This is a genomic window from Rhizobium sp. BK650 (assembly GCF_014195325.1).
In the GTDB taxonomy this organism is placed as follows: Bacteria; Pseudomonadota; Alphaproteobacteria; order Rhizobiales; family Rhizobiaceae; genus Rhizobium.
In genome coordinates, this window is sequence record NZ_JACIBK010000002.1 from 620,129 (window position 1) to 677,541 (window position 57,413).

The 57,413-nt window shown below is 59.7% G+C and carries 50 protein-coding genes and 2 tRNA genes (2 of these 52 running past the window's edge); 32 read left to right on the forward strand and 20 right to left on the reverse strand.

The genetic code is table 11. The annotated features are described in order from the left end of the window. From edd to FHX15_RS07400, 5 genes are all read right to left on the reverse strand, one after another. Positions 1–1,554 carry the 5' portion of a phosphogluconate dehydratase gene (gene edd, locus FHX15_RS07380; RefSeq protein ID WP_184395053.1) on the reverse strand. The gene continues 273 nt to the left of window position 1, outside the view, so the window shows 1,554 of its 1,827 coding nt (coding positions 1–1,554); it begins with the start codon at positions 1,552–1,554; its stop codon lies beyond the left edge, outside the window. A 68-nt stretch (positions 1,555–1,622) separates the two neighbouring features. Next, positions 1,623–2,321: a 6-phosphogluconolactonase gene (gene pgl, locus FHX15_RS07385; RefSeq protein WP_184395054.1), complete on the reverse strand. Its 699-nt coding sequence runs from the start codon at positions 2,319–2,321 to the stop codon at positions 1,623–1,625. Positions 2,322–2,339: 18 nt separating this feature from the next. Further along, the gene (gene zwf / locus FHX15_RS07390; RefSeq protein WP_184395055.1) at positions 2,340–3,815 is read right to left on the reverse strand and encodes a glucose-6-phosphate dehydrogenase; all 1,476 of its coding nucleotides are present in this window, start codon (positions 3,813–3,815) and stop codon (positions 2,340–2,342) included. A gap of 135 nt (positions 3,816–3,950) precedes the next feature. Next, the gene (locus FHX15_RS07395; protein ID WP_184395056.1) at positions 3,951–5,246 is read right to left on the reverse strand and encodes an NAD(P)/FAD-dependent oxidoreductase; all 1,296 of its coding nucleotides are present in this window, start codon (positions 5,244–5,246) and stop codon (positions 3,951–3,953) included. 9 nt (positions 5,247–5,255) lie between these two features. Beyond that, positions 5,256–6,692, reverse strand: a complete 1,437-nt coding sequence (locus FHX15_RS07400; RefSeq protein WP_184395057.1) for a glutamine synthetase family protein — start codon at positions 6,690–6,692, stop codon at positions 5,256–5,258. An 89-nt stretch (positions 6,693–6,781) separates the two neighbouring features. On the opposite strand from FHX15_RS07400, the gene FHX15_RS07405 reads away from it, so the two are divergent. From FHX15_RS07405 to FHX15_RS07425, 5 genes are all read left to right on the forward strand, one after another. Then, positions 6,782–8,002, forward strand: coding sequence for an NAD(P)/FAD-dependent oxidoreductase (locus FHX15_RS07405; RefSeq protein WP_184395058.1), 1,221 nt, complete (start codon positions 6,782–6,784; stop codon positions 8,000–8,002). Positions 8,003–8,156: 154 nt separating this feature from the next. Then, on the forward strand, positions 8,157–8,300 hold the full coding sequence (locus FHX15_RS07410) for a hypothetical protein (protein ID WP_184395059.1): 144 nt from the start codon (positions 8,157–8,159) through the stop codon (positions 8,298–8,300). Positions 8,301–8,608: 308 nt separating this feature from the next. Then, the gene (locus FHX15_RS07415; protein WP_184395060.1) at positions 8,609–11,137 is read left to right on the forward strand and encodes a methyl-accepting chemotaxis protein; all 2,529 of its coding nucleotides are present in this window, start codon (positions 8,609–8,611) and stop codon (positions 11,135–11,137) included. Between the two features lie 259 nt (positions 11,138–11,396). Further along, positions 11,397–13,241 (forward strand): methyl-accepting chemotaxis protein, encoded by a 1,845-nt coding sequence (locus tag FHX15_RS07420; RefSeq protein WP_184395062.1) that lies wholly within the window; start codon positions 11,397–11,399, stop codon positions 13,239–13,241. Positions 13,242–13,545: 304 nt separating this feature from the next. Beyond that, positions 13,546–14,415, forward strand: a complete 870-nt coding sequence (locus FHX15_RS07425; protein ID WP_184395064.1) for a LysR family transcriptional regulator — start codon at positions 13,546–13,548, stop codon at positions 14,413–14,415. Positions 14,416–14,431: 16 nt separating this feature from the next. Here FHX15_RS07425 and FHX15_RS07430 read toward each other — a convergent pair whose 3' ends face one another. The 3 genes from FHX15_RS07430 to aceA form a co-directional block, all read right to left on the reverse strand. Then, entirely contained in the window at positions 14,432–15,532 is a 1,101-nt protein-coding gene (locus FHX15_RS07430; RefSeq protein ID WP_184395066.1) for a helix-turn-helix transcriptional regulator, read from the reverse strand. Between the two features lie 105 nt (positions 15,533–15,637). Beyond that, positions 15,638–15,874, reverse strand: a complete 237-nt coding sequence (locus FHX15_RS07435; RefSeq protein ID WP_184395068.1) for a hypothetical protein — start codon at positions 15,872–15,874, stop codon at positions 15,638–15,640. 13 nt (positions 15,875–15,887) lie between these two features. Continuing rightward, positions 15,888–17,177: an isocitrate lyase gene (aceA, locus tag FHX15_RS07440; protein WP_184395070.1), complete on the reverse strand. Its 1,290-nt coding sequence runs from the start codon at positions 17,175–17,177 to the stop codon at positions 15,888–15,890. A gap of 180 nt (positions 17,178–17,357) precedes the next feature. Between aceA and FHX15_RS07445 the strand changes: the two genes are divergently transcribed. The 5 genes from FHX15_RS07445 (at position 17,358) to FHX15_RS07465 (ending at position 22,949) form a co-directional block, all read left to right on the forward strand. Further along, positions 17,358–18,752, forward strand: coding sequence for a short-chain fatty acyl-CoA regulator family protein (locus FHX15_RS07445; RefSeq protein WP_184395072.1), 1,395 nt, complete (start codon positions 17,358–17,360; stop codon positions 18,750–18,752). Positions 18,753–18,879: 127 nt separating this feature from the next. Then, complete coding sequence (locus FHX15_RS07450; RefSeq protein WP_184395074.1) at positions 18,880–19,977, forward strand: polyamine ABC transporter substrate-binding protein; 1,098 nt, start codon at positions 18,880–18,882, stop codon at positions 19,975–19,977. Positions 19,978–20,068: 91 nt separating this feature from the next. Continuing rightward, the gene (locus tag FHX15_RS07455) at positions 20,069–21,211 is read left to right on the forward strand and encodes an ABC transporter ATP-binding protein (RefSeq protein WP_184395076.1); all 1,143 of its coding nucleotides are present in this window, start codon (positions 20,069–20,071) and stop codon (positions 21,209–21,211) included. Positions 21,212–21,215: 4 nt separating this feature from the next. Beyond that, on the forward strand, positions 21,216–22,127 hold the full coding sequence (locus FHX15_RS07460; RefSeq protein ID WP_184395078.1) for an ABC transporter permease subunit: 912 nt from the start codon (positions 21,216–21,218) through the stop codon (positions 22,125–22,127). A gap of 3 nt (positions 22,128–22,130) precedes the next feature. After that, positions 22,131–22,949: an ABC transporter permease gene (locus tag FHX15_RS07465; RefSeq protein WP_184395080.1), complete on the forward strand. Its 819-nt coding sequence runs from the start codon at positions 22,131–22,133 to the stop codon at positions 22,947–22,949. A gap of 19 nt (positions 22,950–22,968) precedes the next feature. Here the strand turns inward: FHX15_RS07465 and FHX15_RS07470 are convergent, their stop codons facing one another. Beyond that, positions 22,969–24,867: an AsmA-like C-terminal region-containing protein gene (locus tag FHX15_RS07470; RefSeq protein WP_184395082.1), complete on the reverse strand. Its 1,899-nt coding sequence runs from the start codon at positions 24,865–24,867 to the stop codon at positions 22,969–22,971. Positions 24,868–25,029: 162 nt separating this feature from the next. On the opposite strand from FHX15_RS07470, the gene FHX15_RS07475 reads away from it, so the two are divergent. Beyond that, complete coding sequence (locus tag FHX15_RS07475; RefSeq protein WP_184395084.1) at positions 25,030–26,982, forward strand: acetoacetate--CoA ligase; 1,953 nt, start codon at positions 25,030–25,032, stop codon at positions 26,980–26,982. Between the two features lie 280 nt (positions 26,983–27,262). On the opposite strand, the gene FHX15_RS07480 is transcribed toward FHX15_RS07475, so the two are convergent. Next, the gene (locus FHX15_RS07480) at positions 27,263–30,886 is read right to left on the reverse strand and encodes a PAS domain-containing sensor histidine kinase (RefSeq protein ID WP_184395087.1); all 3,624 of its coding nucleotides are present in this window, start codon (positions 30,884–30,886) and stop codon (positions 27,263–27,265) included. Positions 30,887–31,099: 213 nt separating this feature from the next. Between FHX15_RS07480 and FHX15_RS07485 the strand changes: the two genes are divergently transcribed. The 5 genes from FHX15_RS07485 (at position 31,100) to FHX15_RS07505 (ending at position 33,000) form a co-directional block, all read left to right on the forward strand. Beyond that, positions 31,100–31,549 carry a phasin gene (locus FHX15_RS07485; protein WP_184395088.1) on the forward strand — a complete coding sequence of 150 codons (450 nt, stop codon included), beginning with the start codon at positions 31,100–31,102 and terminating at the stop codon, positions 31,547–31,549. Positions 31,550–31,681: 132 nt separating this feature from the next. Continuing rightward, positions 31,682–31,758: transfer RNA gene (locus FHX15_RS07490), tRNA-His, on the forward strand. A 223-nt stretch (positions 31,759–31,981) separates the two neighbouring features. Continuing rightward, positions 31,982–32,221, forward strand: a complete 240-nt coding sequence (locus tag FHX15_RS07495; protein ID WP_184395090.1) for a helix-turn-helix domain-containing protein — start codon at positions 31,982–31,984, stop codon at positions 32,219–32,221. A 110-nt stretch (positions 32,222–32,331) separates the two neighbouring features. Further along, complete coding sequence (locus FHX15_RS07500) at positions 32,332–32,769, forward strand: DUF4174 domain-containing protein (RefSeq protein ID WP_184395092.1); 438 nt, start codon at positions 32,332–32,334, stop codon at positions 32,767–32,769. Positions 32,770–32,799: 30 nt separating this feature from the next. Beyond that, positions 32,800–33,000, forward strand: a complete 201-nt coding sequence (locus FHX15_RS07505; RefSeq protein ID WP_184395094.1) for a hypothetical protein — start codon at positions 32,800–32,802, stop codon at positions 32,998–33,000. 109 nt (positions 33,001–33,109) lie between these two features. Here FHX15_RS07505 and FHX15_RS07510 read toward each other — a convergent pair whose 3' ends face one another. Both FHX15_RS07510 and FHX15_RS07515 read right to left on the reverse strand, forming a co-directional pair. Beyond that, positions 33,110–33,991, reverse strand: coding sequence for a LysR family transcriptional regulator (locus FHX15_RS07510; protein ID WP_184395096.1), 882 nt, complete (start codon positions 33,989–33,991; stop codon positions 33,110–33,112). Beyond that, a complete protein-coding gene (locus FHX15_RS07515; RefSeq protein WP_184395098.1) occupies positions 33,988–34,302 on the reverse strand; it encodes a putative quinol monooxygenase in 315 nt (104 codons plus the stop codon). The genes FHX15_RS07510 and FHX15_RS07515 overlap by 4 nt, the downstream gene beginning before the upstream one ends. 170 nt (positions 34,303–34,472) lie before the next feature. On the opposite strand from FHX15_RS07515, the gene FHX15_RS07520 reads away from it, so the two are divergent. The 8 genes from FHX15_RS07520 (at position 34,473) to FHX15_RS07555 (ending at position 42,921) form a co-directional block, all read left to right on the forward strand. After that, complete coding sequence (locus FHX15_RS07520) at positions 34,473–35,969, forward strand: CoA-acylating methylmalonate-semialdehyde dehydrogenase (protein WP_184395099.1); 1,497 nt, start codon at positions 34,473–34,475, stop codon at positions 35,967–35,969. Between the two features lie 263 nt (positions 35,970–36,232). After that, complete coding sequence (gene rirA, locus FHX15_RS07525) at positions 36,233–36,712, forward strand: iron-responsive transcriptional regulator RirA (protein ID WP_184395101.1); 480 nt, start codon at positions 36,233–36,235, stop codon at positions 36,710–36,712. 348 nt (positions 36,713–37,060) lie between these two features. After that, a complete protein-coding gene (locus FHX15_RS07530) occupies positions 37,061–38,656 on the forward strand; it encodes an ABC transporter substrate-binding protein (protein WP_184395102.1) in 1,596 nt (531 codons plus the stop codon). 87 nt (positions 38,657–38,743) lie between these two features. Next, positions 38,744–39,748 (forward strand): ABC transporter permease subunit, encoded by a 1,005-nt coding sequence (locus tag FHX15_RS07535; protein ID WP_184395103.1) that lies wholly within the window; start codon positions 38,744–38,746, stop codon positions 39,746–39,748. 9 nt (positions 39,749–39,757) lie between these two features. Further along, the gene (locus FHX15_RS07540; RefSeq protein ID WP_184395104.1) at positions 39,758–40,648 is read left to right on the forward strand and encodes an ABC transporter permease subunit; all 891 of its coding nucleotides are present in this window, start codon (positions 39,758–39,760) and stop codon (positions 40,646–40,648) included. A gap of 1 nt (position 40,649) precedes the next feature. Further along, on the forward strand, positions 40,650–41,501 hold the full coding sequence (locus tag FHX15_RS07545; protein WP_184395105.1) for an ABC transporter ATP-binding protein: 852 nt from the start codon (positions 40,650–40,652) through the stop codon (positions 41,499–41,501). Continuing rightward, positions 41,501–42,343, forward strand: coding sequence for a dipeptide ABC transporter ATP-binding protein (locus FHX15_RS07550; protein WP_184395106.1), 843 nt, complete (start codon positions 41,501–41,503; stop codon positions 42,341–42,343). Before FHX15_RS07545 ends, FHX15_RS07550 begins: the two co-directional genes overlap by 1 nt. A gap of 41 nt (positions 42,344–42,384) precedes the next feature. Next, positions 42,385–42,921 (forward strand): gluconokinase, encoded by a 537-nt coding sequence (locus FHX15_RS07555; RefSeq protein ID WP_184395109.1) that lies wholly within the window; start codon positions 42,385–42,387, stop codon positions 42,919–42,921. Here FHX15_RS07555 and FHX15_RS07560 read toward each other — a convergent pair. From FHX15_RS07560 to FHX15_RS07570, 3 genes are all read right to left on the reverse strand, one after another. Next, positions 42,911–44,158, reverse strand: coding sequence for an NAD(P)/FAD-dependent oxidoreductase (locus FHX15_RS07560; RefSeq protein ID WP_184395111.1), 1,248 nt, complete (start codon positions 44,156–44,158; stop codon positions 42,911–42,913). The two genes, FHX15_RS07555 and FHX15_RS07560, sit on opposite strands and share 11 nt — an antisense overlap. 75 nt (positions 44,159–44,233) lie before the next feature. Then, positions 44,234–44,737, reverse strand: coding sequence for an isoprenylcysteine carboxyl methyltransferase family protein (locus tag FHX15_RS07565; protein WP_184395113.1), 504 nt, complete (start codon positions 44,735–44,737; stop codon positions 44,234–44,236). Further along, positions 44,734–45,786, reverse strand: a complete 1,053-nt coding sequence (locus tag FHX15_RS07570; protein WP_184395115.1) for a type III polyketide synthase — start codon at positions 45,784–45,786, stop codon at positions 44,734–44,736. The genes FHX15_RS07565 and FHX15_RS07570 overlap by 4 nt, the downstream gene beginning before the upstream one ends. A gap of 187 nt (positions 45,787–45,973) precedes the next feature. Between FHX15_RS07570 and FHX15_RS07575 the strand changes: the two genes are divergently transcribed. The 3 genes from FHX15_RS07575 (at position 45,974) to FHX15_RS07585 (ending at position 48,012) form a co-directional block, all read left to right on the forward strand. Continuing rightward, positions 45,974–46,510 (forward strand): tetratricopeptide repeat protein, encoded by a 537-nt coding sequence (locus FHX15_RS07575; RefSeq protein ID WP_184395367.1) that lies wholly within the window; start codon positions 45,974–45,976, stop codon positions 46,508–46,510. Between the two features lie 105 nt (positions 46,511–46,615). Then, the gene (locus FHX15_RS07580) at positions 46,616–47,221 is read left to right on the forward strand and encodes an RNA polymerase sigma factor (RefSeq protein ID WP_184395117.1); all 606 of its coding nucleotides are present in this window, start codon (positions 46,616–46,618) and stop codon (positions 47,219–47,221) included. Then, positions 47,218–48,012 (forward strand): anti-sigma factor, encoded by a 795-nt coding sequence (locus FHX15_RS07585; protein ID WP_184395118.1) that lies wholly within the window; start codon positions 47,218–47,220, stop codon positions 48,010–48,012. Before FHX15_RS07580 ends, FHX15_RS07585 begins: the two co-directional genes overlap by 4 nt. 115 nt (positions 48,013–48,127) lie before the next feature. Here FHX15_RS07585 and FHX15_RS07590 read toward each other — a convergent pair whose 3' ends face one another. From FHX15_RS07590 to FHX15_RS07600, 3 genes are all read right to left on the reverse strand, one after another. Further along, a complete protein-coding gene (locus FHX15_RS07590) occupies positions 48,128–48,772 on the reverse strand; it encodes a hypothetical protein (protein WP_184395120.1) in 645 nt (214 codons plus the stop codon). 185 nt (positions 48,773–48,957) lie between these two features. After that, complete coding sequence (locus tag FHX15_RS07595) at positions 48,958–49,515, reverse strand: hypothetical protein (protein ID WP_184395122.1); 558 nt, start codon at positions 49,513–49,515, stop codon at positions 48,958–48,960. A 795-nt stretch (positions 49,516–50,310) separates the two neighbouring features. Next, positions 50,311–50,384: transfer RNA gene (locus FHX15_RS07600), tRNA-Gln, on the reverse strand. Positions 50,385–50,630: 246 nt separating this feature from the next. On the opposite strand from FHX15_RS07600, the gene FHX15_RS07605 reads away from it, so the two are divergent. Genes FHX15_RS07605 through FHX15_RS07615 form a run of 3 tightly spaced genes read left to right on the forward strand, consistent with a single transcriptional unit; the run spans position 50,631 to position 53,342 of the window. After that, positions 50,631–52,181, forward strand: a complete 1,551-nt coding sequence (locus FHX15_RS07605; RefSeq protein ID WP_184395124.1) for a Ppx/GppA phosphatase family protein — start codon at positions 50,631–50,633, stop codon at positions 52,179–52,181. Positions 52,182–52,183: 2 nt separating this feature from the next. Further along, positions 52,184–52,888: an RlmE family RNA methyltransferase gene (locus FHX15_RS07610; protein ID WP_184395126.1), complete on the forward strand. Its 705-nt coding sequence runs from the start codon at positions 52,184–52,186 to the stop codon at positions 52,886–52,888. A gap of 55 nt (positions 52,889–52,943) precedes the next feature. Continuing rightward, positions 52,944–53,342: a VOC family protein gene (locus FHX15_RS07615; protein ID WP_184395128.1), complete on the forward strand. Its 399-nt coding sequence runs from the start codon at positions 52,944–52,946 to the stop codon at positions 53,340–53,342. Here FHX15_RS07615 and FHX15_RS07620 read toward each other — a convergent pair. Further along, entirely contained in the window at positions 53,335–54,753 is a 1,419-nt protein-coding gene (locus tag FHX15_RS07620; RefSeq protein WP_184395130.1) for a DHA2 family efflux MFS transporter permease subunit, read from the reverse strand. The genes FHX15_RS07615 and FHX15_RS07620 overlap by 8 nt on opposite strands. A 482-nt stretch (positions 54,754–55,235) precedes the next feature. Here FHX15_RS07620 and guaB point away from each other — a divergent pair, with 482 nt between their 5' ends. Together guaB and FHX15_RS07630 are read left to right on the forward strand one after the other, a co-directional pair. Next, a complete protein-coding gene (gene guaB, locus FHX15_RS07625; protein ID WP_184395132.1) occupies positions 55,236–56,720 on the forward strand; it encodes an IMP dehydrogenase in 1,485 nt (494 codons plus the stop codon). Between the two features lie 2 nt (positions 56,721–56,722). After that, positions 56,723–57,271, forward strand: coding sequence for a hypothetical protein (locus tag FHX15_RS07630; protein ID WP_184395134.1), 549 nt, complete (start codon positions 56,723–56,725; stop codon positions 57,269–57,271). Between the two features lie 69 nt (positions 57,272–57,340). On the opposite strand, the gene FHX15_RS07635 is transcribed toward FHX15_RS07630, so the two are convergent. Further along, on the reverse strand, positions 57,341–57,413 hold the 3' end of the coding sequence (locus tag FHX15_RS07635) for a LysR family transcriptional regulator (RefSeq protein ID WP_184395135.1). Its footprint extends 842 nt past the window's final position; the window shows 73 of its 915 coding nt (coding positions 843–915); the start codon falls outside the window, past its right edge — the gene reads right to left on this strand; the stop codon is at positions 57,341–57,343.

Below are 57,413 nucleotides of genomic sequence, written 5' to 3' on the forward strand. Positions count from 1 at the left end.
TGCGCCGGACATACGCCCGTCGGTCAAGAGCGCCACGCGGAAACCACGGTCCTGCAGCACGCCAAGCGGTGGTGTCAGCTTGTGCAGTTCCGGCATGCCGTTTGCCTTCGGCCCCTGAAACCGCACGACGGCGACGAAATCGCGGTTGAGCTTGCCTTCCTTGAAGGCGTCCTGCAGTTCCTGCTGGCCGTGGAAGACGATCGCTGGCGCCTCGATGATGTGGCGCTCGGCCTTGACGGCGGAGATCTTGATGACCGCCTTGCCGAGATTGCCACGCAGCATCTTTAACCCGCCATTCGCCTGGAAAGGCGTCTCGATGCTGGCGAGCACCTTCGGATCGTGGCTCTTTTCCGGCGACGGCTTGCGGACGACCGAACCGTTTTCGCCAAGCTGCGCATCCACCGTATAGGCTTCCAGACCCTGGCCGAAGACGGTGCGGACGTCGTCATGCACGAGGCCCTGCTTCAAAAGCTCCTTGATCAGGAAGCCCATGCCGCCGGCCGCCTGAAAATGGTTCACATCGGCAAGCCCGTTCGGATAGACGCGGGCAAGCAGCGGCACGAGTTCCGAGAGTTCGGCAATATCCTGCCAGGTCAGCAGGATGCCGCCGGCGCGCGCCATGGCGACGAGGTGCATCGTATGGTTCGTCGAGCCGCCGGTCGCATGCAGGCCGACGACGCCGTTGACGACAGATCGTTCGTCAATCATCTCGCCGGCCGGCGTGAACTCGTTGCCGAGCGCAGTGATGGCGAGAGCCCGTTTGGTAGCCTCGCGCGTCAGCGCCTCGCGCAGCGGCGTGCCGGGGTTGATGAAGGACGAGCCCGGCATGTGGAAGCCCATGATCTCCATGAGCATCTGGTTGGAGTTGGCCGTGCCGTAGAAGGTGCAGGTGCCGGGGCCGTGATAGGATTTGGATTCGGCTTCCAAGAGTTCGGCGCGGCCGACCTTGCCCTCGGCAAAGAGCTGACGCACGCGCGACTTCTCGTCGTTCGGCAAGCCCGAGGTCATCGGCCCGGCAGGGATGAAGATTGCCGGCAAATGTCCGAAGGAAAGCGCAGCGATGACGAGGCCGGGTACGATCTTGTCGCAGACGCCGAGGAAGAGGGCGGCATCGAACATATTGTGCGATAGGCCGACCCCGGCTGCCATGGCGATCAGGTCGCGCGAAAAAAGCGAGAGCTCCATGCCCGGCTGGCCTTGGGTCACGCCGTCGCACATGGCCGGCACGCCGCCGGCGACCTGTGCAATACCGCCGGCCTGAGCCGCCGCCTCGCGGATGATCGCCGGATAGGTCTCGAACGGCTGATGCGCCGAAAGCATATCGTTATAGGCGGTGATGATGCCGAGATTGGGCACGCGGTCGCCCGCAAGTGCATCTTTCTCGGCGGGGGAACAGATGGCAAAGCCATGGGCCAGATTGGCGCAGCCGAGAACCGAGCGGTTGACGCCTTGAGAGGCGGCAGCGCGCAGGCGCTGCAGATAGCGCTCGCGGGTCGGCTTCGAGCGTTCGACAATGCGATTCGTGATCGCAGCAATGCGTGCGTGAGCGGACATGGAAAACCCCTGCCTTATTCTGGTTCGTCTCTATCTGTTCACTGGCTCCGGGGGCCTGTCCGGCCGTATCAGGGAGCCCAGTAGATCTCGACCGGGGAAGTGGCCCGGCGCAGAATGGCGCGGATCGGCATTTCTGCCTCTTCGCCGCTCCCTTCTGCCTTGGCGAGAACGTCTTTTTTGCCTTCGCCCTCAATGTGGAGAATGAGCATTTTGGCATCTTCAAGCGCGGAGAAGGTGAAGGTCAAGCGCGGCTCGCCTGCTCCTTCCGCGTCCATCGTAATGATGCTGCGCGGCGTCTGCGGGTCAAGCGCGACGCTCAGATTGTTGCCGCCCGGGAAGAACGAGGCCGTGTGACCATCGCCGCCCATGCCGAGGATGACGACATCGAAGGGGATGCCGATCTCCGCACTCTTTGCCGTCGCAAGCTTTGCAGCCTCCTCGACAGAGCTTGCCGGCTGGTAAAGCGGCACGAACCGTGCCGCTTTCGCCTTGTTCTGAAGAAGATTGGCATCGACCAGCAGGTGGTTCGAGCGCGGATTGTCGGCGGGAACGAAACGTTCGTCGACAAGCGTGATCGTCACCTTGGGCCAGTCGATATCGCGCGTCGAAAGCACCTGGAAAAAGGCTTTCGGCGTGGAGCCGCCAGAAACGGCGATGCTCGCCTCTCCGCGGGCTGCGATGGCTGCCGAAAGAGCACCGGAAACCTTGTCTGCAAGGTTGGCGGCGAGTTCGGCGGCGTTAGCGAAGGAATGCAGTGTCGATGCCATATCTTCGGACCCTTGGACTTAGATGTCGTCGTGCCAGGTGCGGCCGTCGCGTTCGATCAGCGCGATGGCCTGGCTCGGACCCCAGGTGCCGGCCGTGTAGCCCTGCACCTGCTGGCCGGTGGATTCCCAACCCTTGAGGATCGGATCGACCCACTGCCATGCGGCTTCGACTTCGTCGCGGCGCATGAACAGCGTCTGATTGGAGCGGATGACGTCCATCAGCAGGCGCTCGTAGGCGTCCGGATTGCGAACATTGAAGGCCTGCGCGAAGCTCATGTCGAGCGAGACGTTGCGCAGGCGCATGCCGCCAGGACCCGGATCCTTGATCATCAGCGACTGCTTGACGCCTTCGTCCGGCTGCAGGCGGATGATCAGCTGGTTCTGGCTGATGCGGCCGGCGGCCTGATCGAAGATCGCATGCGGAATCGGCTTGAAGGTGATGACGATTTCCGACATGCGGCCGGCAAGGCGCTTGCCGGTGCGGATGTAGAAGGGCACGCCCGCCCAGCGCCAGTTGTTGATCTCGGCTTTGATGGCGACGAAGGTCTCCGTATTGGAAACGCCGCCTTCGAGCTCTTCCAGATAGCCCTTGACCGGGCCGCTGCCGGAGGCGCCGGCGCGGTATTGGCCGCGAACGGTAGCCTGCTCGACGTTGGAAGCGTTGATCGGCTTTAGGGCGCGCAGAACTTTAAGCTTTTCGTCGCGGACGGCCTCCGAATCCATGGAAGAGGGAACTTCCATAGCGGTCAGGCAGAGAAGCTGCAGGATGTGGTTCTGCACCATGTCGCGCAGCGCGCCGGCTGTGTCGTAGTAACCGGCGCGGCCTTCGAGGCCGACGGCTTCGGCCACGGTGATCTGCACGTGGTCGATATAGTTGGCATTCCACAACGGCTCATAGAGCGCATTGGCAAAGCGCAGCGCCATCAGGTTCTGCACCGTTTCCTTGCCGAGATAGTGATCGATGCGGAAGATCTGCTCTTCCTTGAAGACGCGGCCGATATTGTCATTGAGCTGCAGAGCCGAAGCAAGGTCGCGGCCGATCGGCTTTTCGACGACGATGCGGGTCGACTTGGTGATCAGCTTGTGCTCATGGATCTTCTGCGAGATGTCGCCGAAGATGCCGGGAGCGACGGCGAGGTAGAAGGCGCGAACGCGGTCCTTGCCTTCATCGAGCAGCTTCTTCATCTGATCCCAGCCAGAGTCGGTGCGGGCGTCGACGGAAACATAGAACAGACGCGAGCAGAATTTCTCGACTTCGGCTTCGTCATATTCGCCCTTTTTCAGGTGCTCCTTCAGGGCATCCTTGGCGAATTTGCGATATTCCTCATGTGACAGCGGGCTGCGCGATGCGCCTATGATGCGGGTCGGTTCCGAGAACTGGCCCTCGATCTGGCGATGATACAGCGCGGGCAGAAGTTTGCGCTCGGCAAGGTCGCCGCTGCCGCCAAAGACGACGTAATCAAAAGGCTCAACGGGAATAATCTGGCTGCTCATGAGCTTGTCTCTCAATCAGGCTTGGTTGGTGGCCGTTTTAATCTAATCGATTTAAAAAAGCCAGTGTGCGGTGCAATGAATCTCTCGGACATCGGTTTTAGAGCGAATTGCCTGGAGAGGAAATCCGCAATCGAACTAAAACTTGTCGCGGAGGGCGAACCACGACAGGGCAAGGAAAAGCAGCGGCGCCCGCATGCGCGCGCCGCCTGGAAAGGCAGGGATATCGAGCGCCTTGAAGAGATCGAGATCGGCCGATTTTCCCAGCACCATTTCTGCGTAAAGCTTGCCACAATAATTTGACAGCATGACGCCGTGGCCGGAATAACCGCCGATCGACGTGACCCCGGGCATCACCTCGCGCACGAAGGGCTGGCGCGGCATGGTGATGCCGACCGATCCTCCCCAGGCATGGGTAATGTCGATATCTTTCAAGGCCGGATAGATTTCAGCGATCTGCCGACGGATATGCTGCGAGATGTCGCGCGGGTTGTCGGCGGTATAGGCCTCGCGTCCGCCGAAGAGCAGCCGTCCATCCTTCGACTTACGGAAATAGCGCACGACGAAACGCGAATCCGCCACCGCCTCGCCGCCGGGTATCACATCAGGAAACCGGTCGAGCGGTACAGTTGCGCCGATGAAGGAGCGGATCGGCATCACATGGCTTGCCGTGATCGGTTCCAGATTGCCGATATGGCCGTTGCAGGCAATCAGCGCCCGGTTGGCGGTGATCGTGCCGCGATCGGTCTCGATGATAACTCTGCCGCTGCCCTGGCCGATCGACTTTGCCCTCGTCATTTCGAAAATATCGGCGCCGGCATTGGCAGCCACTCGGCCGAGGCCGACCAGCAGCTTCAGCGGATGGATATGCCCTGTGCCGGTATCGCGAACGCCGCAATAATAGCGTTTGGAGCCGAGCCGCTCCTGCGTTTCTTCACGGTCCATGAATCGGATATGCGGGTAGTCGTAGCGCAGGGCGGCGATCTCCGCATTCTCGTAGTATTCCCGTTTGTAGCTTTCCTTGTGGGCGACATTGAGCTGGCCGGGCACATAGTCGATATCGATCTGGTGCTCGGTCGCAAAATCCATGAGATGCCGCTTGGCGTCTTCGGCGAGACTGAAAAGCGCCCTGGAGCGCTCGTAACCGATCTTCTTTTCCAGCTCTTCCGGCCACCAGCGCTGGCCGGTGCCGAGCTGCCCGCCATTGCGCCCCGAGGCGCCGTCGCCAAGTCTGCTAGCCTCGATAAGCGTCACGGAGACCCCGGCTTTGGAGAGATTATAAGCGGCCTGCAGACCCGTATAACCGCCGCCGATAATGGCGACGTCGCATTGCCTTGAGCCGTCGAGCGCCGGATAGTCGGGACGCTCGTCGACTGTTGCCTGATACCAGGATACACCCGGTGCGATGGGACTTTGCCATGTCTCTTTCGTCATGGCGATCCCTCACACGTTCAGAAGGAGGAATTCCCGCTCCCAGGGGCTAATCACCTGCATGAAGGTCTCGAACTCGCCCCGCTTCACCCCCGCATAAAGGCCAATGAACTCCTTGCCGAAGACTTCCTCGAAAGCCGGCTCGTCTTCCAGGAGTGCTACGGCTTCGAGAAGGCCGCGCGGCAGATCGATCGAGCCTTCATTGGCCGAATCCTCGGTCGGAGCGGTGGGCTCGATTTCCTTCGTAATGCCGAGCAGACCGGATGCAAGCGAGGCGGCGAGGGCCAGATAAGGGTTGGCATCTGAACTCGGCAGGCGGTTTTCCACGCGCCGGGCCTGCGGATCGGAGACGGGCACGCGGAAGGCAGTCGTTCTGTTGTCGTAACCCCAAGCATTGTTGACCGGGCAGGACATATCCGGCTGCAGACGCCGATAAGAATTTACGTAGGGCGCCAGCATAGCAAGCGCGCTCGGCACGTATTTTTGCATGCCGCCGATGAAATGGAAGAATTCCTTCGAGGCCGAGCCATCACTGTTCGAGAAGACGTTCTTGCCGGTCGCGATGTCCACCACGGACTGGTGGATATGCATCGCCGAACCCGGCTGGCCCTGCATCGGCTTTGCCATGAAGGTGGCGTAGATATCGTGCTTCAGCGCCGCCTCGCGGATCGTGCGCTTGAAGAGAAACACCTGGTCGGCAAGCTCGATCGGATTGCCGTGACGGAGGTTGATTTCGAGCTGCGCCGGTCCTTCCTCGTGGATCAGCGTATCGATCTCGAGGCCCTGCTTTTCCGAGAAATGGTAGATGTCGTCGATCAGTTCGTCGAACTCGTTAATGCCGGCGATCGAATAGCCTTGGCCGCCGAGAATCGAACGACCCGAACGTCCTTTGGGCGGATGCAGCGGATAGTCCGGGTCGTCATTTGTGGCGACCAGGTAGAATTCGATTTCCGGGGCCACGATAGGCTTCCAACCGCGTTCGGCATAGAGGCTGAGAATGCGCTTCAATACGTTGCGCGGCGTATAGGGGACTTCCTGTCCGTCCGAGTTGACGATGTCGCAAATGACCTGCGCGGTCGGATCGGTCTCCCAAGGCACCACGGATAGGGTGGAAAGGTCAGGCACGAGCTTCAGGTCGCTGTCGCGCGGCTCGTAGCGGAAGCTTTCGGTCTCTTCTGGATATTCGCCTGATATCGTGTGGCGGTAGATTGCCGAAGGCAGTGCGAGCGATGTGTTGGAAGTAAACTTGGAGGACGGCATCATCTTGCCGCGCGGCACGCCGGCAAGGTCCGGCGTGATGCATTCAATGTCTTCGATCCCACGTGCCCTCAGCCACTGCGCCGCTTCCTTCCAGTTCGCAACACCGCGCAGAGATCCGGGATCGGGAGGGGATTTTTTTGCGGGGGGCAGGTTTCTGGCAGGCTTCAGCGTCGTCTTTTTTGGGGACATGACACACCGGTTTGTGTTGATCGTGACGCCATCATAACCGGAGTTTGGCAATTGGCGAGGGGGTGTAAGGCGTTGACATAAGCCCTTTGATGGAAAAAGAAGACGCGATTTCAACAAGGAAATGGATTTTGCAGCGTAAGAGCGATGTGATCGTCATTGGTGCGGGTGCGGCAGGCATGATGTGCGCCATTCGCGCCGCTCGGCGCGGCCGCTCGGTCACCGTGCTCGACCATGCCCGCGCCGTCGGCGAGAAGATCCGCATCTCCGGCGGCGGCCGCTGCAATTTCACCAATATCAATGCCGGCCCGAAGAACTTCCTTTCCGCCAACCCGCATTTCTGCAAATCGGCGCTCGCCCGTTTCACACCGGCGGATTTCATCGCCATGGTCGACCGCCACGGGATCGCCTGGCATGAAAAGACACTCGGCCAGCTTTTCTGCGACAACAGCGCCAAGGACATCATCTTCATGCTGCTCGACGAGATGCGTGCGGCGGGCGCAGCATGGCATCTCGGCCTGGAGATATCAGGTGTAGAAAAGACTAAAGACGGCTTCCGAGTTTTAACATCGGAGGGCACCTGCGAGGCCAGCTCGCTCGTCATTGCCACCGGCGGAAAATCCATTCCGAAGATGGGCGCGACCGGCTTTGCCTATCGTATTGCCGAGCAATTCGGCCTCGCCGTTACGGAAACGCGTCCCGGCCTCGTACCGCTGACGCTCGACCCGGTCCTGCTCGAAAGCCTTGCACCGCTCTCAGGCATCTCCGTGCCTGCCGAGATCTGCCGCGGCAAAACTGCCTTTCGCGAAGCCCTGCTTTTTACCCACCGCGGACTAAGCGGCCCGGCCATCCTGCAGATTTCCTCCTTCTGGCGGGAAGGCGATACCCTCACCATCGATATCGAACCCGATGTCGATATCGCCGCGCATCTGAAGAAGGCCAAGCAGGCAAACGGGCGCCAGTCTGCGCAGACGGCACTCGGAGAAATCCTGCCGAAGCGCCTGGCGCAATATATCGTCGAACGGGAGGCGGTCAGCGGCAACATGGCAGACCTGTCGGACAAGCTGCTAAACCGGCTTGCCGGTGCGGCGCAGAACTGGTCCGTGAAGCCTTCCGGCTCCGAGGGCTATCGGACAGCAGAAGTCACGCTCGGCGGCATCGACACGACAGCTCTCGATTCGCGCAATATGCAGGTCAAGACCGTTCCTGGCCTCTACTTCATAGGCGAATGCGTCGACGTGACCGGCTGGCTCGGCGGCTATAATTTCCAGTGGGCCTGGGCATCCGGTTTTGCTGCCGGTGAGTCATTATAAAAGCCGAGCTGAAACATTTGGACGATTCAAGACTTCTTAATTTGGCTGCGCCATCCTGTCCCAATGGCACGTTGGCAAAGTGGTTCCTAAATTAACCTTTACCGGCAGGCCGTTTTGTCGGATTGTCGTGTACAGATAGAAGTGAGGTTTCGTAATGGACAGAAACACTCGACGCGCCCGCGCCATCGCAATCGCCCAGGCAAAGCCTGATACGAAGCTCATAGCTTTGCGTTATCTGATGCTCGCAGCCGGCGCAACCGCCGCAAGTATCGCTGTTCTTCTCTCCCACTTCATCTGATCTTTGCAGCAGCTTGAAATGGAAGTTTCCGGTTTCGCGACTGACATATCGCGGCTCCGCAGTGCATAAATTGCAACTGTTGTGCAATCAAGGGTAAGGCGCTCTTTCCGCTTATCCGAAAATTAATATCTAATCAGACACATTGTAGACGAATATTTGGGTGTTTCCGGTCTTGCCGGAAATGGACTGGCAATGATTGCCGCCCGCTTCAGGGGCTCCCAAACTGCTAGTAGATCAGCTGTTATGCACCCGGCTGGCGCCATAAGGCTGCCTGCGGGAGGAGTGGTGTATGAAAGGCACGGCACGCGATGTTCATTGACAAGATTCTTTCTCGTTTCAAAATTCAGACCAAGGTTCTGATTTTTGTTCTGCCATTCGTGATCACCATTTCCGCTGTCGGTCTGACCGGCCTTTATGCCTCCGGTCTGCTGCAAGGCCGGATGGAGATTTCCAACAGCGTCCTCCAGTCGCTGAGCGGGTTCAAGGATCTCTATGCCTCGATGGATGACTTCCTGCAGACCACCAACGAGCAGGCGCGCGACAAACTCCATGCTGATATCAAAGCCCAGGGTCAGACGCTGAATGCCACCATGGCGCAGATCGGCGATAACGCCGGTCATGAAAACCTCCAGGCTGCCATCGAGGGCACGAACGGCATTTCGGATACCGTCGGCAAACTCTGGACGCTGCACGAGCAGGAAATGGCCCTTCGCAAGCAGATCGACGATGCCCAGAAGGTGATGATTACCAACCGCTTCAATGTCAGCTATGACGCCAAGCAGCTGGAAGAAAACATTCGCACCGACGAAGGCAACGCAACGGCGACATTGCGCGCAGCCGACCGTCTCCTGAAGGGCGGCGATACGTTGGCTGCTGCGATGAATGACTTCAACAAGGCGCAGACTTCGGCTGACAAGCTGAAGGTCGTGACCGACGCGCTACCTGCGATCGTCAAGGCGCAGCGCATGATCGACATCTCCGTGCCGCAGAATCAGAAGAGCATGACTCAGTCGATGGCGCAGACCATCAGCGACCTGAAAGCTCAGGCGGCGTTACCCGAGGCCAGCACGGATGACGGCGTTGCCAATCTCGGCCGTCTCGTCTCCCGCTTCCGCCAGATGTCCACCTACACACAGCTCACCGCCACGCAAATGATGCGCGAGGCGACGACGACCTTCGTGGAGCTCGACAGCCGCATCGCCCAGACCAACTCCGTGTTGGAAGACACCCGGCGCCTCGAAAGCTCCATCTATTCGCTGCAGCTCGTACTTGCCGATTTCAACGCGAAGCCGAACAAGGAAAATCGTATTCGCCTGAATCAGGAAATCGCAACGCTCAACACCATGCTGAACACCCTTCAGGCCAGCGCCAAGGGTATGAACTTCGCCGGTGATATCGTCGATGCGATTACACCCGCTCTCGTTTCGATGGACAAGGGTGCACAGAGCCTCGTCGATGTGATCAACCAGCGTACGGCCGATTACGTCGCCGCGCGTCAACAACTCGACGGTGTCTGGGGTCAGTTGACCAGCTTCGCGGAAGAGCAGAAGCAAACTGCGGGCGCGGAGCGCGAACAGGCCAATAGCATCTCCGTCGGTACCACCGCGCTCGGTATCCTGGTCTCTATCGTCGGCGGTATCGCGCTAGTGCTGACGCTGCAGCGGCCGATCGCTCAGATCACCGCCGCCATGCGCCGCATTGCTGAGGGTGCGCTCGATACCAGCATCTCCGGTGAAAAGCGTTCCGACGAAATCGGCGACATGGCCCGCGCACTTGGCATCTTCAAGGAAAATGCCATCTCCAAGATCCGCATTGAGGAGCAGAGCGACGAAGAGCGCCAAGCCGCCGAGCACGAGCGCCAGCGCAACGATGCCGAAAAGCGCGAAATGGATCGTCAGATCGAGTTTGCCGTCAATCAGCTCGCTGCCGGCCTCGAGCGCATGTCGCAGGGCGATATCTCCACGACGATCGACACGCCCTTCATCGGTCGCCTCGAACAACTCCGCCAGGACTTCAACGGCTCGATGATGCGCCTGCAGGCCACGATGAGCCAGATTCGCGACAACGTGCAGATGATACAGGGCAACGGCAACCAGATGGCCCAGTCTGCCGAGGATCTCGCCAAGCGCACGGAGCAGCAGGCTGCATCGCTCGAAGAAACCGCTGCCGCCGTCGATCAGATCACCGTCACCGTCCGTTCGTCTGCCGAGCGCGCCAAGGATGCCGACCAGATCGTCCGCCAGGCCAAGCGCAGCGCCGATGACTCCGCTGTCGTCGTCAACAATGCGATCGACGCCATGACCCGCATCGAGGATGCGTCGCGCCAGATCGAGCAGATCATCGGCGTCATCGACGAAATCGCTTTCCAGACGAACCTGCTCGCTCTGAACGCGGGCATCGAAGCCGCTCGCGCCGGGGAAGCCGGCAAGGGCTTTGCCGTCGTCGCCATGGAAGTCCGCGAGCTTGCCCAACGCTCTGCCGCTGCCGCGCAAGAGATCAAGGGCCTCATCAACAAGTCGACGAACGAGGTCAATTCGGGTTCGCAGTTCGTACAGGAAACGGGCACGGTTCTTGCGAAGATCAGTGCCCAGATCGTCACCATCAGTCAGCACGTCGAAATGATCGCCCGCGCAAGCCACGACCAGTCGAGCGCGCTGCAAGGGGTCAACTCCACTGTCAACCAGATGGACCAGATGACCCAGAAAAATGCTGCGATGGTGGAAGAAACCACTGCCGCGAGCCGCGAGCTCGCAAACGAGGCAGACGCGTTGCTGCACCTTGTACAGCAGTTCAAAATCGACGGCGACAGCGACATGCATATGTATCGCGCCGCCTGATTCTGACCTTCAGCATGCAATATAAACGGCCCCGGTCCCCAGGGCCGTTTTTGTTTCTTCATAAATACTCGCACAGCTTGTGCAAAATAGGAGAAAGGTTGAATTTTCTCTGCTCGGATAGTGACTTAGGCATCCATGAAGTCCTGCTAAATTTGGAAAAACCCGAGTGGAGCGCTTCCAGTGCCCCTGCGTTAAGGGAAAATTTTCCCTAACGCATTCTTATGAAGCTGATACCGGTTGTGTTTGCCAGGGGTTCCAGATGCCGCTCTTCTTCTCAACGTCCATCGTGCGTCAGATCGTTGCGATCACGCTGCTTCTGCTTGCGGTCAGCACCGCAGCGATCGTCGGCGTGACCTATTACAATCTCGGCAGCTATGTCATGGAAAGCGCGGTCTCCGATGCGAAGGATGCGAGCCGTTCGATGGCGGTTCTCTATGGCGCAAGCGACGCTGATGTCCGCGTCGATGTGAAGAACAACGCGCTGTCCAGCGTCACCGAGGACAAGATCCCGGCCTTCGGCGACTATTCGCTTGTTGATCGTACGGCGCAGTCGATCGCCGGCGTCGCCACCATCTTCGAAAAGCAGGGAGGTGACTACGTCCGCGTCTCCACAAATGTGAAGAAGGAAAATGGCGACCGTGCCATCGGCACGAAGCTCGCAGCCGATCATCCCGCCCAGCCTGTGCTTGCTCAGGGCAACGCCTATTACGGTCCGGCGGATCTCTTCGGCCGCAAGTTCATGACAGGTTATTTCCCGGTCAAGAATCCCTCCGGTGCCACGATTGGTATCCTCTTCATCGGCATACCTATGGAAGTTTACTATGAGCGCATGAACCAACTGCAGACGCTGGTTCTCAGTGTCGGTGCAGTAGTGATGCTGCTCGTCGGCGTGCTCGCCTTCTATGCGATCCGCCGCTCCGTCAGGCCGATGCAGGCACTGACATCAAGCGTGCGCGCCATTTCGTCGGGAGATCTCGTCAGCGCCGTCCCCTGCGTCGAAAAGAAGAACGAATTCGGCGACATCGGCCGTGCGCTCGCTCTCTTTCGCGACAGCGCGATCGCCCGACAGGAACTGGAGACGCAGGCCGCCGAACAGCGCGCCCTGAACGATGCCGAGCGCAGCCGCAACGATGCGGAGAAGCGTACGCTCGACGGCCAGATCGACTTTGCCGTCAATCAGCTTGCCGCCGGTCTGGGACGCCTGTCCCAGGGCGACGTCTCGCAGACCATTGAAACCCCCTTCGTCGGCCGGCTCGAACAGCTTCGCATGGACTTCAACACGTCGCTCGAGCGCCTTCAGGATACACTGACGCGCGTTCGGGCGAGCGCCGCTTCCATCCAGCGCAACAGCGGTTCGGTTTCCGCCTCTGCAGACGAGCTCTCCAGGCGCACGGAATCGCAGGCCGCAAGCCTCGAAGAAACGGCTGCAGCCGTCGAAGAGATCACCGTCACGGTCCGCTCGTCGGCCGAGCGCGCCCATGAGGCAAACAACGTCGTTGCCGCGACCAAACGGACGGCCGACAGTTCCGGCGCTGTCGTCAGCGACGCGGTCGCTGCCATGGGCCGCATTGAAGACGCCTCGCAGCGTATCGAACAAATCATCGTCGTCATCGACGACATCGCCTTCCAAACCAACCTTCTGGCGCTGAATGCCGGTGTCGAGGCAGCGCGCGCCGGTGAAGCCGGCAAGGGCTTTGCTGTCGTCGCGCAGGAAGTGCGTGAGCTTGCCCAGCGCTCGGCCAATGCCGCCAAGGAGATCAAAGCGCTGATCGACCAGTCGACGCGCGAGGTGAATGCCGGTTCGGAACTGGTACAGAAGACCGGCAGCGTGCTCGCCTCGATCAGCCACGAGATCATCGCGATCAGTGGCCATGTCGAAACCATCGCCACGGCAAGCCGTGACCAGTCGGCGGCCCTTCAGGACGTCAACAGTTCCGTCAATGCAATGGACCAGATGACGCAGAAGAATGCCTCGATGGTTGCCGAAGCCACGCAGGCAAGCCGCCAGCTCGCGGAAGAGGCCAACGTGCTGATGGCGCTCATCGAGCAGTTCCGGCTTGCCGAAGGCGCGGCCGTTCATGGCCGCGTGAGGCAGGCGGCCTGACATCCGCATTCGTCTTTGCCGGATCGCACCCTGGTGCGACCGGTGACCTCATCTGCCGGCTGCGTTAGCCATGCTGCAAGTCGGACCGGAAGGCTGCTTCCAGCACTGTCGTAAAAGGCTTGTTCTTCTTTTATCCGGTTGCGTCTCGTTCCCTCAAGCAATCTTGCCTGTTGCATATGGCCGATGATGTTGGCGATCAGGAAACTTTCAATCATTGTGATGTCCTTTCGTTTGTGGACATCAGTTGATCTACGCATCAAAATTGGCTTCTTAAACAGGCAAAATCCTATTATGTTTTTCACTCATGAAAAACGGTAACTGGGATTCCTATCATCTTTTTCTGCAGGTCACCCGCACCGGCGGCCTGACAGGCGCAAGCGCCGCGACTGCTTTGAGCCCAGCGACGATCGGCCGGCGAATGCTCGATCTCGAGCAGGAACTCGGCCGCACGCTCTTTCACCGCAGCCAGACAGGCTACCGGCTGACCCCAGATGGACAGACCCTCCTCGATCATCTGCAGGAGATGGAGGCGGCTGCCCGCAAGGTCGAAGCGTGGCGGCAATCATCTGAGGCAGGCGCCACAGTCAGGGTCGCAGCTGGCACGTGGATATCCTGGCTGCTGACGGAGAATTTTTCTGCGATCCGGATGCCGGGAGACACGTTCGGCATCTCGCTGACAATCGGCGAGGCCCGCGCGAACCTGAATTACCGCGAAAGTGACATCGGCATCCGCGCATTCGAGCCGGAGGAGACCAATCTCGCCGCCCGCCTGCTCGGCGAAGTCGCCTATGCCGTCTATATCAGGCGCAACGCCAGCAAGGATGATGCCAGGTGGATTGCCGTCGGCGAAGAGGATGCGATCTCCGCCTACCTGCGTTGGCCATACCAGAATGCTCGATCCGCGATCGTCGCAACGGTCAATCGCCCGCGCTCTTTGCCCGATCTGGTTCGTGCGGGTGCGGGAAAGGCGGTGCTGCCCTGCTTCGTCGGCGATCTCGACCCGGAGCTGGATCGTTGCGGCGGTGAACTGGCCGAGCTGCGTCATCGCCAATGGATTGTCATGAATGCGGAGGATCGCCGTCGCCCGGAAATTCGAACTGTTGCCGACCGCATGACAAGACTTTTGAAAAGCTATACCGACCTGTTCGCAGGCAAGCGCGCCAGCCGTGGATAATTCCTCTTGCAACGCTCTATGGCATCAACCGGCGCACGAGCCCCACCTGGCTGTTTACGCCGAGTTTCGAATAGATGTTTTTCAGATGTGAGCGGGCGGTCTCGTAGCTGACATCGTTCGCCCGGGCGACTTCGCGCAGCGACAGGCCCGCTGCGATGCCGGCTGCGACCCGCATTTCCGCTGCCGTCAGACGGTCGATGCGGGGCATGGCATCGTCGGGATCGGGGCACATCGGCAGCCTCGTCCGCTCGATGATCATCGCCACCCTCGGTCCTTCCAGAAAGTCGGTGATGAAATCCGACTGCATCTTTATCAGCGTGCACTTGAAGCTGGCGTTCTTCATCCTGATCCGGGTGCTTGCCGGCGAAAGTGCCGGAACGCGGCGGCACAGCAGCGCAGAAAGGCGAGAGGCAAGCTCGTTGTCGTTGATCAAGATCCGTCCCGTCGTACTCACGCCAATCGCTTCGCCTTCCGCGATCATTTCCTCGGCTGCGCTGTTGATGGAGCGGATGGCCTGATCTTCGCCGATATAGACGATGCCGATGCCGATCGCATCGAAGAGTGCCAATCCGTTCTCGTCACGATGCGGATTGCTATGCTCGCGGCGAATGAAGTCGAAGGCGCGCCGCAGATGCGGCGCGAGATCGCTGAGGAGCTCGGCATTGCTGCGATTGAAATCCGGATCTGCGGAAAAAGTCAGTGTCGAGAGATTGAAGGAGCGTCCGTGCTCCCGCATGATCGTGACGCCGACGCTGCTCTCGCAGCCGATCCATCGGATGTAGTCGTTGTAGAACTCCGTCTTCAGAAGCTGCTCGCGTGGCAGCATCTGATCGGCGATCACCCCAAGGCCGATCGGCCGGATGGCGGCACGCGGCATCCACGGATTAATGGCCGCATAGTAGCGGTTATAGGCCTCGATCTCCGCGGTTTCGAGGCCCGAGGATAGCGAAAGCCCACCAGTGCGCGCGACGGCATCATGAAAGAACAGCGTAGACTTGGCGTCGGGCATAGTCGCCGTTAACGCATCGAGAAACGCTTGCCACGACGTTTCGCCAAAGAGCGCGCCATAGATCAGATCAGTCAGAACTTCGAGCTTTGCATGCGGCGAACCGGGCATATACAGTTCCGTTCGAAGACATGCTCATTATGCCGTGACTTTATTGGGGTGACAATTGCGTCAAATTGCGTAGGTCCGGCGGACTGTGCCGCCGGACCTTTGGTATCAATTCTTGTTTGCGACGACGACGGGTATCAGCAGATCCCCCCAGTTTCCGTCGCCGCCGTGATGCCGGGCAGAGCGCACCAGCTCGACCGAAACACCGGCCTCGACGGCCGTCATCACCGATTGGTTCAGCCTGTGAAGGTCATTGGCGAGCATGCGGATCACCGTCTGCTGATTGTCGGTCATGCTGCTTGCCTGTTCTTCCGTCCGTTCGCGGACGCGTGCAATGGATGCCATGTCCTTTCCTCCTCTATTCGGCAGCCGGTTTGAACTGCGCGTGTTCGGTTGATTCCCCCATGGCCGTCGTCGAGGCCCGGCCGCCTGATATCGCCAGTGATACGGCATCGAAATAGCCGGTGCCGACCTCACGCTGATGTTTGGTAGCGGTATAGCCGCGTGGCTCCGCCGCAAATTCCGCCTGCTGCAGTTCGCAATAGGCTTCCATCTGCCGCTCGCGATAGGCGCTGGCCAGTTCATACATGCCGTAGTTCAGCTGGTGGAACCCGGCGAGGGTGATGAACTGGAACTTGTAGCCCATGGCGCCAAGTTCGCGCTGGAACTTGGCGATCGTCGCATCGTCGAGGTTTTTCTTCCAGTTGAAGGAAGGCGAGCAATTATAGGCAAGCAGCTTGCCGGGATGCACCTTATGGACGCCTTCGGCAAAGCGACGCGCCTGCTCCAAATCCGGCTTCGACGTTTCGCACCAGATGAGGTCGCAATGCGATGCGTAGGCGACGGCACGCGCAATGCAGGGTTCCAGCCCGTTGCGCACCTGATAGAAACCCTCGACCGTGCGTCCTGCGTCATAATCGACGAAAGGCTGGTCGCGCTCGTCGATGTCGGAGGTCAGAAGCTTAGCCGCTTCAGCATCGGTGCGAGCGATGACGAGCGTCGGCACGCCCATGACATCGGCCGCAAGCCGCGCCGCGTCGAGGTTGCGGATATGAGCGGCGGTCGGGATCAGCACCTTGCCGCCGAGATGGCCGCATTTCTTTTCTGACGCAAGCTGATCCTCGAAATGAACGCCGGCTGCTCCCGCCTCGATATAGGCTTTCATGATCTCGAAGGCGTTCAGCGGCCCGCCAAACCCGGCTTCGGCATCGGCTACGATAGGCGCAAACCAGGTTTCGACCGAAAACCCCTTGCCTTCGGATGTCTCGATCTGATCGGCGCGCTGAAGCGTACGGTTGATGCGTTTGGCGAGCTCCGGTCCGGCATTGGCGGGATAGAGCGATTGATCCGGATACATTGATGACGCGGTATTGGCATCGGCGGCGACCTGCCAGCCGGAAAGATAGATCGCCTTCAGCCCGGCACGCACCATCTGCATAGCCTGGTTGCCGGAGAGCGCTCCGAGCGCGTTGATGAAATTCTCCTCATGCAGAAGCTGCCATAGACGCTGAGCCCCCATCTCGGCCAGCGTATACTGGAGTGTCACGGATCCCCGCAGACGCTCGACATCGTCGACCGTATAGGGCCGTTCGATGCCATCGAAGCGTCGGTCAGGTGCATTGCGGATGAGTTTGTAAAATTCTGTCATTGCCAATCTCCTCTCAATTGCCAACGCCTCAAGCGCTGATGACAGGATTTACAAGATTGGCCAAATTATCCAGAAAAACCTTTGATTTCAGGCGAAGAAAGAGGTTAGGATGAAGAGGATTTACGAGACAATCAGTAATTTTGTAAAAGACTGTAAATTCTGGCATGTAAAGGATGTGACGTGGCGGAACGGAAGATATTCGCAGGACCGAAAGTCAGGCGCATCCGCAATGCGCTGGCATTGACTCAGACCGCCATGGCCGAGGCGCTGGAAATCTCCCCGTCCTACCTGAATCTGATCGAGCGCAACCAGCGCCCGTTGACGGTGCAGCTGCTGCTCAAGCTCTCCTCTGTCTATCGCATCGATCTTGAGGAATTGCAGGGCGAAGCCGCCGGCAGCCTCGGGCAGTTGAAGGAGGTGTTTGCCGATCCGTTGCTGTCGGGTGAACTGCCGGGTGATCAGGAGCTTGTCGAAGTGGCCGATGCCGCGCCCAATGCGGCTGGCGGAATGATCAAGCTCTACCGCGCCTATCGCGAGCAGGCCGCCCGGCTTTCCGACCTGACGGCCTTGATGGCGGGCGAAGGTCCTGCGCCTGTCGCCCCCGGCCGCCTGCCCCTGGATGAAGTCAGGGAAGTGCTGGAGCGCCGTCCTGCCTATTTTGGTGAGATAGACGTGGCAGCGGAAAGCTTCGTCAACGGACTTGCCGTTGGCTTGGGTCTGAAGGATTGGCTGAAGACCGAACGGGGCATCAGCGTCAGGATCTTGCCTGTTCATGTCATGCCGGACCTGCGCCGGCGCTTCGACCGTCACTCGATGCGTCTTTTCTTGTCCGAGCGTCTATCGGGGGCCGATCAAGCGCAGGAAATAGCCATCGAAGTGGCAAGACTTGCGCTGCGGTCGCAGATCGAAGCCGCGCTTGACGAATTGCCGCTATCCTCCGACGAGGCGCGTCGCATTGCCCGCTTCGAGCTCACGCGCAGTGCCGCTCTCGCGTTGCTGATGCCTTATGGAGCCTTGCTCCTTGCGGCACAGAATACCCGATACGACATCGATCTCATCCGCGCCCGTTTCGCTGTCTCCTTCGGCCAGGCCGCGTCACGCCTCGCCATGCTGCAGCGTCCCGGATCTTCGGGTATTCCCTTCTTCCTGATCGAAAGCGATGCTGCGGGTCATGTCATCCGCAGGACAGGCGCCCAGGGTTTTCCGCAGGCCCGCTTTGGCGGCAACTGTCCGAAGCTCAATGTCCACACCGCCTTTCTTGAGCCGGGCAGGGTGTTGGTCCAGACGGTCGCCATGCCTGACGGTTCGACTTTCCTGACGATTGCGCGCACGCTCGAAGGACCGGTTGTTGAATTTGGCGAACGGGCGCGGCGCACGGCCCTCCTGATCGGCTGCGATGCCGCCCTGCGCGACAGTCTGGTCTATGGCAGAAGCGATGTTCTGCCGGTTGCGGTCGGCCCTGCCTGCCGTCTCTGTGAACGGCGTGGGTGCCTTTCACGGGCCGAGCCGCCGCTGACGCGTCCACTCGCCCTGGACGAGACCTCTGCCGGCCTCGGAAGCTTCGATTTTCAGTGATGCGAAATCATTGACGCCACAGGATTTTGCGCTTGTAGGCTTTAAAATTCCTTTCTAGTCTGCAGCCAAACCAGAGGGAATAAGAGGTGTCCGGGGGCGCGATACCTTTAAAAAAACAGGAGATATCATGAGGTCAAGAATCCCCAACCTGACGGCAGTTGCCGTTGCCGCTCTCCTTGCCGGCGCTCCGGCTTTCGCCCAGGAGCGTGTGGTCAACGTCTACAACTGGTCCGATTATATCGACAGCTCGATCCTTGAAGACTTCACCGAGGAAACCGGCATCAAGGTCGTCTACGACACCTTCGATTCCAACGAGACGCTGGAAACCAAGCTCCTGGCCGGTGGCACCGGTTATGATGTCGTCGTTCCGACCGTGTCCTTCATGCAGCGCCAGATCGCGGCCGGCGTTTACCAGAAGCTCGATAAGTCTAAATTGCCGAACCTGTCGAACATGTGGGACGTCGTGATGAAAGGCGTCGCCACCTTCGATCCGGGTAACGAATATTCCGTCGACTACATGTGGGGCACGACCGGGATCGGCTATAACGTCGATAAGGTGAAGGCTGCACTCGGCACGGACGAAAAGCCGAACTGGGATGCGCTTTTCGATCCGGCCAAGGCCGCAAAGCTCAAGGATTGCGGCATCTATATGCTGGATTCGCCGACAGACGTCATTCCGTCCGTTCTTGCCTATCTCGGCCTGGATCCGAACAGCAAGAAGCCGGAGGACTTGAACAAGGCGCAGGACGTCCTGCTTGCCGTTCGTCCCTTCGTTCGCAAGTTCCACTCCTCTGAATATATCAGCGCGCTCGCTAACGGCGATATTTGCATTGCGCTCGGCTTTTCGGGCGACGTCTTTCAGGCCCGAGATCGCGCAGCCGAGGCAAAGGCCGGCGTGAATGTCGACTATTCGGTCCCGAGCCAAGGTGCGCAGATTTTCTTCGATGTCTTCGGCATCCCAAAGGATGCGCCGCATGTCGAAGAGGCGCATGAATTCATCAATTACATGATGAAGCCTGAAGTCGCCGCTAAGGCATCCAACTTCGTCTTCTACGCAAACGGCAACAAGGCTTCGCAGCAGTTCCTCGACAAGGAGGTGATCGACGATACGGCGATCTATCCGACGCCGGAGATCATGGCCAAGCTCTTCACGGTGCCGCCACTCGATCCGAAAACGCAGCGCCTGGTGACACGAATCTGGACCAAGGTCGTCACCGGCCAGTAATCGAGATTTCGGCCCGGACGGAAACGTCCGGGCCTTTCCATTCCCGGCCCGGCTGGAGGCCGACTAAAACCTTGTATTTTCGGGGAATAATATGAAGTCTCTTGGCAATATTCGCCGCGCATTCGCCCCCTGGTCCGATCCGTCCGCAAAACCGTTCATTGTCTTCAAAAATGTCACCAAACGCTTCGGCGATTTTACCGCCGTCAACGATCTATCGCTGAATATCTATCACCGCGAGTTCTTCGCGCTGCTCGGCGCATCCGGCTGCGGCAAGTCCACGCTGCTGCGCATGCTGGCCGGTTTCGAGCAGCCGACATCGGGCGAGATCATTCTCGATGGCACCGATCTTTCGGGGACGCCGCCCTACAAACGGCCGGTCAATATGATGTTCCAGTCTTACGCTCTTTTCCCGCACATGACGGTCGAGAAGAACATTGCCTTCGGCCTCAAGCAGGACGGCATGCCGAAGGACGAAATGGCCGAGCGTGTCTCGCAGATGCTGAAGCTCGTGAAGCTCGAGCAATTCGCTTCCCGCAAGCCCAACCAGCTTTCCGGCGGCCAGCGCCAGCGCGTCGCACTCGCCCGCTCTCTCGCCAAGCGCCCGAAGGTTCTCCTGCTCGATGAGCCGCTGGGCGCGCTCGACAAGAAGCTGCGCGAGGAAACCCAGTTCGAGCTGATGGACCTGCAGCAGAGCCTCGGCTTGACCTTCGTCGTCGTCACCCACGACCAGGAAGAAGCCATGACAATGGCCGACCGCATTGCCGTCATGAGCCATGGCAAGGTGGTGCAGGTCGCCACGCCGGCCGAAATCTACGAAGCACCGAACTGCCGCTTCGTTGCTGATTTCATCGGCGACGTGAACATATTCGACGGCAAGGTGACAACGGCCGCAAACGGTGCTGTCGAGATTGCCGTCGATAGCGGCTTCACAGTCCGCACGGCCTCGACCGATGCGCCGGCCATCGGTGCCGCGCTCGGTTTTGCCATCCGTCCGGAAAAGCTCCGCGTCACGCGCACAGCACCCGCCAATGCCTCGATCAACGCCGCCAAGGGCGAACTTTGGGACATCGGCTATCTCGGCGACATGACGGTCTTCCACGTCAGATTGTCGAACGGCAATGTCGTCAAGGCCTCCTCTCTCAACGCGCAGCGCTCCGTCGATGACCCCTTCACCTACGACCAGGAAGTCTGGGTTTCCTTCGATGAGAACGGCGGCGTGCTGCTGAAGGATTGAGATCATGGGAACACTTGCCTCACGCTTCTACAGCCGTCTCGTCATCATCATTCCCTATGCTTGGCTCCTGCTCTTCTTCCTGGCGCCGTTCTTCATCGTTTTCCGCATTTCGCTGTCGGCGACGGCGATCGCGATGCCCCCCTATGAGCCGGTCTTCGCGCTCGCTGATGGCTGGTCAGGTTTCTGGGACAAGATTTCGACCTTCTCGCTCGACAATTATGGCTACCTGATTGCCGATCCGCTCTATTTCAACGCCTATATCTCAAGCGTAGTCATCGCCGGCATCTCTACCTTGCTGACGCTGCTGATCGCCTATCCGATCGCCTACGGCATGGCGCAGGCGCCTCGCAATGTGCGCCCGACGCTCTTGATGCTGGTGATCCTTCCCTTCTGGACGAGCTTTCTGATCCGCGTCTATGCCTGGATTGCCATCCTGAAGCCGGAGGGCCTGCTGAACCAGCTTCTGTTGTCGCTGCATCTCATCGACAACCCTCTGATCGTCCTCAACACTAACACCGCCGTCTATATCGGCATCGTCTATTCCTATCTGCCCTTCATGGTGCTGCCGCTCTATTCGGCGCTGGAAAAGATGGACGGCACGCTGATCGAGGCGGCGCAGGATCTCGGCTGCACGCCGATCCGGGCTTTCTGGCGCGTCACCTTCCCGCTGTCGATCCCGGGCGTCATCGCCGGCTGCATGCTGGTCTTCATTCCTGCCGTTGGCGAATTCGTCATCCCGGACCTGCTTGGCGGGTCGCAGACGCTGATGATCGGCAAAACGATCTGGAACGAATTCAATTCCAATCGTGACTGGCCCGTTTCCTCGGCCGTGGCGACAATCCTGCTTCTCATACTCGTGATCCCGATCGTCTTCTTCCAGAACGTCCAGGCGAAAGCCGACGAGGCAGGGAGATAAGCCATGCTCAGATGGACCCGTTTCAACATCACCTCAGTCGTCCTCGGCTTCGCATTTCTCTATCTGCCGATCGTGCTTCTGGTGATCTTCTCCTTCAATGAATCGAAGCTCGTCACCGTCTGGGGCGGCTTCTCGACCAAATGGTATGTTTCGCTGCTCTCCAATCAGGCCCTGCTCGATGCTGCCTGGGTGACGATCCGCGTCGGCCTGCTGTCGGCCACATTCGCGACGATCCTCGGCACAATGGCGGCGATCACGCTGGTTCGCTTCACGCGCTTTCGCGGCCGCATCCTCTTTTCAGGACTGGTCTACGCGCCGCTCGTCATGCCCGAAGTCATCACCGGCCTGTCACTGCTGCTGCTCTTCGTGGCGATCGGCCTTGATCGTGGCTTCTGGACGATCACGTTGGCGCATACGACGCTGACCATGTGCTTCGTCGCTGTTGTCGTGCAGTCGCGGCTTTTGAGCTTCGACCAGTCCATCGAGGAAGCCGCTCAGGATCTTGGTGCACCGCCGGTGCGTACCTTCTTCGAGATCACGCTGCCGATCATCTCGCCTGCGGTCTTTTCGGGCTGGATCCTGGCCTTCACCCTGTCGCTGGACGACCTTGTAATTGCGAGCTTTACCTCCGGCCCAGGCGCAACCACGCTGCCGATGAAGATCTACAGCCAGGTGCGACTTGGCGTGACGCCGGAAATCAACGCGGTCTGCACCATTCTGATCGCCGTCGTGGCAGTTGGCGTCATCTGCGCATCTGTCGTCACCAAACGTCGCGAAGTGCAGCGCGAGCGGGATGAACGGGCCGCCGCAGCCACCGCTTAGACGATAACCAGGAAAAGCTCTAGGGCTGGGTCTTTGCGGGCGTAGCGAGCAGCGGCACCGGCGAGATCACCGGGTTCGGCCAGGAGCCGCCGATGAAGAAGGGCAGGAGCGGCAGATCGGCTGCTCTTGCCGGATCGGTCGCCTCCAGCGAACCGGAAAGGGCAAGCCCGTTCGATTCATAGGTAATGACGCCTGACAAGGCGAGCGTCTGTTCGGAGCCGACAAAACGCGCGTCGTGGATTTCCGCCGTGCCATTGGCAAAGTCGGCCTGGAGATCCAGCTTGTTGAACGCGAATGCGCCGTTTGCAGCGGTGCTTAAAGGGAAAAATGACTTTTGAGCCGCCTGCGTGCGAACTGCAGAGACATCGACGCCGGGTATGGAACCGGCGCTTGTCCAGAACTTCAGTTTTCCGGTGACGTCGGCAAGTCCGGTCGTCCAGATTGCTTTCGGCGTCTGCAGCGAAAGATCGAGTGAGCCGGTTGCATGAGGCAGCGGCCCTTTGAGCTGCAGTTTTTCGGCAAGTGCGTTGAAATCGGCGTCTCGGATGGAAAGCTGCAACTTGCCGCCGCCATCGAAATCGCGGCGGGTGGCCTCGAGATGGGCAGTCATTTCGCCGCCTTCGAATTGGCTGTCGCCAATATCGAATTTCGCTTCGTCACCGGCGACGATCACGCTGGCGCCGACATCTGCAAGCGAGAAGATGCCCATTTGCGCCTGACGTGCGGAAAGCCGCACGTCGAGATCGAGAAGTTGCAACGGCCCGGTAGGGCCACGCAAAAGGATGTCGCTTACGCCACCGGCCGCAAGTCTGAGTGCGAAGGCATCGAGGAACGGCTTGAGATTCATTTGATCGAAGGCGAGCGTCCCGCCGATCTTCGGCCGCCTGCCGGACGCGGTGGTGAAATCCATCACACCCGTGGCGCTCGCATCGTTGAGCGTCATGCTGAGATTGTTGAAGCGGAAACCGGTGGACGCCGACGTCACATCCGACTTCATCGACGCGCTCTTCAGCGTCTCGATTCCCGGCACCGGTCTGCCCGACCATTTCAAAAGGGCGGGTACATCCGGGAAGCTCGCGTTGAAATTGCCAGATATGTTCGAAAGGCTCACCATGCTGCCGACGCCCTGAAAGCGCGCCGTCATGAGGTTGGAAGTGATTGAGGCTTTCATCTCGGCATTCTTGCCGGCGAAGACGAGCAGCGGCGCGGCGGATGCAAAATCGATCTTCAGGTCCTGGCCATTGAAGCGGGCAATGATAACGGCGGAAATCGGCCTCGACAGCTTCGGCCAGGCAATATCGGCCGCGACGTTGTCCAGGTGGTAGATATTGCCCGTCAGCGTATCCGTTATTGTCAGCGTGCCGTCCTCGACGGTCACGGCGCCGATGTCGGCGTCGAGCTTCGGAGCAAGAACCTCGGCGCCATTTTCATCCCGCACGCCCCTGATCGCCCGTGCCAGAAGGCCGGCATAGCTCCAGTCGATCAGGCCGTTTTCGTCGCGCGTGAGCGAAAGGTCGGGTCGCTGCAGGTGAAATTCGTGAAAACGTGTCCGGCCGCGCAGGGCATCGATCAGGCTGAAATCGGCTGAAAGGCTTTCGATACGGCCAAGCAGCCTGTCACCGCTTTCGCGCGGCTGGCGGATGGTGACCTCATTGAGCGTGATGCGCGGCGTCGGCCAGAATTCGAGGACCGGATTACCCTTGATCTCCGCGTGATAGCCTGTCCACTTCGACAGAGCATCCTCGATGCCGGAGCGGACGAAACCGGTTGAGACGAGATAAGGGGCCGCAATCCTGAGTGCGACGAAGAAGGCAAGCCCGATCAGCAAAACGATGGTGGAGACACGGGCAAAGGCCGGCAGCCAGCGCGAGGCGGGGCCGATCCATCTTCGCCATCTGCCTTGTCTGGACGTACCCATGAGCTCCGCCGGAATTTCAGCTGGTTACCCGTTATCTTCTGATTTCGCCGGATATATGAAATACCGGACATATGCAAATCCTGCGCGTGGCCGGTCGCGCCGTTGCACACTTTATAATGCAATGCAGCATGATATAACACGCGCATTGGGGAGGAGGATTGAATGCAGGAAAACCAACCGCTCTGGAAGCCCACGGAAACTGGGATCGAAAATAGTCCGATCCACGCCTTTATACAGCGCTGCAATGATGACTTTGGTCTCGCCTTGAAAGGGTTTGAGGATCTGCATGCCTGGTCTGTCGCAGATCGGGAAAATTTCTGGTCGGCCTTGTGGGATTTCTGTGGCGTGAAAGGAGAGCGCGGCGCAGAGGTTCTCGTCAACGGCGACCGAATGCTGGAAGCGCGGTTCTTCCCACAGGCACGCCTGAATTTCGCTGAAAATCTGCTCAGTGGAAGCGGGCAGGGCGATGCCATCGTTTTCCGCGGTGAAGACAAGGTCGAGGACCGCTGGTCATGGGATCGCCTGCGTGCGCTTGTATCACAGCTCCAGCAGGGCTTTCGTGCGCTCGGTATCGCTGAGGGCGACCGCGTGGCCGCCATGATGCCCAATATGCCCGAAACCGTCGCGGCTATGCTGGCGGCAACGTCGATTGGCGCCGTCTGGTCGTCCTGTTCTCCGGATTTCGGCGAGCAGGGCGTGCTGGACCGCTTCGGCCAGATCGCGCCGAAACTGTTCATCGCCTGCGATGCCTATTGGTATAATGGCAAGCTGCAGGACGTGAAGGAGAAGGTGGCGAACGTCGCAAGAAGCCTCGGTGTGCCGACGCTGGTGGTCCACTACGCCGGCGATGCCGAAGCGGCCGCGCGGGAAACCGTCGGCGGCAAGACGCTGGCCGAATTCATCGCTCCCTACGAGCCGAAGCCGATTGACTTCGTGCAACTGCCTTTCGCCCATCCCGCCTACATCCTGTTTTCCTCGGGCACGACAGGCGTGCCGAAATGCATCGTACACTCGGCCGGCGGCACGCTTCTCCAGCATCTGAAAGAGCATCGCCTCCACTGTGGTCTGCAGCCGAAAGACAAGCTTTTCTACTTCACCACCTGCGGTTGGATGATGTGGAATTGGCTGGCAACCGGCCTTGCCTCCGGTGCCACGCTTTGCCTCTTCGACGGATCGCCCTTTGCCCCCGACGGCAACGTGCTCTTCGACTACGCCGCTCAGGAGAAATTTGCGATCTTCGGCACTTCGGCAAAATATATCGACGCCGTGCGCAAGGGCGGGCTGACGCCGCGCACCAGTCACGATCTGTCGAGCCTGCGTTTGATCACCTCCACCGGCTCGCCGCTTTCGCCTGAAGGTTTCACCTTCGTCTACGAAGGCATCAAGGAGGACGTCCAACTGGCCTCGATATCAGGCGGCACGGATATTGTTTCCTGTTTCGTGCTCGGCAACCCATTGCAGCCCGTCTGGCGCGGCGAGATCCAGGGACCAGGCCTTGGCCTCGCGGTCGATGTCTGGAATGACGAAGGCAAGCCGGTTCGTCAGGGAAAAGGCGAATTGGTCTGCACCAAGGCCTTTCCTTCCATGCCGGTCATGTTCTGGAATGACCCTGATGGCGCCAAGTACCGGGCCGCTTATTTCGAGCGCTTCGAGAATGTCTGGTGTCATGGCGATTTCGCCGAATGGACCGAGCATGGCGGCCTGATCATCCACGGCCGTTCGGATGCGACGCTCAATCCGGGCGGCGTGCGCATCGGTACGGCGGAAATCTACAATCAGGTCGAGCAGATGGAAGAAGTGGCCGAGGCGCTTTGCATCGGCCAGGACTGGGACGACGACGTGCGCGTCGTGCTCTTCGTCCGGCTGGCGCCTGGCGTGGCTCTGACCGAGGACCTTGTGAAGGCGATCAAGACCCGCATCCGGGTCGGCGCCTCTCCGCGTCATGTACCGGCCAAGATCATTGCGGTGCCGGATATCCCGCGTACCAAGTCCGGCAAGATCGTCGAACTTGCCGTGCGCGAGGTCGTGCACGGCCGGCCCGTAAAGAATCAGGAGGCGCTCGCCAACCCCGAGGCGCTGAAGCTTTTTGCCGATTTGGAAGAGCTAAAGCTTTGATAGTAGCTACTAAACTACAAACTTTTGCCGTTGATCAATTCTCCGTTTTGGAAACGGTTCGTTAAGAAAGGTTCGTCAAAGGTGAAGCTAACTTGGAGGCCGTACATGAAGAGATGGCCTGGAACTCCGGTTCCCGAAACATGACGTTGATCGGCTAAGCTCTTGTTTTACCAGCACCAACTTTAAAAGGCAGCCACTGGCTGCCTTTTCTTTTTTGAACGGCAATTCCAGCGAAAATATGCGACCGGCTTGCGTCCGGAACTGCGCGAAAAGAGATGCCTCAACCCGCCAGAACGCGCTGCGACGGGAAGGTGATTTCCACCAGCGTGCCTTCGTTCGGCGCGGAATGGATCGAGAAGATTGCCCTATTGGCATCGACCATCGCCTTGGTGAGCGGCAGGCCGAGACCGGTGCCATCGCCGCGATGGCGTGACTGAGTGGAGGACACCTGCCGGAACGGTTTCATCGCCTGATCGAGCTCGCTGCGTGTCATGCCGATGCCCGTGTCACGCACCCGCATCGCAACGCTGCCATTTGCCTCATAGGACGTGGAAACGACGATCTGTCCGCCTGATGGCGTAAAGCGGATGGCGTTTGACAGGATGTTCAGCGCGATCTGCTTGATCGAGCGCAGATCGGCCACGACATCGGGAACCGACTGCGACAGCGCAGTGCGGATGATGACCCGTTGGCTGTTCGCCTGCGGCTGCACCAGCGCCACTGCTTCCGAGATCGCTTCATTAAGGCCGACCGAGGCAAAATCGAGATCCATCTCGCCTGCCTCGATCTTGGAAATGTCGAGCAGGTCGTTGACGATGTCGAGGACGTGCCGGCCGGAACGGCCGATGTCGTTTGCATATTCGATGTAACGAGGATGGCCGATCGGCCCGAAGCGCTCGCTCGCCATCATGTCGGAAAAGCCGATGATGGCGTTGAGCGGCGTGCGGATTTCATGGCTGACGCGCGCCAGGAAATCCGTCTTGTGGGCATTGGCGGTTTCGGCCGCGCCCTTGGCGTTACGCAATTCCTCTTCGGTGCGCTTCCACTGGGTAATGTCACGGATGACGGCGCAATAGCCGTTGGAAGAGGTCAGGCGGCCCATGGTCATGAATAGCGGCACGAAACCGCCGGCGGCCTCACGTCCGATCACTTCGCGTCCGTCGTTTAGCACGCTTGCCACGCCATGGCCGGCAAGCCCGTGCAGATAATCGAGCACCGCCTTCTGGCTCTCATGCGCAAACAGCATGACGAAGGGTTTCCCGCGCGTTTCCTGTTCGTCATAATTGAAAAGGGCGCTTGCCGAGCGGTTCATCGAGCGGATATCGCCTTCCGTGCCGATGACTACCACACCATCGGTTGCCGTTTCCAGGATCGACCGCAGTTCCTCTACCTCGACCTGCAGCTTGGCGACTTTCTCTACCATTCGGTCGGAGCGCTGGTCGAAGCGGATAACCTCGCCCTTGCCTTCTTCCCGGTTGCCGACCGGCATCAGCGCCAGCATCAGGGCGTTGGAATCTTCCCAGCGAACCGATTGCAGACGGGCGGTGACCGGGACCAGCCTGTCATCGGCTTTGACGAGCATCATCGTGCCCGTGCCGTTTTCGAGATCGTGGCGCTGCAGCAACGCATCGATGCCGCCCACGTCGGCGAGGGCCTCGACGGAATCGTAGCCCGTCAGGCGCAGGAATTCCGGATTGCCATGAATGAGCTGGTCGCCAGCATGGATCAGCACGGCAACAGGAAGCAGATCGACGGTGGCAGCCGAGAGCCCGTCCGTCATCTTCACCCGTGGCGGAATGAAGCTGCTCAGAACCTCGATCTGGCTGACCGTCTCCTGCAGACCCTCGGTCACTTCGTCGGCTGCAGCGGCGGATGGTTCTTCGACTTCGGCTACAGCCTCTTCCGGCAACGGCTCTGCCGCGGCCTCGAAAATCGCCTCCTGTGGCATTGCCTGCTCGATGACGGGCGTTTCTGCGGCGGCTTCTTCCGCCGCCGGTGTTTCCCCGACATCGGATTCCGATTGCGGTGTGACTACCGGCTCTTCGCGGGGCGCCCCGAAGGCCTCGAGGCGCTTGGCGATCTCGCGGAAATTCGCCTGCTCGGCGGCTGTCAGGCCGTTGCTGGCGCCGTGAAGCTGCACGATCTTGTCGGTCAAGCGGCGGCTTGGCGTTTCGGAAATGCGCAACGCCGGCGGCTCGTCCTGTCCATCACGCGGCTGAGGCTCTTCCGGGGTGGGTACTTTCGCCGCGGCTTCTACTTTCGCTGCGTTATCGTCTTCGACATCGGGTTCTGTCTGCGGCACAGCTTCGGCAATGAGTTGAGGCTGCTCTCCCGGCGCGGCTTCATTGGCAGGGCCAAGATAGGAGGCATCATGGCCTACACTGTCGAGCCCGAGCGTCAGTCCGAGAGCAAGGGGGTCTTCCTGAGTATCCGACAGGCGCACTACGCCGAAGCCGCGGAAACCGTCGAAATCGCGATTACGCGTATAGGTCGGCAGAGCGGCGAGATCGACAGGGACGACGAGGCTCGTGCCCTGGATCGGCCAGTAGATCGTCTTGCCGGACCAGGTGTCGCGCCGCGCCAACGCCTCGGAAAGCTTGCCTTCCGGATCGAGATTGAACAGTGCTGCAACGTCGGAGAAAGCGCTGCCGATGATGTCGCTCGCATGCGGGCCGACAGCCTCGGCAAATTCGTGGGAAACTTCGCTGAAGCGGCCCTGCGCATCGATCTTCCAGACGAAGCGGGTGGCGCGGCTGTTCGGCGTGAAGACGAAGCTGTCCTTCTTCTTCTTCTGGGTGTCTGCAGGCTCTTCGGGCGCGATGGGTGTTGCCGCGAAGTTTTCGGCAACGGAAGCCGTTGGCTCAAAGTGCTCGACAACAGGAGCTTCTGCACTTGCCTCGACGTTTTCCTTTTCAGGAAGAGACACTTCAGTCGGCTGCTCGACCTGCCTGACGGCGTCTTCGACGACAGTTTTTTGAGGTTCGGAAAGCCTCGCTGATGGCTCGGGTTCGGCTTCGATCGGTGTTTTCACCTCGACCGGGTCCTCGCCGACAATCTCTTCCAGCGTCTCCTCGACCTCCTCGATGCCGGAAACGGCATCGATCGCTTCCGCTTCCGAAAAGCCCGCTACAGGTGCGGCGGCACCAGGAGTTTCCTCTGCTGCAGCTTCTGCCTGCGCTATTTCCGGCGGTGCGGCCTCCTCAGTATTGCCAGGGGACCCGAGCGGGTCGAGATGACCAATCGCCGTTTCAACGGCGAAGAGCAGATGCAGTGCCGGCTCGTCGTTGAGTTTGCCGACGGCAGCCGGCAAGTGGCCACGGCCAGTCGCCACGGGCCGCTTCACCAGGCGGTCCGGATGGGCGCCGGCTAGTGCGATCAGCGTCCTCGTCACCTGCTGCGCGATACCGAGCGAGGCGAAACCCGGCGAAGCGGCAATGACCTCGCCTTCCGCCCCGATTACCGCCATATGTGTATCCGGGTCGTCGAGGCCCTGCAGCATCTGCGCGGCCCTTGCGCCTTCCGTCAGCGGGCGTGCGGAAACCGGAACGGAAAACAGGATCGCCCTCTCGCCGGAAGCGAGACGGATGAGCTCGGACGAGGCCTGAGTCTGAACACGCTGGAATCCCTTGGCGATGCGGATGACGAACGTTTTCTGGTCACCGATCTCGCCAAGCTGGCGGGCAGCAGCTTCGAGCTGGCGGAAGGTGATGTCGGCATGGCTGACGCCCTGATCGAGCAGGTCATAAACCGCCGCATGGCCAAAAAGCTCGGCGCCTGCACCGTTTGCCCAGAGCAGGCGAGAAAGGTCGCTTGAGAACAGGACCATGGCCTCACCACGCGAGAATCGCTCACGCACCCGCGCATGCACAGCAATGTCAATGAACGGATATTGGACTGCGGGCATGATCGAACCTGTCGCTTTCGGCCTATTAGAATTAACTGCTTATTAATAACTTCAGGTCTGGGACCGGTCCAGAAGAGCGGGCAGCTTTCGCCCGGAAAGGTTAACGTATTGTGCAGTGCACAATGATATTGCAATGCACAACGAAATGCCCTATATAAGACATATCCAATTTAACGCGGGCAGGGTTTTGCCCATCTCAAAGGACGCAATCCGATGGCTACCATAAAGACCGATGACGTTTTTTCAATTGCTTCTTTCGATCCGAGCAAGCTGGCCGAGTCCTTCCGTGACTTCGCTGAAAAGGGTGCTCAGCAGTCCAAGGAAGCCTATGCCAAGCTGAAGTCTGCAGGCGAGGAAGCCGGCAAGACGCTGGAAGCAACGGTCCAGACCGCACAGGCCGGGACTGTTGAAATTGGCCTCAAGGCAATCGATGTGCTGCGCGTCAATGCCGAAAGCTCTCTTTCTCACATGGAAGCGCTTCTCGGCGTCAAATCCGTCGCCGAATTCGTCGAGCTGCAGACCTCTTTCCTGCGCAAGCAGGCCGAGCTGACGGTCGAACAGGCGAAGTCGCTGCAGGAAACCGCAAAGCAGGTTGCCGAGAAGGTTGCAAAGCCTTCCAAGGATGCTGCTGAAAAGGCTGTTGCATCCTTCAAGGCTGCCTGACCGGTTGCTCTCGATAGCCAATAAAAGGCTGGACCATGCGTTCAGCCTTTTTGTATATTGAGTGCAAATCGGGGCTTGAATTAAAGTTCAAGTCCTCGTATGTGACCCCCGTCGCGCCAAACGCGGCATTGTGCGGTTGTAGCTCAGTTGGTTAGAGCGCAGGTTTGTGGCACCTGAGGTCAGTGGTTCGACCCCACTCAACCGTACCATCTCTCTCATAGGTAGGTTTTGCTTTTCGGCTATGCACGGCATGGACGCTTTTTGACGTCAAAATGATGCCTGCTCGCATTTTGCTATTGCCGTTAACATTCGTTTACCTATTTATGTGCGGTGCGATGCAGCAATTGCCCAATGTCTTCGTTGCGTCGCGAAATGCTGGCGGCTTGCCGCCTGGGGGTAGGGACAATCCACCGAGGCATTAAGGAGAATTTGATGTCCATTTCTGTTCAGAATATTGAGGAGTCGACCGCTGTTTCCCCGATTGACGTGGCAGCTGCGGTCAAGGGCGCACGCAGTGCGGTTGGCTACAGCATCGAAGACCTCGCAGTGACCTGCGGTCTGGCCAATGGCGAAATCCTCGAAATTGAAAATGGCGAAAGCGCCGATCCGGCTAAGCTGAAGCGTATTGCTGCAGCCCTGCAGGTTCCGATTTCTGCCTTCCTGCATATTTGACGAGGCGACAGGGCCGACCGACATTTTTGGTCGGCCGTCGTCCGCTTTTGAGGGAATGGTTGGAACTCTTGTGCCTCCCGCGCCGTTCAACGCTCGACGGGAGTATGTATATGTCGAAGACCCTTCTTTACGGCGCAACGAAAATCGATGAGACGAATGCGGCCTATGCGGCTGTTGCCAGTCTCGAACAGTTCCAGTGGAAGAATCGCGTCTTCATTGTCATTGCCGACCGCGACAACTCGCGCGCAGCCCGTCAGGAAAATCAGTTGCTTTCAGACCGTACCGCTCTTGAGGAGCGGGACATGGTTGTCCTTAAACTTGTCGGATCGAGCATCAAACCCCTGTTTGGAAGCGGTGACGGACTCGACGGTGAGGCGCTCCGGCAGGAGCTGGACGCGTCCGACACGGGTGAATTTACCGCCTTCCTGCTTGGCAAGGACGGTACTGTAAAGCTGAAGGTCAGCGAGCCGATCACCTCAGGCGAACTTTTCGCCATCATCGACGGAATGCCGGTGCGCGCTGCCGAAGTCGTCAAGCAAGACAAGTAATCAGATATTGCAATCGTAAAGGAGCCGGCCATGTCCGTCCCGAACGAACCCATTCCCGACCAGCCGCCGATGCCTTCGCCAGGCTGGAAGCCGGAACCGCCGATCAAGGAGCCTGACCCCGACCGCCTGCCGGATGAAACGCCGCGTCCCAATCCAGACGAGAACGAGGAACCGGCAAAGCATCTCTATGGCATCGGCCCGAAAATCGGAATCGATCTTCGGAAAGCCTGATGCGTAGATTCAAAGAGTTAGAGCGTCCGAATGAACGCGCGGCGCTCTAAAGCAATTCCAGCAAAAGTGTGCAGCGGTTTTGGGCTCGGAATTGCGTAACACCTATCGATTAGAGAAATATCTGCCTTTCCTCATTAACGAGTTCCTGCAGGAAGTCGACGACGCTGCGCACGCGCACCAGATCACGCGCGCTTTCGTGATAGGTGGTCCAATAGGCGCGGCGAATGGAAACCTTCGGCAGGATGCGCACCAACTCGAGATATTGCCGGGCGATGTAGTCGTGCAGGATGCCAATGCCGGCACCCGAGCGCACCGCCTCTGTCTGACCGATCGCCGTCGAGATCTCGAACCCGGCATCCCAGCTGCGCATGACTTCACCGGAGAAATTCAGCGACGCGGTGAAGATCAGATCCTCGACATAGCCGATGCGCGGATGTTCCTTCAGGGAATCGACATCTTCGGGCGTTCCATGCTGCGCCAGATAATCCCCCGACGCGTAGAGGCCGAGCGTATAATCGGTGAGCTTGGAGGAAACGAGCCGGCCCTGTTCCGGCCGTTCCAGCGTGATGGCGATATCCGCCTCGCGCTGCGACAACGAGAAGGAGCGCGGTACCGGCACGAGCTGAATTTTCAGGGCTGGATGGCGCTCGATCAACCTGCCCATACGCGGCGCGAGGAAGGAAACGCCGAACCCATCGGGCGCGCCGACGCGCACCGTCCCGGCAATGGCCGTATCGGTGTGGCCGAGATTGGCTTGCGCGGCGAGCATCTCCGTTTCCATCCGCTCGGCCGATCCAAGGAACACTTCGCCTTCGGCCGTCAGCTCGCAGCCATTCGTGCGTCTGATGAAAAGCCTCGTCTTCAGTGCCTCTTCCAATGAAGTCAGCCTGCGCGAGAGCGTGGCGTGGTTGAGCCCCAGCCGTTTTGATGCGGCGAGGATTTGCCCGGTACGGGCAACGGCGAGGAAAATGCGAACGTCGTCCCAGTTCATGGCTTGGCGCGCATCACGATCGGATCGACATCGATCAGCGTCAGCGACGTGACCATGCCTGATGTCTCGGTTTTGTATTTGAGGAAATGCGGCGTCTGCAGATGAGCCTCGTACGCTTGCCGGTCGGCGTAAACTTCGAGGATACGGATCTTGTTCGGATGATCCTTGATGGCGACGGCGTTCAAGGAAATGACGCCGTCCTCCAGCGCAACGGATGCTTCGATTTCCTCGGTCAGCAGCGCGCGATAGGTTTCGATCGTGTCCGGATCGATCTCCAGTTCCGCCATTCTCACGACAGGTTTCCCACTCATCGATCCGATCTTCCCTTTGACTTGTCTACATGCCGTGCCAGTTTGAGGTAGCAGCATCGGTTACAGCGTTGAGCTATAATACGCGCACAACGGTTGCTTAATATAGCGCATTGATTTGTGAAAATTGAAGTGCGATTGTTGCGTCATCCAAAAGATCAGGAGGAACACCCATGCGTGAGATTGGTCATTTCATCGGCGGCAAGAAGGTCGCCGGCACCAGCGGCCGCACCAGCGACGTTTTCAACCCGGCAACCGGAGAAGTGCAGGCAAAGGTCGCGCTGGCAAGCGTCGAAGAACTCCGCGCCGCCGTTGCGAACGCCAAGGCCGCGCAGCCGAAATGGGCAGCGACCAACCCGCAGCGGCGCGCCCGAGTTTTCTTCAAGTTCGTCGACCTCCTGAATCAGCATATGGACGAGCTTGCGACGCTGCTTTCCAGCGAGCATGGAAAGACGGTCGAGGACTCCAAGGGTGATGTCATCCGCGGTCTCGAAGTCTGCGAATTCGTCTGCGGCATCCCGCACCTTGCCAAGGGCGAATTCACCGAAGGCGCCGGTCCGGCGATCGACATGTATTCCATCCGCCAGCCGGTCGGCATCGGCGCCGGTATTACGCCCTTCAACTTCCCGGGCATGATCCCGATGTGGATGTTCGCCCCGGCGATCGCCTGCGGCAACGCCTTCATCCTGAAGCCTTCCGAGCGCGATCCGTCTCTGCCGATCCGTCTTGCCGAACTGATGATCGAAGCCGGTCTGCCGGCCGGCATCCTGAACGTCGTCAACGGCGACAAGACCGCAGTCGATGCGATCCTCACGGATCCCGATATCGGGGCCGTTTCCTTCGTCGGTTCCACGCCGATCGCTCGTTATGTTTATGGGACGGCTGCATCGAACGGCAAGCGCGCCCAGTGCTTCGGCGGCGCCAAGAACCACATGATCATCATGCCGGATGCCGATATGGATCAGGCCGTCAACGCACTGATGGGTGCTGGTTACGGTTCGGCCGGCGAGCGCTGCATGGCCGTCTCCGTTGCCGTTCCGGTCGGCGAGGAAACCGCTAACCGCCTCGTCGAAAAGCTGGCGCCGAAGATCGAGTCCCTGCGCATCGGTCCTTACACCGACGAAAAGGCCGACATGGGCCCGGTTGTCACCAAGGATGCCTATAACCGCATTCAGGGCCTGATCAACAAGGGTATCGAAGAGGGCGCCAAGCTCGTCGTCGACGGCCGCGATTTCAAGCTCCAGGGCTATGAGGACGGCTATTTCGTCGGCGGCTGCCTGTTCGACAACGTCACGCCCGAGATGGAAATCTACAAGACCGAGATATTTGGACCGGTTCTCTCGGTCGTCCGTGCCCATAATTACGAGGAAGCGCTCTCCCTGCCGATGAAGCACGAATACGGCAATGGCGTCGCGATCTTCACCCGCGACGGCGACGCCGCCCGCGACTTCGCCTCCCGCGTCAATATCGGCATGATCGGCATCAACGTTCCGATCCCGGTGCCGCTCGCTTACCATTCCTTCGGTGGTTGGAAGGCGTCGAGCTTCGGCGATCTCAACCAGCATGGCACGGATTCGATCAAGTTCTGGACCCGGACCAAGACCGTCACCGCCCGCTGGCCTTCGGGCATCAAGGGCGATGCCGAGTTCGTCATGCCGACGATGAAGTGAGCCGAACAACTTTCTTATTTTGGAGCGGGCCTGAAAAGGCCCGTTTTCATTAGAGCGCCGTGCGTTCTTCAACGCACGGCGCTCTAACTCTTTGAATCTACGCACAAGCTTTGCGAAAATCGATTCCGATTTTCGGGCCGATGCGGTGGAGAATCGTGCGGCGAGCAGCCGCGGGAAACGTGAATGTGAATTTCATATTTTGGAATTGTTCAAAACTGCGAAAGCCACTATATACGCTCTGTAAAGAGATTCAGGAGATCGGCATGCGGTTGACGAAGCAGACCAACTATGCGGTTCGCATGTTGATGTATTGTGCAGCCAATGAAGGACAGTTGAGCCGGATCCCGGAAATCGCCAGGGCATACGGTGTTTCCGAGCTTTTCCTTTTCAAGATCCTGCAGCCACTCAACAAGGCGGGCCTGGTCGAGACGGTACGCGGCCGCAATGGCGGCGTGCGCCTTGGCAAGCCGGCGACCAATATCAGCCTCTTCGACGTAGTAAAGGTCACAGAAGACAGCTTCGCGATGGCGGAGTGCTTCGAAGACGGCGCGATCGACTGCCCGCTGGTCGACAGCTGCGGCTTGAACTCCGCGCTGCGCAAGGCGCTCAATGCTTTCTTCGACGTGCTGACCGAATATTCGATCGACGATCTGGTCAAGGCACGGCCGCAGATCAACTTCCTGCTCGGCTTGACCGGCGACCACGATTATCGCAAGCCCGCGGTTCCCGCGCCGGCCGCCTGATAGGGCAAATATTCTGATGTTGTTATAAACCACGGTCACTTTCGTTGGCCGTGGTTTTTCATTGGCGCTTCAGAGACTGTTGATATATCAGGGGAATCTGAAACCGCTTTCACCGCCGTTGGCGACGCGAAATTATACCAAAAGCGACGGGAATCGGATCAAATCTGCCTTAATCTTGCCAATCTTGGTCTATTTTTGACCGAAAATTTCTAAAATTGTTTTTCTGGAAAAATTTTCTGCGCACGCCGTTGCTTTCAGCAAATAAATATCGTTCCATCGGCCCGCTGATCGGGGTAATGAGCGCCGATCTCTAAAGATCAAAAAAGAACAAACCTGGGAAACGACATCATGAAAAAGTTCTCTGTCCTGCTCGCAGCGACAGCCCTGGCTTCGGTCATGGCCACCGCCGCGTATTCAAAGACGCTTGTCTATTGCTCCGAAGGATCGCCGGAAGGCTTCGATCCGAGCCTCTATACCGCGGGCACGACCTTCGACGCTTCTTCGCGTACGGTTTACAGCCGCCTCGTCGAATTCAAGCATGGCGGTACGGAGATCGAGCCTGGTGTCGCCGACAGCTGGACGGTTTCCCCCGACGGCAAGGAATATACCTTCAAGCTGCATCCCGGCGTGAAGTTCCAGACGACCGATTTCTTCACCCCGTCGCGTGATCTCACCGCTGACGACGTCGTCTTCTCCTTCGAGCGCCAGATCAAGTCCGACAATCCGTGGAACAAGTATGTCGAGGGCGGTTCTTACGAATACGCTGCCGGCATGGGCTTCCCTGAACTCATCAAGTCGGTCGAGAAGGTCGACGACCTGACGGTCAAGTTCACGCTCAACCATCCGGAAGCCCCGTTCCTGGCCGATCTCGCCATGGACTTCGCGTCGATCGTTTCCAAGGAATATGCCGACAAGCTCGCAGCCGACGGCAAGATGGCTCAGCTCAACCAGCAGCCGCTCGGCACCGGTCCGTTCACCTTCGTCGCCTACCAGCCGGATGCCGTCATCCGCTACAAGGCCAACGAAAGCTACTTCAAGGGCAAGGAAAAGATCGACGATCTCGTCTTCGCGATCACCCCGGATGCCGCTGTCCGCGCCCAGAAGCTGAAGGCCGGCGAATGCCACCTCATCCCTTACCCGAACGCTGCTGACGTTGCCGACCTCAAGAAGGAAACCAACCTCACCGTCATGGAACAGCCGGGCCTGAACGTCGGCTTCCTCGCTTACAACACCCAGCAGGCTCCGTTCGACAAGCCGGAAGTTCGCCGCGCTCTGAACATGGCGATCAATAAGAAGGCGATTATCGACGCCGTCTTCCAGGGTGCCGCCCAGGTTGCCAAGAACCCGATCCCGCCGACCATGTGGTCCTACAACGACAAGATCCAGGACGACAAGTACGATCCGGAAGGTGCCAAGAAGGCTCTCGAGGCCGCTGGCGCGAAGGGTCTCTCCATGAAGGTCTGGGCAATGCCGGTTTCGCGTCCGTACATGCTGAACGCTCGCCGCGCTGCCGAACTCATTCAGGCAGACTTTGCCAAGATCGGCGTCAATGTCGAGATCGTTACCCATGAATGGGCCGAATACCTGAAGCTCTCCTCCGACGTGAAGCGCGATGGCGCCGTCATCCTCGGCTGGACCGGCGACAACGGCGACCCCGATAACTTCATGGACACGCTGCTCGGCTGCGATGCCGTCGGCGGCAACAACCGCGCTCAGTGGTGCAACAAGGATTACGACGCGCTGATGACCAAGGCCAAGGAAACGGCTGACGTTGCGGCTCGCACGAAATTCTACGAAGAAGCTCAGGAAATCTTCAAGAAGGAAGCTCCCTGGGCTCCGCTCGACCACTCGCTGGTCTTCGTTCCCGTCAGCAAGAAAGTGTCGGGCTTCCACATGGATCCGCTCGGTATCCACCGCTTCGATGGCGTCGATATCGCCGAATAAGAAAAATGATAAACTGCCCGGCTGAAACCGGGCCAGACCGGCGGTCAGGTCTCCACCTGACCGCCGGAAACTATTGGACAACCTGCTATGTTGCGATTTCTCATCGGGCGCCTCGCAGTCCTGATACCGACCTTCCTCGGCGTTTCGCTCATCGCCTTCTCGTTCATCCGCCTGCTTCCCGGCGATCCCGTCATGCTGTTGTCGGGTGAACGAACGATGGCACCGGAACGTCACGCCCAGATCATGCACGACCTCGGTTTCGACCGACCCATGTTTGTGCAGTATATCGATTATCTGGGAAAAGTGTTGCACGGCGATCTCGGCACCTCGATCGTCACCAAACGCCCGGTTCTTGGCGAGTTCTTCACGCTCTTCCCGGCAACGCTCGAGCTTTCGCTCTGCGCCATCCTGTTGGCGATTCTTCTGGGTGTGCCGGCCGGCGTCTTCGCGGCCGTCAAGCGCGGGACCTGGTTCGACCAGAGCGTGATGGGTGTCGCTCTTATCGGCTATTCGATGCCGATCTTCTGGTGGGGCCTGCTGCTCATCATCTTTTTCTCCGGCTATCTCGGCTGGACGCCGGTCTCCGGCCGCATCTCGCTCATGTATTTCTTCAAGCCCGTCACCGGCTTCATGCTGATCGACAGTCTCTTGTCCGGCCAGAAGGGCGCCTTTGCCTCGGCCGTCAGCTATCTCATTTTGCCGACCGTTGTGCTTGCCACCATTCCTCTCGCGGTTATCGCCCGCCAGACGCGTTCGGCAATGCTTGAGGTGCTGGGTGAGGACTACGTGCGCACCGCCCGCTCCAAAGGTCTGGCACCGTTGCGCGTCGTCGGCATTCATGCGCTCAGAAACGCCATGATCCCTGTCATCACCACGATCGGCCTGCAGGTCGGCGTGCTGCTCGCAGGCGCTATCCTGACCGAAACGATCTTCTCCTGGCCGGGCATCGGCAAGTGGATGGTCGATGCTGTCTTCAAGCGCGACTATGCAGTCGTCCAGGGCGGTCTTCTCTTGATTGCCGGCATCATCATGCTGGTGAACCTGATTGTCGATCTGGCCTACGGCTTCATCAATCCGCGTATCAGACATTAGGAGCGGCCCATGAGCACGGTTACTGCCAAATCCGACCAGCCCTCCGCCCTCACGGAATTCTGGTACTACTTTTCGCGAAACAAGGGCGCCGTCATCGGCCTCTTCGTCTTCCTCATCATCCTCGTGATGGCGATCTTCGCGCCCCTCGTTTCACCGCATGCGCCGAACGAGCAGAACCGCGAACTTCTGCTCTCTGTCCCCTTCTGGATGGATGGCGGCAGCTTCTCCTATCCGCTCGGAACGGATGCTGTCGGTCGCGATATTTTCTCGCGCCTGATCTTCGGCGCGCGCTTCTCGCTGTTCATCGGTGTCGTGGTCGTCACGCTGTCGGTGTTTGCGGGCGTACTGATCGGCCTCGTTGCCGGTTATTTCCGTGGTCGCGTCGATATCGTCATCATGCGCCTCATGGATATCATCCTGGCCTTCCCTTCGCTGCTTCTGGCCCTCGTGCTCGTCGCGGTGCTGGGTCCCGGCCTGCTCAATGCCATGATCGCCATCTCGATCGTCAACCAGCCGCATTTCGTGCGCCTGACCCGCGCCGCCGTCATGAGCGAGCGTGAAAAGGAATATGTGGTGGCCTCCCGCGTTGCCGGTGCCGGTACCTTCCGTCTGATGTTCAAGACGATCCTGCCGAACTGCCTTGGTCCGCTGATTGTCCAGGCAACGCTTGCCTTCTCTGCCGCGATCCTCGATGCCGCCGCCCTCGGCTTCCTCGGCATGGGCGCTCAGCCGCCGACACCTGAATGGGGTACGATGCTCGCCGAATCCCGCGAATTCATCCAGCGCGCCTGGTGGGTCGTAACATTTCCGGGTCTTGCGATTCTGATCACCGTTCTCGCCATCAACCTGATGGGCGATGGCCTGCGTGATGCGCTCGATCCCAAGATGAAGAGGTCCTGAGATGGCGCTTCTCGAAATTGAAAATCTCGTCGTCGAGTTCCAGACGTCGACAGGCCCTTTCCGCGCCGTCGACGGCGTTTCGCTGAAGGTCGATGCCGGCGAAGTTCTGGCGATCGTCGGGGAATCCGGCTCCGGCAAATCGGTCTCGATGCTGGCTGCCATGGGCCTTCTGCCCTGGACGGCGAAAGTGACGGCGGACAAGATGATCTTTGACGGCCAGAACTTGCTCGGCATGTCCGGCGCCAAGCGGCGCGAAATCATCGGCAAGGATATGTCGATGATCTTCCAGGAGCCGATCGCCAGCCTCAATCCCTGCTTCACCGTCGGCTTCCAGATCGAGGAAGTGCTGAGAATCCATCTGGGCCTCGGCAAGGCGGAGCGTCGCAAGCGCGCGATCGAGCTGTTCCAGGCGGTCGGCATCCCTGATCCGGCCGAGCGGCTCAACCACTTCCCGCATCAGATGTCGGGCGGCCAGTGCCAGCGCGTCATGATCGCCATTGCGATTGCCTGCAATCCGAAGCTGCTGATCGCCGACGAGCCTACCACCGCGCTCGACGTGACGATCCAGAAGCAGATCCTCGATCTGCTGATGCGCCTGCAGACGGAGCATCGCATGGGCCTGATCATGATCACGCACAATATGGGCGTGGTCGCGGAAACGGCCGACCGGGTGATCGTCCAGTACAAGGGCCGCAAGATGGAGGAAGCCGACGTGCTCTCGCTCTTCGAGTCCCCGAAGAGCGATTATACCCGCGCCCTGCTCGCCGCCCTCCCGGAGAATGCGACGGGTGACCGGCTGCCGACCATTGGCGAACTTTTCAATCCGAACAAGACTGTGGAGGGAGCGGCCTGATGACGCCAGTCCTCGAAGGAAAGAATATCGTCCGCGACTATTATCTGCCGGGCGGCATGTTCAAGAAGGCGAGAACGGTTCATGCCGTCAAGGGCGTGAGCTTCTCCGTCGAGCAGGGCAAGACGCTCGCGATTGTCGGCGAAAGCGGCTGCGGCAAGTCGACGCTTGCCCGTATCGTTACGATGATCGACCCCGCCACCTCGGGCGAACTCTTCATCGACGGCAAGAAAGTCGATATCTTCAAAGGCGATCTGACGCCGGAAATCCGCCGCAAGGTGCAGATCGTCTTCCAGAACCCTTATGGATCGCTGAACCCGCGCAAGAAGATCGGCGACATCCTGATGGAGCCGTTGATCATCAACACCAATACGCCGGCTGCCGAGCGGCGCGACCTGGCGATGGCGATGCTGCGCAAGGTCGGCCTGCAGGACGTTCACTTCAACCGCTTTCCGCACATGTTCTCGGGCGGCCAGCGCCAGCGCATTGCCATTGCCCGTGCGCTGATGCTGAATCCGCGGTTGCTGGTTCTCGACGAACCGGTCTCCGCGCTCGACCTGTCTGTACAGGCACAGGTGCTCAACCTGCTCGCCGACCTGCAGGACGAACTGAACCTGACCTATGTCTTCATCAGCCACGACCTTTCGGTTGTCCGCTATATGGCAGACGAGGTGATGGTCATGTATTTCGGTGAGGCGGTCGAATACGGCACGCGGGAGCAGGTTTTCAACGACCCGCAGCACAATTATACAAAGACCCTGTTTGCAGCGACGCCGCGCGCGGATGTCGATACCATCAGGGCGCGTCTTGCACGCAAGAATGCTGCCCTGCCTGCGGCTTCATAAACCCGTAGGCATCCACGCCGCAACGATGAGCGAGATCAGCGATGACCGAGAATAACGGAGCCCTCCATGCAATCATCGTCATGGGCGTCAGCGGTTCCGGCAAATCTTCGATCGGCGAAAAGATAGCGGCAGGCCTCGGCCTGCCGTTCGCCGAGGGCGATGCGCTGCATCCCGCTTCCAACGTCGAAAAAATGTCGAAAGGCATTCCGCTGACCGACGAGGACCGGATGCCCTGGCTCGACCGGATCGGCGAGATGATGAAGGCATCGCTTGCCAAGGGCGAGGGCATCGTCGTTTCCTGCTCGGCGCTGAAGCGCATATACCGCGACCGCTTGCGGGCGGCAGCTGGCGGCAACCTCTATTTCGTCTATCTCGAAGGCTCGAAAGAACTGCTGACGGACCGCATGGCGCACCGCAAGGGCCACTTCATGCCCACCTCGCTGCTCGAAAGCCAGCTGCAGACGCTGGAAGTACCGACAGGCGAAAAGGGCGTCGTCACGGTAGACATTGACGCCACGATCGCGGCCATCGCGGCGGAAGCCCTGAAGGCTCTCGCCGCACTCGGCGTCACGGGTTGAACCTGTTCGGCGAATAGGCTGAGATATTGATGAAAGGCGTCTCGCCGGTCATCAATTCCGCCAGCACTCGTCCCGTCACCGGCCCAAGCGTCAGCCCGTGATGGGCATGGCCGAAGGCAAACCACAGGCCCTGATGGCGCGGCGCCTTGCCGATGATGGGCATCATATCAGGGGTGCAGGGGCGGGCGCCCATCCACGGCTCCGGATCCAGTCTTTCACCTAATGGGAATATCGTGCGTGCCACGGCTTCGGCCCTGTCAAGCTGCACCGGCGTTTTCGGTGCGTCGAGCGCTGCGAATTCCGCCCCTGTCGTCAGGCGCACGCCCTTGTTCATCGGAGCGAGGAAATAGCCGCGCTCCGAGTCGAGTGTCCAGTTGTTGAGCACCGCGTTGCCCTTGACACTGTAATGCATGTGATAGCCGCGCTTGACTCCGAGCGGGAAGGAATAGCCGAGGCGGCGCGTCGCGACCGCCGCCCAAGGCCCGAGCGCCAGCACCGCGTCGTCTGCCTCCAGCGAACCTTCCGCCGTCATGATCTTCCAGCCGGAGCCGGCCTGGCCGAGCGAAGCCGCATCCCCGGTGACGAAACGGCCGCCGAGGCTTTCGAAATAGCTGCGGTAGGCGCGCGTCAGCGCATGCGGATCGAGAACCGACCAGGGGTCGATCCAGCGCAGACCGCCGACGAAATCGCCCGTAATATTTGGTTCCACACGGGCAATATCGGATGAGGTCAGGCTCTCGTATCCGACGCCGAACTGGTCCTTCCAGTGAGCGGCTTCCGCAAAGGCTTCGTCGCGCTTGGCTTCCGTACGGAAGATCTTCATCCAGCCGTCTTTGCGGATCAGCGCTTCGGCATGCGATGCCTCGATCAGGTCTTTGTGCTCAATGATCGAATTCTCGATCAGCGGCGCATAGGCTTTAGTGATCATCTCATGCCGCTTCGGATTGGAATTCCACCAGTAGCGGGCAAGGAAGGCGAGCTGGCTCGGCAATGCCTTCAGGTGATAATGCGCATCGATGCGGTTGTTCAGCGCATAGCGCAGCAGCAGGCCGAGCTGCTGGGGGAAACCGTAGGGCATGACGCCTTCGCGCTGGATCAGACCGGCATTGCCAAAGGAGGTTTCGTTGCCCGGTTCCTTGCGATCGATGAGAGTCACCTGCCGACCGCGACGTTGAAGATGAATGGCCGTCGAAACCCCGACGATACCGGCACCGAGCACGATTGCGTTTTTCGTCATTTTCCCCTGCATTCCGCTGTATTTGAGGCCTAAAATGCCCATCTCAATGCTGCGGCGCAAACGAAAAATTGCATTTCATTTCAAAATCATTGCGCTTTTCAGCGCGGCATTTTCGGCCCTGATACGGATCGTCAGCATGGCGGCATTGAGGAGCGAAAAGACGAGCGCGTAAAACGGCATGCCGAAGGCGAGCGGCAGCGTGGCGATCTCGGCTGTCACGATCATGTAGTTCGGATGTTTGAAGAAGCGGTAGGGGCCGCCTTCGATGAGCGGCGCACCGGGCAGGATGATGATGCGCGTCGTCCAGCGCTCTCCGAGCGTCGCCAGCACCCAGAGCCGCAGCACCTGCAGCAGCATGAAGAGGCCGAACCAGAAGAGCTGGATCGGCTGGCCCGTCGCCAGCACCCAGAGCCCGATGAGCCAGGCCGTATGGAGCGCTACGATGTAGGGGTAATGATCGGGCGCGATCTCACACGCGCCCTTCGCTAAAAGCGCCATCGTGTTGCGACGCGCGATGACCAGTTCGGCGAGCCGCTGCGCAGTCACGAAAGTCAGCAGAGCGATGGAAGGCCACATCATGCGATCCTCCGCAATGTCACGCAGCTTGCCGTAAAGCCCGGCCCCATGGCGATCATCGCCGCCCGGTCCGGCAATCCTCTGCGAATGGCTCGTTCAAGAACGAAGAGCACTGTCGGCGAGGACATATTGCCGTATTCGGCAAGCACCGATCGTTCGATGTCGAGGGTATCGGGCGCCATGGAAAGCGCGCTCTCCATCGCCACCACCACCTTCATGCCGCCGGGGTGGCAAATGAAGCGGTCGATATTATCGCGCGTGAGGCCGGCACGCGCCAGAATGCCGTCTATCGCCGGGCCGAGCTCCTTTTCCGCGAAAGGCGGCAGCGATTGCGCCAGCAGGATACCGAAGCCGGTATCGTCGATCTTCCAGCCCATAATATCGAGCGTATCCGGAAACAGGTGATCGCCGGCAGATTCCACCTCCGCCAGGCCACCTTCGCCTGATCGCAGCACGCAGGCAGCAGCCCCGTCACCAAAAAGGGCGGTGGCGATAATGTTCGGTTTGGTCAATTCATCGAGCCGGAAGGCCAGTGTGCAAAGCTCGATGGTGACAAAGAGCACCACTGAGCCCGGCCGGCTGCGCGCCAGCCGCGAGGCGATGCCGAAGCCGGAAACGCCGGCGGCGCAGCCAAGCCCGAAGACGGGGACGCGCTCGATATCCGCACGAAATCCAAGCAGACCCGCAAGCCGCGCATCGAGGCTCGGCGTGGTGATGCCGGTCGAGGAAACCGTTACGATGCAATCGATCTGATCCGCCGTCAGACCGGCCTGGTCGAGCGCGCGCGTTGCTGTCTCGACAAACAGGCAAGACGCGACCTCCTCATAGGCCTCCATCCTGTCCTGCCAGCCATGCATCTCTTCAAACCAGGAAAGCGGACGTGCGGCATGACGCTTTTCGATGCCGGCATTCTCAAAGACGGGTGCCAGGTGGCGGAATTCCTTGAAGCGATGGGCAAACAGGCGGGCGGAAGCCTCGGCAGCCTGGCGCTGAGAGATGATATGTTCAGGCACGGCGGTGACGAGACTTAAGAGTCTGACGGATTGCAACACAATATTCTCCTTGTCGTTCCCGGCGGAACAAGCGGAAAACACGCTGGCTGCCGAGTTTATTCGACTCGGCACTTTTCACGAAGCCGTGACCGGAAAAATTCAAAAGCCTCCGAATAAAGTTGTCGGCAGCGGTGTTCACTCCTCGCAACGTCATTTTCCGAGGAGTTATCTCATGACGATCAAGCCCATGATGACGAAAACTGTCCGCATTGCGTCCCTCCTGCTCGGCGGCTGCATTGCCGCGTCCGTCTTTTCCGGCCCCGTCTTCGCGATCGGCGACGACAGCAGCACCATGCCGGTCTGCAAGAAGGGCGAGATCTACGACAAGAAGGCAAAGAAATGCGTCAAGCAGCAGAGCGCCAACGTAACGGACGAGAACCGCACCGATTACGCCTACTCGCTAGCCAAGGCCGGACGCTATGAAGAAGCGCTCGCCATGCTCGACACCGTCAAGGATCAGAACAATGCCGAATGGCTGAATTATCGCGGTTATGCGACCCGCAAACTCGGCCGCACGGATGAAGGTATTTCCTACTACCTGCAGTCGGTGAAGCTCGATCCGCAATATGCCAAGGTCCGCGAATATCTCGGCGAAGCCTATGTCATCAAGGGTGAACTCGATCTCGCGAAAGAGCAACTGACGACGATCAAGGCGATCTGCGGCACCGGTTGCGAGGAATATCAGGACCTCAACGCCGCCATTCTTGATCCGTCGAAAATCTAGAGCAATTTCAGCAAAAGTGTGCAGCGGTTTTGCGTCCGCAAATTGCGTAAAGCAAAGTTGCACCGAGGCAGGAGAGAGGCAAGGTTGATTGAAGGCTATTCCCCGATGCCGGTCGCACGCACCACATTTCCTGCCTATAGTCGCGCCAGAACGGAATCGCCGGCCCCACCGGCGGTTCCGAAACAGCCGATACACGCGGAGGCGGTCATCGCGAGTGCAGTGGATATCAGGAGCGGCCTGACGGAGCATCTTGCCCGCCTGTGGCGCTATGGCTTCGTCCTTTCCCATCAGCGCGACGTGGCCGATGATCTCGTGCAGGCGACCTGCGTTCGCGCGCTGGAGCGGGTCGATCAGTTCGTCGCCGGGACACGGCTCGATCGCTGGCTGTTTTCTATTCTGCATTCGATCTGGCTGAATGAAATCCGCGCCCGCCGCGTCCGCCAGGGGCAAGGCTTCGTCGATGCCGACGAGACACTCACCTTCGACGGCGCCCGCGATACCGAAACGCATGTCATGGCAAACCAGGTTTTGAAACAAGTGAATGCGCTGCCGGAGGCGCAGCGATCGGCGGTTTTCCTCGCCTATGTCGAAGGACTTTCCTATCGCGAGGTCGCTGCCATACTGGATGTTCCGATCGGCACCGTGATGAGCCGGCTGGCAGCTGCCCGCGCGAAGCTCTCGGAGATCGCATCGGCAGGGGGATTCGAATGAGCACGATACATAGAATGCCCTCCGACGAGGAACTGACCGCCTTCATCGATGGTGAACTTGGGCCCGAAGAGGCTGCCCGCATCGAAGCGCTGATCGAGGCCGACGAAGCCGTCGCCGAACGGCTGGAATTCCTGGCGCGTGCGAGCCTGCCTTACAAGGAATCCTTTGCGCCGCTGCTCGATGTCGCTCCGCAGGCAAAGCTCGAAGCCATGCTCTCAGCCATTCCCGCCGCCCGACCCGCAAGGCCGGCTGCCTTCGTCACCCGTCGCGGCTTTCTCGGCGCGCTTGCCGCTTCGCTCGTTGTCGGCATCGCCGTCGACCGCGCCATGATCGGTCTCGGAGCAAGTTTTTCGGGCAAGGATGAAAACAGCGAATGGCGCGCCGTCGTTGCCGAATATATCTCGCTCTATACCCCGGAGACGCTCGCCGGTCCCGTTCCGGCGAGAGACGCGCAGGCAGCGCAGCTCGCCAGTTTGGACGGTAACCTCGGCCTGCAACTCACGCCGGAGCAGATCGCCCTGCCGGATATCGATTTCAAGCGCGCCCAGATCCTGCAATATGACGGCAAGCCGCTCGCGCAGATCGCTTATCTCGATCCCAAGAGCGGGCCCATGGCGCTCTGCATCGTCGCCTCCGACGTCGGCCTCAAGGCTCCTGATATCGAGGGCCGCAAGGGCATGAATGTCGTCTACTGGTCAAGCGCCACCCATGCCTTCATGCTGATCGGCCATGCCCCTGTCGACCGCATGACGGAGATCGCCGACGCCATCAGGGGCAAGATTTCCGTCTAGAGCAATTCCAGCAAAAGTGTGCAGCTGTTTTGCGCCCGGAATTGCGTGACCAAAGAGCTAGGGCATTTTCGTGATTCGAAGAAAAACGGAAATGCCATAGGCCGACGGGACGGCCTCAATTCGCTGCGCTCGCAAGCCGAAGATTTGCCTGTGACGCATGGAGAACATGTGGCTGGGCGTTCACCTCGATGACGCCAGATGCTTTCGGCCTGACGACCGGCCGCGGCGTCTTGGCCGGAACCGGCGCACTCGCTGCCTTGCCGGGAGCGCAATTGCCTGACGCGTTGCTCTCGACATGGGGCTTGCCGTTGCCGGTGCTGAAGTAGCGGACGCTGCGGGTGCAGACGCCGTTGCCTGTTATAGTCGAGACCATGGAATATCCCCGCACTCCGGCCGGCAGCTCGTTGAGACCGGTCGTCGTCAGATTGCCGGGTGATATCGGCATTATGCTGTCGGCCTGCTGCAGCATGGCGGCAGCCACGCGATCCATGTCGGCTGATATGCGGTCGAGATCGGCAAAGGGTGCCGAAGGCCAGAAGGGATCGAAGAGACCAGGCTCCGGCTGACCGTCGATGCGGACCTGCGGCGGCCGCTCGCCGGCATAGCGAATTTGTTCAATGGAACCATCCGGCAGTCGCACCACGAGCACGTGGGTATTAGCGGATTTGTGGGCGATCGTCTCGGCCGCGGCCGGGCAGGCAAGTTCTGCGGCGGCGATCACAGCGGCACTCATCAGGAATGCGATACGAGGGCTTTGCACAATGACCTCCTGAAATGGAAGAAACACCATCCAACGGCCCGCGTGAACAGGCACGCGGGCGGACGATGATCGTTGTGACGCCGGCCGAATTTGTGGCACATCGCTGCGACGTGGCGCCGCAGACGGGTAGAAAGTCCATTAAATGTGCGCGATCTTGCGTTCGGAATTGCGTGGAAACAGAGCGTTCAGAACGGCTGGGTCTTGTCGGAAACCGGGCTGATCTGATTGGCGGGAACGAGTCGGTTCAGGCAGTTGACATAGCTCGTATACATCTGCTGGAGCCGCGAGAGCGGCACCACCCATGATCCTTCATTTCCGGCAAAATCCAGTTCCATATCGGGCGTGCCGATAAAGGAATTCTTGAGGATCTTCTTGATCTGCGCCACGCCCGTCTTGTCGCTGGCTGTCAGGATACGAAGCGTCTTGCTGTCGAAGAATTCGGCCGGTACGGCCTTGGTACCGGAATAGCCGACGAGCGTCACCTTGGTCGTCGTGCCCTTCGGGATATCCCAGCCATCCTTCGAGACGAGCCATATGACGCTGTCGAGGCTTTGGCGGAATTCAACCGTCTTGCCGAGCTCGTCGTTCCAGACCAGTCGGCAATAGGACGGTTTCTCACCGACGAACCCGACCGACCACTGCCGCGCTTCGCCCATCCATTCCGTCTCGCCCGATGCCGTTTCGCTCCGGGCCGTCACCGGAATAAGAAGTGCTGTCAGCAATAATGCAGAAAAGATCTTCATGGCTCGAACCATCTCCAGGTGCAGCGCGATTCTATCGATGGAAGGTTGAAGTTTTGCTACCGTGGCGGACTCTGGATGCGGGCTAGTGACAGCTCGAAATCATCCATTTCACTGCGCGACTCTGTGGATCGATGAGGACGACCGCAGCGAGCGCAGGAATTCCTCGGCATCGACGGTTTTGACAGCGCGCTGAACGTTCCATCAACGATCACCCATTCGGAAAACCCGGTGCCGGAAACTCGCTCTATGCCGAGAGCGTCAGGCGCCTCTGGATTGGCACGTTCGCGGCAATGTGAGCGGCAGGCCTCGGGCGAGATGGACGGATGGTCGTCATGAGTTCGAGCACGCCCGGAGAGGTGAACGGGTCTTCCCAAGTGTGTGAGCGCACCGTCCCGGAGCCAGGTCTTCCAGCAGTTCTTTTGCGCCGACCGGCAGAATTGCTTACAGCGATTACGATTGATTACGCACGTTCTGTAATCGTGTTTCCATAATGATTTCAGTCGCTTATGGTTGTTATTACCGAATTACCGATATAATCGTGAAACTTAAATGGAGAGACAGCGGTATTTCAAGGAGCTGTAGGCTATCCCCATAAGGGTTTGAAACAGGCCGTAATTTCGTAATTCTGTAATTTCTTCCGTTAAGTATAGGATATTATTATTTTATCGAGGTTACGCAATTTGCACGCGAATGGCAGCGATTGCAGATTTGGCTATCACAGCGATAAGGCCGTGAGATACCCAAACGATATCCGGCGCGACTGAAAAATCAGCAATCAAGATTTCAGGGGAGAATTGGCTGGGGAACCTGGATTCGAACCAAGATCGACGGAGTCAGAGTCCGCTGTTCTACCATTGAACTATTCCCCAGCAGCTGCGAACCTTGATCGGCTCGGCTGGTGTGCGGCGCTTATAAACAAAAGCTGGCGGATTGCAAATACCCGTTTTGAAAAAATTCGGCCGGTTCAATCCGGCTGAAAATTTACGGCCTAAAATCCGGAATTAAAAAGAATTTGGTGATTTCGTCGGTGGCTGATATTCTCGCGCCAACGCAAAAATCGAATGAGCGCCTGCTGCATACCTTTCTGGACTTGCGCGGCGCGATGGAAAACGAACGTGGAAGACCCCGAAGGCGGCGCAAGGCCGCAATTTGACGGGGCGTCGGCGGCAGGGCGCAAGGACGGCAAGAAGTCCAGGCGCCGCAAGGGCAAGCGAGGCGGGCAATCCCGCAGCGCCGCTCATCCCGCTTCGCATGATCTTGCCGGCCATGCCGGCGAGGCGGCGCGCCCGAAGGAAGAGACGGAAAGCCCCGCCCGCAAGCGGAAGCGCCGCCGTCGTGGCGGGCGTGGCACATCCCAACCAGACATTGCTGCTCAGCATCAGGCCGTGGTTCAACCCGTCGCCTCTCATGGTGCGCGACCGGATGGAGATTCGTCCTCCAGCCGGCGTAACCGGCGCAAGCATCGCAGCAAGCGCGGCCTGCAGGGCAGGCCGCTTGCCCCCGCGCCGGCGCCGCCATCTGCGAGGCCTGAGCACCACGCCGAGGCCGCTTTGCGCCCCGCGCCGCGCGAGGTGAGTGACGCCGAAGCGGCAAATCGCAGGAACCGGCAGCCAGTTCATGAAGAGGCGTGGGCAGGAAGCGATCAGCCCTGGCCGGACGAGCTTTATGCCGCGCTCGATCTCGGCACCAACAATTGCCGCCTGCTGATCGCCCAGCCCACACGCCCTGGCCAGTTCCGCGTCGTCGATGCCTTTTCGCGCATCGTGCGTCTCGGCGAAGGACTTGCCGCCAGCGGCAGGCTTTCCGATGAGGCGATGGAGAGGGCGATTGATGCGCTGAGGATCTGTGCTTCCAAGCTCAGAAACCGCGAGATACGCCGCATGCGGCTGATTGCGACCGAGGCCTGCCGCCAGGCAAACAATGGCGAGGAATTCCTGAAGCGGGTGGTGGTCGAGACCGGGCTGGAGCTCGAAATCATCGATCGTGAAACCGAGGCGCGGCTTGCCGTGTCCGGCTGCTCGTCGCTGGTCGGCCGCGAGGCGCGTTCCGTCGTGCTCTTCGATATCGGCGGCGGCTCCTCGGAAATCGCTGTCATCCGCATCGGCGATAACAGGTTCGCCCGCCTTGCCAATCACATCACCCACTGGACCTCGCTGCCGGTCGGCGTCGTCACGCTCTCGGAGCGTCACGGCGGCCGTGATGTGACACCTGATGTTTTCGAAGGCATGGTGAGCGAAGTCGCGAACATGCTGTCGAATTTCGACTGCCCGGAGATCGAGATCGCCGAGGACGGGGATTTCCATCTGATCGGCACCTCGGGCACTGTGACGACGCTGGCCGGCGTGCATCTCGACCTGCCGCGTTACGATCGCCGCAAGGTCGATGGCATATGGCTGTCGGATGACGAAGTTTCCGCCATGCAGGCCAAGCTTCTCTCCTGGAATTTCGAAAGCCGCGCCGCCAATCCCTGCATCGGGCCGGATCGCGCCGATCTCGTGCTCGCCGGCTGCGCCATCCTGGAGGCGATCCGCCGCCGTTGGCCGAGCCCGCGCATGCGTGTTGCCGATCGCGGCTTGAGAGAAGGCCTGCTCACCGACATGATGGCCGATGACGGCGTCTGGCGGCGGCATCGCAACCGTCGCGGCCAGCGGGCTAACAAGGGATAGGCATGACCAAGGCACCGATCGGCCGCAAGCTCGGCCAGCGCGTCAAGAAAAAGAAGCTGAAGGCTTCCTCCCGCCAATGGCTGCAGCGCCATATCAACGATCCCTATGTGCAGCGCGCCCAGCTCGAAGGCTATCGCGCCCGTGCGGCCTTCAAGCTGCTGGAGATCGATGAGAAGTACCATATCCTGAAGGGCGCAAAGCGCATCATCGATCTCGGCGCCGCCCCCGGCAGCTGGTCGCAGATTGCTGCGAAGGTGACGGGATCGACGGACGAGGATGTTCGCGTTGCCGCGATCGACTTTCTGGAAATGGCCCAGCTTCCCGGCGTCACGATTCTCCAGCTCGACTTCCTCGATCCCTCGGCTCCGGAAAAGCTGATGGATGCCGTCGGCGGAACGCCGGATCTGGTGATTTCGGATATGGCGGCACCGACAACAGGCCATCACCGCACCGACCATCTGCGCACCATGCACCTTTGTGAGGTCGCAGCGCATTTCGCCATCGAAGTGTTGGGCGAGGGCGGGCATTTTCTAGCGAAGACCTTCCAGGGCGGCACCGAGCGGGACCTGCTCGCCATGCTGAAACAGCATTTCCGCCAGGTCGTGCACGTCAAACCTGCTTCATCTCGTGCCGAATCGGTCGAGATGTTCCTTCTGGCGAAGGGTTTCAAGGGCCGCAAGGCCGAGGCGGAGCCCGAGGACGCTTGATCTTTGCGCCAGTCCTGCGGATGATGATTTCCCAGGACTGGATACCATCGATCCCATGCTTCTTTACGTTACATTCGGAACCAACGATCTCTATCGCGCCCGGCATTTCTATGATGCCGTTCTACCGGTGCTCGGCTACCGGCGACAGCGCCATTCTGAGGAGGAGATCGGCTATGCCGCCGATGGCGACACCCGCTGCCGTTTCTGGGTCGTAACTCCCTTCAACCGGCGCCGCGCGACGAGCGGCAACGGCTCCATGGTCGCTTTCGAGGCGGAAACGCGCTCGGCGGTGGATGCTTTCCATGCGGCAGCAATTGCGGCCGGTGCTATCGACGAAGGCAAGCCGGGGCTGCGCTCCTATCACGCGCATTTCTACGCAGCCTATGTCCGGGATCTCGACGGCAACAAGCTGTGCGCCGTCTGTGAGAAAGCCGAAGAACCGCCCTTTATTTGACAGCCTGTTCCGCGTTGATCGTCGGCGGCACGCGCTTGGCGCGGTGGCCTGAAACGGAAGCCCCTGCGTCCTTGGCCATGCGGGCAAAGGGGATGGTTGCGATCACGGTCAGGCCGGCGATGACGAAGAAGGCGATGTGGAAATCGACGACCTGGAGCTCTGCGCCGCGGAAATAGATAGAGGTCTCCAGGATCGAGGCGGCGAGGGCAACGCCGAGTGCCAGGCTGATCTGCTGCATGACCGAGGCCATCGATGTTGCCTGGCTTGCCTGCGCATCGTCGATATCGGCAAAGGCCAGCGCGTTGACGCCGGTGAACATGAAGGAGCGGGAGAAGCCGCCGAGCAGCAGCACGCCGATGATGACGAGATGCGACGTTTCCGGCGTGAAGAGGCCGGTGGCGGCGGTCACGACCGTCGTCACCGCACCGGCGCAAAGTAGCGTGGTGCGAAAGCCGATCGCCTTGTAGACGCGGCGTGCGATGAACTTGGTGGTGATGGCGCCGATCGCGCCGGCAAATGTGATAAGGCCCGATTGAAAGGGTGTCAGGCCAAATCCAAGCTGCAGCATCAGTGGCGTCAGAAAGGGCATGGCCCCGACGCAGATGCGAAACAGGGTGCCGCCGGTCGTCGAGGCGCGGAAGGTCGAGTTGTTGAACAGGTTGAGGTCGAGGATCGGCGTCGGATAGCGCCGGGCATGGCGCACATAGAGCACGCCACAGATGATGCCGATTGCCGTGGCCGATATGCCGATGATCGGCGGCAGGGCCGGAAGGCTGACGACCGACAGGCCGAAGACGACGCCTGCAGCCGCAAGGCTGGTCAGGATGAAGCCGTTGAAGTCGAGCTTCGGCGGAGCCGTCGCCTCTATTTCCGGCAGGAAGATCGTCGCAAGCCATACGCCGATGACGCCGACAGGCACGTTGATCAGGAAGATCCAGTGCCAGCTGAAATAGGTGGTGATGAATCCGCCGAGCGGCGGGCCCGCAAGCGGGCCGACAAGGGCCGGGATCGTCAAGAGCGCCATCGCCGAGACAAGCTCGCTCTTCTGTGTGGTGCGCACCAGCACGAGGCGTCCGACAGGGGTCATCATCGCGCCGCCCATGCCCTGCAGGAAGCGCGCGAAGACGAACTCGACGAGGCTGGAGGAGAAGGCGCAGAAGATGGAGCCGACGACGAAGACGCAGATCGCAAGCCGGAAGATCTTCTTGGCGCCGAAGCGGTCCGCCATCCAGCCGCTGATCGGAATGAATACCGCAAGCGCCACCATATAGGAGGTAAGCGCCAGTTTCAGCGTAATCGGCCCGACATGCAAGTCGGCCGCGATCGCCGGCAGAGCCGTCGAGATCACGGTCGAGTCCATCTGTTCCATGAAGAGGGCAACGGCAAGGATCAGGGGGACAATGCGGTTCATAGGCGAATGCCTTGATGGATGCGGGGGCTTCGGAGGCCCGTGCTGTGTAGTCCCAGTTATGGGCTCTGCCAATCCCTCAATCGGTCCCGGTGATACGTTTGGATCACGACTGCGTGAGACGGCTGTTCGGCACCTTCGTCTCCCAAGATTGAAATATGCTTACGCGGCCAGGGCAAGAAATCCGGCTGAGCTATTTGACGTCTGAGCCAGGTGCATGGCTCCCATGCGAAAGCATCTTCTCGAAAATCGAAGTCGATTTTCCAAAGTCTGACGCATAAATTCAAGGTGTTAGAGCGTTCTGCGGCGGTCCGAACGGATGCGCGGCTTTTTAGGCCTGGCCATTTGCCGGGCTTTTTTGCTATTTCCTTCCTGTCATAGACGTGTTACCAGCCCTCGCCAACTTCCATAAACTCATGCACACCGCCGGTGCGGACGATTCGTACCGGGTGGGTCGCATTTTTCTTTCTTGAAGGAATTTGGCCATGGCTCGCATCATAGAAACGCCAACCGGACTGGACGCACTCACCTTCGATGACGTGCTGCTGCAACCCGGTCATTCCGAAGTCCTTCCGGGACAGACGAGTGTGGCAACGCGCCTCGCACCCGACTTCGAGCTGAATATCCCGATCATCTCGGCCGCGATGGATACCGTCACCGAGGGCCGTCTGGCGATCGCCATGGCCCAGGCCGGCGGCCTGGGCGTCATTCATAAGAACCTGACGCCGGCTGAACAGGCAGAGCAGGTTCGCCAGGTCAAGAAGTTCGAAAGCGGCATGGTCGTCAATCCCGTGACGATCGGCCCCGACGCGACGCTTGCCGATGCGCTGGCATTGATGAAGATGCATGGCATTTCCGGCATTCCGGTCGTCGAAAAGTCCGGCCTGCTCGTCGGCATCCTCACCAATCGCGATGTTCGCTTCGCATCCGACCCGGCCCAGAAGATCTTCGAACTCATGACCCGCGACAATCTCGTGACGGTCAAGGAAAGCGTCGATCAGCAGGAAGCCAAGCGTCTGCTGCATTCGCATCGTATCGAAAAGCTGCTGGTCGTCGATGGCGAGGGCCGTTGCGTCGGCTTGATCACCGTCAAGGACATCGAAAAGGCGCAGCTGAACCCGAACGCGTCGAAGGATGCGCAGGGCCGCTTGCGGGCTGCTGCTGCCGTTGGCGTCGGTGACGATGGTTTCGAGCGCGCCGAACGGCTGATCGATGCCGGTGTCGACCTGCTCGTCGTCGATACCGCGCATGGTCATTCGGCCCGCGTTCTGGAAGCCGTCGCCCGTGTCAAGAAGCTCTCCAATTCCGTTCGCATCATGGCTGGCAACGTCGCGACCTATGACGGCACCAAGGCGCTGATCGATGCCGGTGCCGACGCCGTCAAGGTCGGCATCGGCCCGGGCTCGATCTGCACGACGCGCGTGGTTGCCGGTGTCGGCGTTCCGCAGCTCGCCGCCATCATGTCGGCGGTCGAGGCCGCCGAGGCACAAGGTATTCCCGTGATCGCCGATGGCGGCATCAAGTTCTCGGGCGACGTGGCAAAGGCCATCGCGTCGGGCGCTTCGGCCGTCATGGTCGGCTCTCTGCTCGCCGGCACGGATGAAAGCCCGGGTGAAGTCTATCTCTACCAGGGCCGTTCCTTCAAAGCCTATCGAGGCATGGGCTCCGTCGGCGCCATGGCACGCGGCTCGGCAGACCGCTACTTCCAGGCGGAAGTGCGCGACACGCTGAAGCTCGTTCCTGAGGGTATCGAAGGCCAGGTTCCCTACAAGGGGCCGGTCTCCGGCGTTCTGCATCAGCTCGCCGGCGGCCTCAAGGCTGCCATGGGCTATGTCGGCGGCAAGGACATCAAGGAATTCCAGGAGCGCGCCACCTTCGTGCGCATCTCCAGCGCCGGCCTGCGCGAAAGCCATCCGCACGACGTGACGATCACCCGCGAAAGCCCGAACTATCCGGGCGTCGGCGTCTGACGATGAAAACGGGCAGCGCAATTCCGCTCTGGATCATCGCGCTGCTCGCGGCTTTCTGCCTCGTCGTTCTCGGCTGGACTACCTTCGGCTACACCGTGCCCTTCGAGCATGAGACCGGCCAGGCGGTGCTTGATACCTATTTCTCCGGTTACGATGTATCTGCCGTCTTTCACATGCAGGCGCTGCTCGATCAGAACGAGACGGCAAGCCGTATTCTCCGGGCCATGTATTTCGGTCCGGAGCTCATCTTTCCAGCTCTGCTGACCGCACTGCTCTTCCTGATTTTTCTACGGCTCGGGCCGATCGAGACATGGCGCGGCCGGCAGGCACCCCGGCTGCTCAGCCGGATCACCTATATCCTGCCTTTCATTTACGGCTTTGCCGATTATGCGGAAAATCTGTCGAGCCTTGTTGCCTTCGGCGATAGCGGTGCTGCAGGCTTTGCCGCACAGATCCTGCCGTGGATGACGAAGCTGAAATTCGCGAGCCTTGCCGTCTGTGCCATCCTCATCGTGCGCGGTGCGATTCTCCTCCGGACACGCCAAGACTGAGCACCGGCAGCGCTTCCTTTTGCGCAATTCCCGGCGCAAAAATCGCTACACTCTTTTGCTGGAGTTGCTCTATCGCGGCCAGCGCCATGCCGGGTTCGAAAGCCTATTCGCGAAGAAATCCCCGAGCGCTTCCACCTTCGCC

Coding starts and splice junctions, on each gene's coding strand:
- pgl (WP_184395054.1), bottom strand. CDS start 2,321: ATGGCATCGACACTGCATTCCTTCGCTAACGCCGCCGAACTCGCCGCC.
- zwf (WP_184395055.1), bottom strand. CDS start 3,815: ATGAGCAGCCAGATTATTCCCGTTGAGCCTTTTGATTACGTCGTCTTT.
- FHX15_RS07395 (WP_184395056.1), bottom strand. CDS start 5,246: ATGACGAAAGAGACATGGCAAAGTCCCATCGCACCGGGTGTATCCTGG.
- FHX15_RS07400 (WP_184395057.1), bottom strand. CDS start 6,692: ATGTCCCCAAAAAAGACGACGCTGAAGCCTGCCAGAAACCTGCCCCCC.
- FHX15_RS07405 (WP_184395058.1), top strand. CDS start 6,782: ATGGAAAAAGAAGACGCGATTTCAACAAGGAAATGGATTTTGCAGCGT.
- FHX15_RS07410 (WP_184395059.1), top strand. CDS start 8,157: ATGGACAGAAACACTCGACGCGCCCGCGCCATCGCAATCGCCCAGGCA.
- FHX15_RS07415 (WP_184395060.1), top strand. CDS start 8,609: ATGTTCATTGACAAGATTCTTTCTCGTTTCAAAATTCAGACCAAGGTT.
- FHX15_RS07420 (WP_184395062.1), top strand. CDS start 11,397: ATGCCGCTCTTCTTCTCAACGTCCATCGTGCGTCAGATCGTTGCGATC.
- FHX15_RS07425 (WP_184395064.1), top strand. CDS start 13,546: ATGAAAAACGGTAACTGGGATTCCTATCATCTTTTTCTGCAGGTCACC.
- FHX15_RS07430 (WP_184395066.1), bottom strand. CDS start 15,532: ATGCCCGGTTCGCCGCATGCAAAGCTCGAAGTTCTGACTGATCTGATC.
- FHX15_RS07435 (WP_184395068.1), bottom strand. CDS start 15,874: ATGGCATCCATTGCACGCGTCCGCGAACGGACGGAAGAACAGGCAAGC.
- aceA (WP_184395070.1), bottom strand. CDS start 17,177: ATGACAGAATTTTACAAACTCATCCGCAATGCACCTGACCGACGCTTC.
- FHX15_RS07450 (WP_184395074.1), top strand. CDS start 18,880: ATGAGGTCAAGAATCCCCAACCTGACGGCAGTTGCCGTTGCCGCTCTC.
- FHX15_RS07455 (WP_184395076.1), top strand. CDS start 20,069: ATGAAGTCTCTTGGCAATATTCGCCGCGCATTCGCCCCCTGGTCCGAT.
- FHX15_RS07460 (WP_184395078.1), top strand. CDS start 21,216: ATGGGAACACTTGCCTCACGCTTCTACAGCCGTCTCGTCATCATCATT.
- FHX15_RS07465 (WP_184395080.1), top strand. CDS start 22,131: ATGCTCAGATGGACCCGTTTCAACATCACCTCAGTCGTCCTCGGCTTC.
- FHX15_RS07470 (WP_184395082.1), bottom strand. CDS start 24,867: ATGGGTACGTCCAGACAAGGCAGATGGCGAAGATGGATCGGCCCCGCC.
- FHX15_RS07475 (WP_184395084.1), top strand. CDS start 25,030: ATGCAGGAAAACCAACCGCTCTGGAAGCCCACGGAAACTGGGATCGAA.
- FHX15_RS07480 (WP_184395087.1), bottom strand. CDS start 30,886: ATGCCCGCAGTCCAATATCCGTTCATTGACATTGCTGTGCATGCGCGG.
- FHX15_RS07485 (WP_184395088.1), top strand. CDS start 31,100: ATGGCTACCATAAAGACCGATGACGTTTTTTCAATTGCTTCTTTCGAT.
- FHX15_RS07495 (WP_184395090.1), top strand. CDS start 31,982: ATGTCCATTTCTGTTCAGAATATTGAGGAGTCGACCGCTGTTTCCCCG.
- FHX15_RS07500 (WP_184395092.1), top strand. CDS start 32,332: ATGTCGAAGACCCTTCTTTACGGCGCAACGAAAATCGATGAGACGAAT.
- FHX15_RS07505 (WP_184395094.1), top strand. CDS start 32,800: ATGTCCGTCCCGAACGAACCCATTCCCGACCAGCCGCCGATGCCTTCG.
- FHX15_RS07510 (WP_184395096.1), bottom strand. CDS start 33,991: ATGAACTGGGACGACGTTCGCATTTTCCTCGCCGTTGCCCGTACCGGG.
- FHX15_RS07515 (WP_184395098.1), bottom strand. CDS start 34,302: ATGAGTGGGAAACCTGTCGTGAGAATGGCGGAACTGGAGATCGATCCG.
- FHX15_RS07520 (WP_184395099.1), top strand. CDS start 34,473: ATGCGTGAGATTGGTCATTTCATCGGCGGCAAGAAGGTCGCCGGCACC.
- rirA (WP_184395101.1), top strand. CDS start 36,233: ATGCGGTTGACGAAGCAGACCAACTATGCGGTTCGCATGTTGATGTAT.
- FHX15_RS07530 (WP_184395102.1), top strand. CDS start 37,061: ATGAAAAAGTTCTCTGTCCTGCTCGCAGCGACAGCCCTGGCTTCGGTC.
- FHX15_RS07535 (WP_184395103.1), top strand. CDS start 38,744: ATGTTGCGATTTCTCATCGGGCGCCTCGCAGTCCTGATACCGACCTTC.
- FHX15_RS07540 (WP_184395104.1), top strand. CDS start 39,758: ATGAGCACGGTTACTGCCAAATCCGACCAGCCCTCCGCCCTCACGGAA.
- FHX15_RS07545 (WP_184395105.1), top strand. CDS start 40,650: ATGGCGCTTCTCGAAATTGAAAATCTCGTCGTCGAGTTCCAGACGTCG.
- FHX15_RS07550 (WP_184395106.1), top strand. CDS start 41,501: ATGACGCCAGTCCTCGAAGGAAAGAATATCGTCCGCGACTATTATCTG.
- FHX15_RS07555 (WP_184395109.1), top strand. CDS start 42,385: ATGACCGAGAATAACGGAGCCCTCCATGCAATCATCGTCATGGGCGTC.
- FHX15_RS07560 (WP_184395111.1), bottom strand. CDS start 44,158: ATGACGAAAAACGCAATCGTGCTCGGTGCCGGTATCGTCGGGGTTTCG.
- FHX15_RS07565 (WP_184395113.1), bottom strand. CDS start 44,737: ATGATGTGGCCTTCCATCGCTCTGCTGACTTTCGTGACTGCGCAGCGG.
- FHX15_RS07575 (WP_184395367.1), top strand. CDS start 45,974: ATGATGACGAAAACTGTCCGCATTGCGTCCCTCCTGCTCGGCGGCTGC.
- FHX15_RS07580 (WP_184395117.1), top strand. CDS start 46,616: ATGCCGGTCGCACGCACCACATTTCCTGCCTATAGTCGCGCCAGAACG.
- FHX15_RS07585 (WP_184395118.1), top strand. CDS start 47,218: ATGAGCACGATACATAGAATGCCCTCCGACGAGGAACTGACCGCCTTC.
- FHX15_RS07595 (WP_184395122.1), bottom strand. CDS start 49,515: ATGAAGATCTTTTCTGCATTATTGCTGACAGCACTTCTTATTCCGGTG.
- FHX15_RS07610 (WP_184395126.1), top strand. CDS start 52,184: ATGACCAAGGCACCGATCGGCCGCAAGCTCGGCCAGCGCGTCAAGAAA.
- FHX15_RS07615 (WP_184395128.1), top strand. CDS start 52,944: ATGCTTCTTTACGTTACATTCGGAACCAACGATCTCTATCGCGCCCGG.
- FHX15_RS07620 (WP_184395130.1), bottom strand. CDS start 54,753: ATGAACCGCATTGTCCCCCTGATCCTTGCCGTTGCCCTCTTCATGGAA.
- guaB (WP_184395132.1), top strand. CDS start 55,236: ATGGCTCGCATCATAGAAACGCCAACCGGACTGGACGCACTCACCTTC.
- FHX15_RS07630 (WP_184395134.1), top strand. CDS start 56,723: ATGAAAACGGGCAGCGCAATTCCGCTCTGGATCATCGCGCTGCTCGCG.